At 67.4% G+C, this 43,694-nt stretch carries 38 protein-coding genes and 2 pseudogenes; 26 read left to right on the top strand and 14 right to left on the bottom strand.

Features of this window, described 5'->3' with window-relative positions:
- A pseudogene (locus FFS56_RS18490) lies at positions 1-295 on the top strand (DNA polymerase Y family protein); the annotation flags it as partial.
- On the top strand, positions 295-3,753 hold the full coding sequence (locus FFS56_RS18485; RefSeq protein ID WP_127012055.1) for an error-prone DNA polymerase: 3,459 nt from the start codon (positions 295-297) through the stop codon (positions 3,751-3,753). The pseudogene FFS56_RS18490 and the gene FFS56_RS18485, both read left to right, overlap by 1 nt.
- Before the next feature lie 15 nt (positions 3,754-3,768).
- Here the strand turns inward: FFS56_RS18485 and FFS56_RS18480 are convergent, their stop codons facing one another.
- Both FFS56_RS18480 and FFS56_RS18475 read right to left on the bottom strand, forming a co-directional pair.
- Positions 3,769-4,152 (bottom strand): hypothetical protein, encoded by a 384-nt coding sequence (locus tag FFS56_RS18480; RefSeq protein WP_046749353.1) that lies wholly within the window; start codon positions 4,150-4,152, stop codon positions 3,769-3,771.
- Positions 4,153-4,487: 335 nt separating this feature from the next.
- Positions 4,488-5,090, bottom strand: coding sequence for a TetR/AcrR family transcriptional regulator C-terminal domain-containing protein (locus tag FFS56_RS18475; RefSeq protein ID WP_061017096.1), 603 nt, complete (start codon positions 5,088-5,090; stop codon positions 4,488-4,490).
- A gap of 188 nt (positions 5,091-5,278) precedes the next feature.
- Between FFS56_RS18475 and FFS56_RS18470 the strand changes: the two genes are divergently transcribed.
- The 3 genes and pseudogenes from FFS56_RS18470 to helR form a co-directional block, all read left to right on the top strand.
- On the top strand, positions 5,279-6,514 hold the full coding sequence (locus FFS56_RS18470) for an MFS transporter (RefSeq protein WP_127012054.1): 1,236 nt from the start codon (positions 5,279-5,281) through the stop codon (positions 6,512-6,514).
- On the top strand, positions 6,511-8,100 hold the full coding sequence (locus FFS56_RS18465) for an amidohydrolase (RefSeq protein ID WP_046749356.1): 1,590 nt from the start codon (positions 6,511-6,513) through the stop codon (positions 8,098-8,100). Before FFS56_RS18470 ends, FFS56_RS18465 begins: the two co-directional genes overlap by 4 nt.
- 125 nt (positions 8,101-8,225) lie before the next feature.
- Positions 8,226-10,355: pseudogene (gene helR / locus FFS56_RS18460) on the top strand (RNA polymerase recycling motor ATPase HelR); the annotation flags it as partial.
- A gap of 30 nt (positions 10,356-10,385) precedes the next feature.
- Here the strand turns inward: helR and FFS56_RS18455 are convergent.
- Positions 10,386-11,210, bottom strand: coding sequence for an ATP-binding cassette domain-containing protein (locus FFS56_RS18455; RefSeq protein WP_127012949.1), 825 nt, complete (start codon positions 11,208-11,210; stop codon positions 10,386-10,388).
- Positions 11,210-11,878 carry an FCD domain-containing protein gene (locus tag FFS56_RS18450; protein ID WP_046749359.1) on the bottom strand — a complete coding sequence of 223 codons (669 nt, stop codon included), beginning with the start codon at positions 11,876-11,878 and terminating at the stop codon, positions 11,210-11,212. Before FFS56_RS18450 ends, FFS56_RS18455 begins: the two co-directional genes overlap by 1 nt.
- Positions 11,879-12,045: 167 nt before the next feature.
- On the opposite strand from FFS56_RS18450, the gene FFS56_RS18445 reads away from it, so the two are divergent.
- Positions 12,046-13,815, top strand: coding sequence for a 2-isopropylmalate synthase (locus FFS56_RS18445; protein WP_208644302.1), 1,770 nt, complete (start codon positions 12,046-12,048; stop codon positions 13,813-13,815).
- 15 nt (positions 13,816-13,830) lie between these two features.
- Here FFS56_RS18445 and FFS56_RS18440 read toward each other — a convergent pair whose 3' ends face one another.
- Entirely contained in the window at positions 13,831-14,415 is a 585-nt protein-coding gene (locus FFS56_RS18440) for an NADPH-dependent FMN reductase (RefSeq protein ID WP_046749361.1), read from the bottom strand.
- 195 nt (positions 14,416-14,610) lie between these two features.
- Between FFS56_RS18440 and FFS56_RS18435 the strand changes: the two genes are divergently transcribed.
- Both FFS56_RS18435 and FFS56_RS18430 read left to right on the top strand, forming a co-directional pair.
- Positions 14,611-15,117: a hypothetical protein gene (locus FFS56_RS18435; protein ID WP_127012052.1), complete on the top strand. Its 507-nt coding sequence runs from the start codon at positions 14,611-14,613 to the stop codon at positions 15,115-15,117.
- Between the two features lie 68 nt (positions 15,118-15,185).
- Positions 15,186-16,376 carry a M23 family metallopeptidase gene (locus FFS56_RS18430; RefSeq protein ID WP_046749363.1) on the top strand — a complete coding sequence of 397 codons (1,191 nt, stop codon included), beginning with the start codon at positions 15,186-15,188 and terminating at the stop codon, positions 16,374-16,376.
- A gap of 153 nt (positions 16,377-16,529) precedes the next feature.
- On the opposite strand, the gene FFS56_RS18425 is transcribed toward FFS56_RS18430, so the two are convergent.
- The 5 genes from FFS56_RS18425 to FFS56_RS18405 all read right to left on the bottom strand — a co-directional run bounded on the left by FFS56_RS18425 (position 16,530) and on the right by FFS56_RS18405 (position 21,429).
- Positions 16,530-17,165: a hypothetical protein gene (locus FFS56_RS18425; RefSeq protein WP_127012051.1), complete on the bottom strand. Its 636-nt coding sequence runs from the start codon at positions 17,163-17,165 to the stop codon at positions 16,530-16,532.
- Between the two features lie 351 nt (positions 17,166-17,516).
- Positions 17,517-18,152: a TIR domain-containing protein gene (locus FFS56_RS18420; RefSeq protein ID WP_108717372.1), complete on the bottom strand. Its 636-nt coding sequence runs from the start codon at positions 18,150-18,152 to the stop codon at positions 17,517-17,519.
- 8 nt (positions 18,153-18,160) lie between these two features.
- Entirely contained in the window at positions 18,161-20,104 is a 1,944-nt protein-coding gene (locus tag FFS56_RS18415; RefSeq protein WP_137772274.1) for a tetratricopeptide repeat-containing protein, read from the bottom strand.
- A 60-nt stretch (positions 20,105-20,164) separates the two neighbouring features.
- On the bottom strand, positions 20,165-20,626 hold the full coding sequence (locus tag FFS56_RS18410) for a TIR domain-containing protein (protein WP_137772273.1): 462 nt from the start codon (positions 20,624-20,626) through the stop codon (positions 20,165-20,167).
- Complete coding sequence (locus tag FFS56_RS18405) at positions 20,623-21,429, bottom strand: rubredoxin-like domain-containing protein (RefSeq protein WP_124895798.1); 807 nt, start codon at positions 21,427-21,429, stop codon at positions 20,623-20,625. Before FFS56_RS18405 ends, FFS56_RS18410 begins: the two co-directional genes overlap by 4 nt.
- A 68-nt stretch (positions 21,430-21,497) precedes the next feature.
- Here FFS56_RS18405 and FFS56_RS18400 point away from each other — a divergent pair, with 68 nt between their 5' ends.
- Positions 21,498-22,121, top strand: a complete 624-nt coding sequence (locus FFS56_RS18400; RefSeq protein ID WP_137772272.1) for a hypothetical protein — start codon at positions 21,498-21,500, stop codon at positions 22,119-22,121.
- Between the two features lie 6 nt (positions 22,122-22,127).
- Positions 22,128-23,117, top strand: coding sequence for a thymidylate synthase (locus FFS56_RS18395; protein WP_137772271.1), 990 nt, complete (start codon positions 22,128-22,130; stop codon positions 23,115-23,117).
- A 10-nt stretch (positions 23,118-23,127) separates the two neighbouring features.
- Here the strand turns inward: FFS56_RS18395 and FFS56_RS20645 are convergent, their stop codons facing one another.
- Both FFS56_RS20645 and FFS56_RS18385 read right to left on the bottom strand, forming a co-directional pair.
- Complete coding sequence (locus tag FFS56_RS20645; protein ID WP_171011056.1) at positions 23,128-24,129, bottom strand: nucleotide kinase domain-containing protein; 1,002 nt, start codon at positions 24,127-24,129, stop codon at positions 23,128-23,130.
- A 19-nt stretch (positions 24,130-24,148) separates the two neighbouring features.
- On the bottom strand, positions 24,149-24,538 hold the full coding sequence (locus tag FFS56_RS18385) for a sulfate permease (RefSeq protein ID WP_212742682.1): 390 nt from the start codon (positions 24,536-24,538) through the stop codon (positions 24,149-24,151).
- 211 nt (positions 24,539-24,749) lie between these two features.
- On the opposite strand from FFS56_RS18385, the gene FFS56_RS18380 reads away from it, so the two are divergent.
- A complete protein-coding gene (locus FFS56_RS18380) occupies positions 24,750-25,751 on the top strand; it encodes a DNA-processing protein DprA (protein ID WP_137772270.1) in 1,002 nt (333 codons plus the stop codon).
- Between the two features lie 41 nt (positions 25,752-25,792).
- Here the strand turns inward: FFS56_RS18380 and mobF are convergent, their stop codons facing one another.
- Complete coding sequence (mobF, locus tag FFS56_RS18375; protein ID WP_137772277.1) at positions 25,793-29,332, bottom strand: MobF family relaxase; 3,540 nt, start codon at positions 29,330-29,332, stop codon at positions 25,793-25,795.
- 248 nt (positions 29,333-29,580) lie between these two features.
- On the opposite strand from mobF, the gene FFS56_RS18370 reads away from it, so the two are divergent.
- The 12 genes from FFS56_RS18370 (at position 29,581) to FFS56_RS18315 (ending at position 41,319) form a co-directional block, all read left to right on the top strand.
- Positions 29,581-30,021: a MarR family transcriptional regulator gene (locus FFS56_RS18370; protein ID WP_171011055.1), complete on the top strand. Its 441-nt coding sequence runs from the start codon at positions 29,581-29,583 to the stop codon at positions 30,019-30,021.
- Positions 30,018-31,742, top strand: coding sequence for an ATP-binding cassette domain-containing protein (locus FFS56_RS20990; RefSeq protein ID WP_349290499.1), 1,725 nt, complete (start codon positions 30,018-30,020; stop codon positions 31,740-31,742). The genes FFS56_RS18370 and FFS56_RS20990 overlap by 4 nt, the downstream gene beginning before the upstream one ends.
- Positions 31,739-32,551 carry an ABC transporter permease gene (locus FFS56_RS18360; RefSeq protein WP_137772268.1) on the top strand — a complete coding sequence of 271 codons (813 nt, stop codon included), beginning with the start codon at positions 31,739-31,741 and terminating at the stop codon, positions 32,549-32,551. Before FFS56_RS20990 ends, FFS56_RS18360 begins: the two co-directional genes overlap by 4 nt.
- A 32-nt stretch (positions 32,552-32,583) precedes the next feature.
- A complete protein-coding gene (locus tag FFS56_RS18355; protein WP_137772267.1) occupies positions 32,584-33,540 on the top strand; it encodes a helix-turn-helix transcriptional regulator in 957 nt (318 codons plus the stop codon).
- Positions 33,541-33,758: 218 nt separating this feature from the next.
- Positions 33,759-34,853: an ImmA/IrrE family metallo-endopeptidase gene (locus FFS56_RS18350; RefSeq protein ID WP_137772266.1), complete on the top strand. Its 1,095-nt coding sequence runs from the start codon at positions 33,759-33,761 to the stop codon at positions 34,851-34,853.
- A complete protein-coding gene (locus FFS56_RS18345) occupies positions 34,853-35,788 on the top strand; it encodes a bifunctional DNA primase/polymerase (protein WP_137772265.1) in 936 nt (311 codons plus the stop codon). Before FFS56_RS18350 ends, FFS56_RS18345 begins: the two co-directional genes overlap by 1 nt.
- Positions 35,785-36,513, top strand: a complete 729-nt coding sequence (locus FFS56_RS18340) for a helix-turn-helix domain-containing protein (protein ID WP_171011054.1) — start codon at positions 35,785-35,787, stop codon at positions 36,511-36,513. The genes FFS56_RS18345 and FFS56_RS18340 overlap by 4 nt, the downstream gene beginning before the upstream one ends.
- On the top strand, positions 36,510-36,926 hold the full coding sequence (locus tag FFS56_RS18335; protein ID WP_137772264.1) for a hypothetical protein: 417 nt from the start codon (positions 36,510-36,512) through the stop codon (positions 36,924-36,926). The genes FFS56_RS18340 and FFS56_RS18335 overlap by 4 nt, the downstream gene beginning before the upstream one ends.
- Before the next feature lie 90 nt (positions 36,927-37,016).
- Entirely contained in the window at positions 37,017-37,919 is a 903-nt protein-coding gene (locus FFS56_RS18330) for a hypothetical protein (protein ID WP_137772263.1), read from the top strand.
- Positions 37,916-38,926, top strand: coding sequence for a ParB N-terminal domain-containing protein (locus FFS56_RS18325; RefSeq protein WP_137772262.1), 1,011 nt, complete (start codon positions 37,916-37,918; stop codon positions 38,924-38,926). The genes FFS56_RS18330 and FFS56_RS18325 overlap by 4 nt, the downstream gene beginning before the upstream one ends.
- 44 nt (positions 38,927-38,970) lie before the next feature.
- Positions 38,971-39,660 carry a hypothetical protein gene (locus tag FFS56_RS18320; RefSeq protein WP_137772261.1) on the top strand — a complete coding sequence of 230 codons (690 nt, stop codon included), beginning with the start codon at positions 38,971-38,973 and terminating at the stop codon, positions 39,658-39,660.
- 66 nt (positions 39,661-39,726) lie between these two features.
- Positions 39,727-41,319, top strand: a complete 1,593-nt coding sequence (locus FFS56_RS18315; protein ID WP_171011058.1) for a peptidoglycan DD-metalloendopeptidase family protein — start codon at positions 39,727-39,729, stop codon at positions 41,317-41,319.
- A 12-nt stretch (positions 41,320-41,331) separates the two neighbouring features.
- Here the strand turns inward: FFS56_RS18315 and FFS56_RS18310 are convergent, their stop codons facing one another.
- A complete protein-coding gene (locus FFS56_RS18310; protein ID WP_137772259.1) occupies positions 41,332-41,778 on the bottom strand; it encodes a protein-tyrosine phosphatase family protein in 447 nt (148 codons plus the stop codon).
- Positions 41,779-41,886: 108 nt separating this feature from the next.
- Between FFS56_RS18310 and FFS56_RS18305 the strand changes: the two genes are divergently transcribed.
- The 3 genes from FFS56_RS18305 to FFS56_RS18295 form a co-directional block, all read left to right on the top strand.
- Positions 41,887-42,153, top strand: coding sequence for a DUF6112 family protein (locus tag FFS56_RS18305; protein ID WP_137772258.1), 267 nt, complete (start codon positions 41,887-41,889; stop codon positions 42,151-42,153).
- Between the two features lie 129 nt (positions 42,154-42,282).
- Positions 42,283-42,552: a DUF6112 family protein gene (locus tag FFS56_RS18300; protein ID WP_137772257.1), complete on the top strand. Its 270-nt coding sequence runs from the start codon at positions 42,283-42,285 to the stop codon at positions 42,550-42,552.
- 28 nt (positions 42,553-42,580) lie between these two features.
- Positions 42,581-43,694, top strand: a 1,114-nt coding sequence (locus tag FFS56_RS18295) for a conjugal transfer protein TrbL (protein ID WP_137772336.1), incomplete at its 3' end; no start/stop codon positions are given.

Genomic DNA, 43,694 nt, shown 5'->3' with positions numbered 1-43,694 from the left:
CCTTCCCGACCCCCTGCCGGCCGAGGTCTTCCGACCGCCGAGACCCATCGGCGTGGTCGCTGCGGACGAGAGCACCATCAGCGTCGATGAGCGGGGTTCGCTCTCGAACGACCCCGCCCGCATCGACGGATCCGCCGTGCAGGCCTGGGCAGGACCCTGGCCCGTGCACGAACGACGCTGGGCGCCAGGGGGTGGGAAGCAGGGACACCGGCTCCAGATCGTCGACGACGACGACCGTGCGTGGTTGGTGTTCTGCACCGGCGAGCGCTGGTGGGCCGAGGGGAGGTACCGCTGATGGGCTGGCACAATCCGCCCCTGTCCTGGAACGATCTGGAGCGCACCCTCAGCGGCGAGGAGTCGCGCCCCCCGGTCGCCGAGCCACGAGGGCAGCGGACGGATCCGGGACCGGTGAGCCGCCGGCGCAAGCGCACTCCCCCCGTCGCCGTCCCCCGTCCCGCGGACGCGGTCCCCTACGCCGAGTTGCATGCTCATTCGTCGTACTCGTTCCTCGACGGGGCGTCGTCCCCCGAAGACCTCCTCGCAGAGGCCGAGCGACTCGGCCTGACCGCTCTCGCCCTCACCGACCACGACGGCTTCTACGGAGCCGCGCGCTTCGCCGAGGTGGCCGATCTCATGGAGAGCCCGCTGCAGACGGTGTTCGGGGCAGAGCTGTCGCTCGACCTGCCGGCGCCGCAACGGGGTTCCGCGGATCCCGCAGGCGAGCACCTGCTGGTCCTCGCACGAGGCATGGAGGGATATCACCGACTCTCGGGGGCGATCACTTCTGCGCAGCTGCGGGGAGGTGAGAAGGGGCGCCCGGTCTACGACCTGGACGATCTCGTGGCACGCGCGGACGGGCACTGGACGATCCTGACCGGATGCCGGAAGGGCGCCGTGCGTCGCGGACTCGAAGCGGGGGACGCGGGCACGCCGCTGCGGTCGCTCGTCGACCTGTTCGGAAGCGACAACGTCGTCGTCGAGCTCTTCGATCACGGCGACCCCCTCGACACTCGACGCAACGACGCTCTCGCCGACCTGGCGCGTCGGATGCGGCTGCCGGTGGTCGCGACCAACAACGTGCACTACGCCACACCGGCACAGGCGCCGCTCGCCGAGGCCGTGGCCGCGGTCCGCGCGGTGCGCAGCATGGACGAGCTCGACGGCTGGCTGCCCGCGCACGGAGGGGCGCATCTGCGCAGCGGTGCGGAGATGTCGGCGCGCTTCCAGCGGCACCCCGGGGCGATCTCGTACGGGCTCGAGCTGGCCGCGGCCTCGGCCTTCCCGCTTCGCCTGGCTCGACCGGCCCTGCCGCAGCAGAAGGTTCCGGAGGGGCACACTCCGATGACCTGGCTGCGTCACCTGGTGTGGGAGGCCGTGCCGTCGAAGTATCCACGACTGGACGATGACGGCCGGCACCGGATCGCCCGCGAGCTCGACGTGATCGAGGAGAAGGACTTCCCCGGGTACTTCCTGATCGTGCACGGCATCGTCGCGGAGGCCCGGAGGCGCGGCATCCTCTGCCAGGGCAGGGGGTCGGCTGCGGCGAGCGCGGTCTGCTACCTGCTGGGCATCACCGCGGTCGATCCGATCCTCTACCGTCTGCCCTTCGAGCGGTTCCTCGCGACCACGCGGACGGAGGAGCCGGACATCGACGTCGACTTCGACTCCGACCGCCGTGAGGAGATCATCCAGTGGGTGTACGCGGAGTACGGGAGGGAGCGGGCTGCCCAGGTGGCGAACGTCATCCAGTACCGCCCCAAGAATGCGGTGCGCGACATGGCCAGGGCTCTCGGTCACTCCCCGGGCCAGCAGGATGCCTGGTCCCGCCAGGTCGACGGCTGGGGAGCGGGACTGGAACCCGCAGAGGGGCACGACATCCCCGAGAACGTGCTCGCCTACGCCGGAGAGCTGCTGAAGGCGCCACGACATCTCGGCATCCACTCCGGGGGCATGGTGCTCACCGCGCGCCCCGTCGGAGAGGTCGTTCCTGTGGAGCACGCCCGCATGGAGAACCGCACGGTCATCCAGTGGGACAAGGACGATGCCGCCTTCATGGGGTTGGTGAAGTTCGATCTGCTGGGACTCGGGATGCTCGCCGCCCTCCAGCACTGCTTCGACCTGATCCGGGAGACCACGGGTGAGGAGTGGACGCTCGAGACGATCCCGAAGGAGGAGGCCGGCGTCTACGACATGCTCTGCCGCGCGGACTCGATCGGCGTCTTCCAGGTGGAATCCCGCGCACAGATAGGGTTGCTCCCCCGCCTGCAACCGCGGAGCTTCTACGACCTCGCCATCCAGATCGCCCTCATCCGGCCCGGCCCCATCCAGGGCGGGGCCGTGCACCCGTTCGTCCGGCGCAAGATGGCGAAGGACCGCGTCGACGAGGAGAACCGGGAACGGGTGTCGCGGGGGGAACCGCCGGTGGAGTTCACCATCCCCTACCCGCACAGCGATCTGGAGGACATCCTGAAGCGCACGCTGGGCATCCCGATCTTCCAGGAACAGCTCATCCAGATGGCCACCGCCGTGGGCGACTGCACAGCGGACGAAGCCGATCTGCTGCGCCGGGCCATGGGCTCCAAACGGGGCCTCGAGAAGATCGAGAAGGTCAGGGACAAGCTGTATGCGGGGATGGCGAGGCGCGGGCTCGTCGACGAGGCGGCGGATCGCATCTATGCGCAGATCCAGGCGTTCTCCAACTTCGGTTTCGCCGAATCGCACTCGCTGTCGTTCGCACTCCTCGTCTATGCCAGCTCCTGGTTGAAGCTGCACTACCCCGCCGCGTTCCTCGCGGGACTCCTGCGCTCGCAGCCCATGGGCTTCTACTCCGCCGCGACCCTGACCGCGGATGCCCGACGGCACGGAGTGGAAGTGCGCCGCCCCGATCTGCATCTCTCCGGTGCGATGGAGCTGCTGGAGCCGCTCTCCTCGGACACCCCGAGAGGGCCGACCGGCCAGGATCCGTGCCTGAGCGTCCCTCAGCCGCCGGTCCTGCGCTTCGACAGGTCTGCCGCGGATGAATCCGCCGCGCACCGCAGAGACAGCGGGTCCGCTGTGCGGCTGGGGCTCGGCGGCATCCGTGGGATCGGCATGGCGATGGCCGAGAAGATCGTCGCCGAGCGCGAAGCGAACGGCCTCTATCGGGACCTGAACGACCTGGTCAGACGCACGGATGCCACGGCCGCCCAGCTGGAGGCACTCGCCACCGCCGGGGCCTTCGACTGTCTGGGCCTGGAACGCCGGGAGGCCATCTGGATGGCGGGAGCCGCCGCCGAGGATCGCTCCCGTTTCCTCCCCGGGACCACGGTCGCGGTGCAGCCGCCCCTGTTCGCCGATCAGAGCAGCTACGAGCGACTCTCCGCCGACCTGTGGGCGACCGGGGTGTCGACCGACGACCATCCCCTGACGCACTTCCGGGAGGCTCTGCGCGCTCGCGGCGTGCTGACAGCGGTCGACCTGCAGAGGCACGAGGCGGGTCGACGCATCGAGGTCGCCGGGCTCGTCACCCATCGTCAACGACCGGCCACGGCTTCCGGGATCACCTTCGTGAACCTCGAGGACGAGAGCGGGCTGGTGAACGTCGTCTGCTCGGCCGGGGTCTGGAACCGCTACCGCCGCGTGGCCCGAGACTCACCGGCGCTCATCATCCGCGGCATCCTGGAACGATCGGCCGAGGGCGTGGTCAATGTGCTGGCCGATGGGTTCGAGGATCTGCGCACCGGTCTCACGCATCGCTCCAGAGACTTCCGGTGACGATGCGTGCCGGGTTCACCAGAAGCGCTCCGGCTCCTCTGCCGGCGGGCGATCGGCTCCGCCCCACCGGTCCGCTTCGGCCTTGGCGGCATCGGCAGCGGCATCGGCTTCGTGGAGAGCCACCTTGGCACCGGTGTACCCGGGACCGAGGGGATCGACGAGCAGAGTGGTGTGCGCTCCTGCGCCCCCGATGGTGACCGTGCACCTCAGCACCCGCCCGATCCAGCGGGAGAAGTCGCCACTCGGGTCCTCTTCGCGTCGGTAGCGGATGCCGGTGTCGAGGTCGACGATGGCGAGGACCACCGGCTCATCGGTGAGCGGATCGACCTGCTCCGTCACGTCGATGCGATGGCCGTGGGGGATGGCGACCTGAGCGGTGAGCACGAGCAGTCTGTCCATGAGTCCACCCTAGAGAAGCACCAGAGGAAGACAACAGCGAGTCCCCGCTACCCGAATTCGAAAATTTCTTTGTCCCCCAAATGGCGGACAAGCCGATTAAGCGATATTCTGCTCTCGTAGCGGGGGCTACGAGGCTGATGACCTGGGGAAATCAGCCGTGAGCGCAGCGAGACCTTCGCCGCCTCCCCTACCGTCCGGGAAGGGCGGTGAGCCCTCTCGGCGGCACCGTCTGGGGCGGGTCATCGAGAGGGCAAATCTCCCCACTGCACTGCACTGCGCTGGACTCGATCCACGGCATCCTTCGCATCGCCTCGGCGATCGTGCACCTCCGGCGATCAGCGCGCAAGTCGTGTGCGCAGGGATTCCAGGAGAAGGTCAGCCCCGAGCTCGAAGGTGCGATCGGAGCGGGCGCTCCCCCGCTCGGCCCCGTCGATGAGGCGTCCGAGCGTGCGGGTCGGCTCCCCCGGCTGCCAGATCTCGTCAGGCGATGCGAGATCGAGACCGAAGCCGATCGCGAAGGCGTCGATGACGGCGATCACCGAAAGCACCTCGTCCTCGGGGAAACCGCCGTCGACGAGCGCCGAGGCGAGGTCGTCGTATGCGGCGATGACGGCCGGATGCGTGATCGTCTTCCCCACGAGCAATGGAACGAGCTGCGGATGGTCGGCATACATCCGGCGCTGGGTTCGCAGCACCGCGAGCACGAAGACATCCCAGGGTTCGCCGTCCCACTGCACGAGGTATCCCTGCACGAGCTGCCCGCGGATGAGTTCGAGTATCCCGTCCATGCCGTCGACATGGTTGTACAGCGACGAGGGGCGCACGCCGAGCTCGCGGGCTATGGCATTGACCCCGAAGGGCCGGCCGCCTCTCGCGAGAGCGAGGCCCGCGGCGCCGATGATCTCCGGAGACAGGAGCGGTGTGGAGGGCCTCGGCATCGGGGGCTCGCTTTCTCCGGCGGACCGGTCGTGAGTTCGGGGGTTCCGCAAGAACCCCCTCCTGTGCATAATAATGAACACCATTCGTTTACGAACACCATTCGTTTATGAACTCGTGCCCCATCCGACGCACACCCGTTGTCTCCCCTCCCCGCGCACAATGCCGTGCCGACTCCCCTTGGAGCTCCATGACCACGCTCGATCTCCGCACCAGAATCCCTCTCCGCTTCCCGACAGCGGCCGCGACCTTCGCGATCGGCATCGCCGGGTACCTGGGCGTCAACCTGTCGCCGTACATGATCACGGCCGCCCAGACCGGCCTCGGCCTCGACGTGCTCGCCGCCAGCTGGCTCGTGACCGCGACACTCCTGCTCACCGCCGTGACCGGACTGGCGATCGCTCCGCTGTGCGCCGGCACGCATCGCCGAACCGTGGCCCGCGCGGGACTAGGTCTCGCCGTCGTCGGCTTCGCGACCGCCGCACTCGCACCCGCCGCCATGCTCCCCGGCCTCCTCCTCGGCGGCGTCGGAGCGGGCGGAGCGGTCGCCGCGTCGGGCGCAGCGCTCGCCGCGTTCCGCAACCCGGACCGGGTCGCCGGCTTCAACGGACTCGCGAACCGGGGCGTCATCACCGTGGTGCTCGCCGTCATCCCCCTGATCGGCCTCGCGCCGATCGATGTGTTCGGCGCGCTCGCCCTGTTCTCCCTGATCGGGCTCGTCGCCACCGCCTGGCTGCCCGCCGCCCCCGTCGTCGCCCCGCAGGCCGGAGCAGCCGTCGCCGAGGCGATGCCGATCGAGGTGCCGCCGACTGGGACGGTCAGGACGTCCCCCACCCGCACACGGACCGTCACCGCGGCCGGCGTCGGCCTCCTGCTGGTGTTCGCGCTGTGGGCGGCCAGCGAGGACTCGCTGTGGGCCATGGCGGGCGTGATGGGTGCGGAACAGGCCGGATTGACGCCGGAGGGACTCGGCATCGCGCTGAGCGGCGCGACGGCCGGCGGACTGCTCGGTTCGCTGCTCCTCATGATCGTGGGGGCACGTCTCGGGCGCGCGGTACCGCTCGTGATCCTGCTCGTCGCCGGCGGTGCGCTCAAGATCGTGGAGGGCTTCGTGACCGATCCCACCACGTTCATCGTGACCTTCATCGCCTGGAACTCGGTGTACGCGATCGCCTTCATGTACTTCGTGTCGACATCGGCGGCCCTGGATGCCGACGGCCGCTGGTCGGGCCCCCTGCTCGCGGTGTACCTCGTCGGGTCGGCCCTCACCCCCGTCATCGGCGCAGCCCTCGTCGGCGTTCTCGGCTATCAGGGATTCGCGGTCGCCCTCGGCATCGCGAGCTTCGTCCTCGCCGTACCCGCCGGGGCGATCGCCCTCCTATCGACGCGTCTGGAACGCATGACCTCTCAGGAGACCACCGCATGACCCGCACCCTCTATCGCAACGCCCGGATCTTCACGGGAGACGAGTCCCGCTGGGCGGAGGCCATCGTCGTCGACGGCGAGGAGTTCATCCACGTGGGCTCCGAGGCGGAAGCCCCGCACGCCGACGCGGAGGTCGATCTCGGAGGACGCGTCGTCCTTCCGGGGTTCACCGACGCGCACACCCACCTGCTCATGATGGGCGAGGCGCTCGGACAGGTCGGACTCACCGACGCCGCATCGCTCGAGGAGATCCAACGCCGGTTGGACGAGGCCCGCCGCACCACGTCGGGAGTACTGCGCGGACGCGGCTGGCTGTTCGACGCGATCCCCGACGGGGAGCCGACCGCGACGATGATCGATGCCGTCGTCGCCGACATCCCCGTCTACCTCGATGCCAACGATTACCACTCCTGTTGGGTGAACACGGCGGCGCTGCGCGAGCTGGGGATCACGCGGGACACCCCCGACCCGCTCGGCGGACGCATCGCCCGCGACGCGTCCGGCGAGCCGACGGGGATGCTCTATGAGACCGCCGCACAGCAGTACGCGTGGGCGCAGCGCGACGCCTCCACGACGGACGCTCAGCGGGATGCGGCAGTCGCACGGGTCGTGTCCGCCTACCTCTCCGCCGGCGTGACGGGGGCCGTCGACATGGCGTTCGACGAGCTCGGACTCGCTGCGCTCGAAAGGGCAGCCGAACGCGGCGAGCTGCCCCTGCGCGTCGCCGCGCACTGGTTCGTCGCGAACAGCGGAGACGATGCGGCGAACCTCGCGCAGGTCGCTCAGGCGTCGGCGCACGCATCGGCGTCGACGGCGGGTGTTCGCGTCGTCGGGATAAAACTCGTGCTCGACGGCACGATCGACGCGTGCACTGCCGCCATGGGAGCTGCCTACGCCGACGGCTCGAACGCCGAGCCGATCTGGCCGGCCGCGCGGCTGCTGCCGGTGGTCGCGGCGGCGGACGCGGCGGGACTTCAGATCGCGATGCACGCGATCGGCGACGCCGCGAGCGCACTCGCCCTCGATGCGATCGAGCACGCCGTCGCGGTGAACGGCGACCGCCCACGTCGGCACCGCATCGAGCACCTCGAGTACGCCGCGCCGGGAACCGCCGGGCGGATGGCGCGGCTCGGGGTGACGGCCTCCATGCAGCCCGTGCACGCCGACCCCGCGATCTTCGCGAACTGGGCGGCGCAGATCGGCGACGATCGCGTCGCCCGCGCGTTCGCGTGGTCGGAGTACGACGAAGCAGGAGCACTCCTCGCCTTCTCGACCGATGCGCCGACCGCCCCCTACGAGGCGCTCGCGAACATGTACGTCGCCGCCACACGTGCCTCGGCGCTGGTTCCGGGTGTGCCGGCCGTCGACCCGACTCAGGCACTTCCGCTGGAACGGGCCATCGCGCACGCCACCAGGGACGCCGCGGCATCGATCGGCGACGGCACCTGGCGCGGCCGCATCGCGGTCGGATACGCCGCTGACTTCGTGGTGATCGACACCGACCCGTTCGCGGGCGATCCTGCCCTCCTGCTGGGGACACGCATATCGCAGACCGTGATCGCCGGACGCACCGTGTACGAGAGCTAGGGCGAAGAGCACCTCTCCTGCGCATTTCCAGGATATCGCCGAGGTGGGGGCTTGCCGCAAGGCCCCCACCCTGAGGCAGAATCGACCCTCGCTCGTGCGAATGACGCCCGGCGTGAAGGAGATCCATGCCTTTCGACCCGTTCCACCTCGCGGACGATCTGCGCGCGAAAGCCGCTCCGGAACTGATCGCCGATGACCGCGAGCATCTCCGGAGGATCGCCAACGCTCTCGAGCTGCAGCGCGCAGATGTGATCTCGCGACTGACGCAAGCGCGCCGCCGGGAAGCGGACCTCGGAGATGCCGTCGTCGACCGGGACCTGGAGATCCGCCGACTGAGCGGACGCCTTCGCGTGCTCGAGCGCTTCGGCCTCGACATCTGCCTCGGCCGGATGACCCTCGACGATGGCGAACATCGGTACATCGGCCGCACCGGCCTCGCGGACGCGGACGGGTCCCGGCTCCTCATCGACTGGCGTACTCCTGCCGCAGAGCCGTACTTCGCGGCGACCCTCGAGCATCCGCGCGGTGTGATCTCCCGACGTCGCTACCGCTGGACCGACGGACGCATCCGTGACTACTGGGATGAGGCGCTGAGCGACGCGGCGTTCGACGGCGCGGCCTCCCTCGACGATCAATCCGCGTTCATCGCCAGCCTCGGAACTCATCGCACGGCCAGGATGCGCGACGTGCTCGCGACCATCCAGGCCGACCAGGATGCGATCATCCGCACCTCGTCCAGGGGAGCTCTCGTCGTCGACGGCGGCCCGGGCACGGGCAAGACCGTCGTGGCACTGCACCGCGCCGCCCAACTCCTCTACGCGGAGCCGCGCCTCACGCAGAGTGCGGGCGGCATGCTGCTGATCGGCCCTCATGCGCACTATCTCGCATACGTCGAGGACGTGCTTCCCAGCCTCGGCGAGGACACCGTGCGACTGGCGACCATCCGCGACCTCGTCCCGGAGGGAGCCTCGGCCTCCGGCGAGCGGAGCGCCGAACACGACGCCCGAGTGGCGCGGCTGAAGGGCTCGCTCGACCCCGTCTCGCTGCTCGACGCTGCCGCGAGGTGGTTCGAGCGCCCGCCGCATCACGCCATGCGTCTGGAATCGCCGTGGGCCGACCTGTGGCTGAGTCGCGACGAATGGGCTGAACTGTTCTCGAACGCCGACCCTGCCATCTCGCACAACGAGGCACGCGACGAGGTGTGGGAGGAGATCCTCGAGCTGCTGACGGACCAGGTGGACGACGAGGATGCGCCGCCCCACATGGTGCGGAGGTGGCTGCGTCAGGACGAGGAACTCACCAGGACGTTCATGCGCGCCTGGCCGATGCTGTCCCCGACATCGGTCGTCGCACGACTGTGGAGCTCACCCGAATTCCTGCGGCATTGTGCGCCGGAGCTGTCACCGGAGGAGATAGCACTCCTGCAGCGGGACGAGTCGACGGCCTGGACCGTGTCGGACCTCCCGTTCCTGGACGCCGCGCGCCGCCGCATCGGCGACCCCGATACCGTCCGCGAGGAGCACCGACGCCAGGCCGTGATCGCTTCCGCCCAGGAACAGATCTCCCACGTGGTCGACCACCTCATCGAGGACGACGACAGCGAGATGAAGGTGATGTCGATGCTGCGGGGCCAGGACGCACGGAATGTGCTGCTCGGTGTCGACGCTCCCCCCGCGCTGCGACCCGACGAGCTGTCCGGGCCGTTCGGACACATCGTCGTCGACGAGGCACAGGAGCTCACCGACGCGGAGTGGCGGATGCTCATCGCCCGCTGCCCTTCGAGGAGCTTCACGATCGTGGGAGACCGCGCGCAGGCACGTCACGGATTCACCGAGAGCTGGGAGGCCCGACTCGCCCGCGTCGGACTCCGCGACGTCAGGATCTCTCATCTGGGGGTGAACTACCGGACGCCGACCGAGGTGATGGAGGCCGCTGCTCCGGAGATCCTCGCGGCGATCCCCGACGCGAACGTCCCGTCCTCGGTGCGCGAGAGCGGAATGCCGGTGCGTCATGACGTCGTCGCCGCACTCCCGCGCCTGCTGGAGGCTTGGGTCGACGCGCATCCGGACGGCGTGGCGTGCGTGATCGGCGCCCCCGACTTCGCCCCGACCGCGCGCGTGCGATCCCTGACGCCCGAGGGTGCGAAGGGCCTGGAGTTCGACCTGGTCGTGCTGGTCCATCCCGATCAGTTAGGACGCAACGTGACCGGCGCCGTGGACCGCTACGTGTCCATGACCCGATCCACCAGCGAGCTCATCGTGCTCCGGCGAAGCGACGCTCCGACCTCACCCGACGAGGACGCGACCGGTGAGGGCCTGCCAGCGCTCCTCGCGCCGCTCGATCCGTATGGGGTATGCGAACGCCGCCGTCACCAGGGGTGTCGTGAGCACGGCGTCGGCCTGCCCCTTGGCAACGATCTCCCCCTTCGCGATCAGTGCCGCATGCGTGGTCGACCGGGGCAGCTCCTCCAGGTGATGCGTCACGAGGACGGTGGCGAGTTCGGGCTGCGTGCTGTGCAGCAGATCGAGCGTCTCGAGGAACTGCTCCCTCGCCGCGACGTCCAGACCCGTCGAGGGCTCGTCGAGGAGAAGGAGCGCGGGGTCGGCAAGCAACGCGCGAGCGATGAGGGCTCTTCCGCGCTCTCCCTGGGACATGGTGGGCCACGTTGCGGCCTCGATCGCCTCGAGACCCAGCAGCGCCATGAGGTGCTCGACGCGCGCCAGGATCGCCGGGGAGGGCTCCCATCTGTTCATCATCTCCGTGGTCCCCGTCGCTCCGGTGAGCACGACCTCTCGCACCGTCAGCGGCGAGCGCAGCGGGTGACGCGGATTCACGTGACCGATGGACTCCCGCAGCTGTCGGATCTCGACGCGTCCGAGCTGCTGTCCGAGCACGTGGACAGAACCTCTGGTCGGGTGCGCCTGCGCACCGCACATGCTCAGGATCGTGCTCTTACCCGCTCCGTTCGGCCCGATGACGGCCCAGTGCTCGCCCTGCCTGACGGTGAGGTCGATGCCGGTCAGGATCTGCCGCGCGTTGCGGACGACGTCGACGCCCCTCAGCGCGAGGACGTCGCGGGGGCCGGAGCCGTCGAGACCCTTCGCCGACATCACGACAGCGCCTCGCGAAGGGTGAGGAGATGAGCCCGACTACGTTCGGCTGCGGCAGCTTCGTCGTGGTCGGCGATGGCTTCCACCTGCTCGGCGTGCGCGTCCTGGTCGGTGTCGTCCCCGAACGACCGCCGAATGCGGAGCATCTCGACCATGGCTTCACGCAACCGCGGGGTGAAGCTGTCGAACAGGTCGAGGAGCACCGGGTTGTGCGCGGCGGCCACGATCGTCCGATGAAAGGCGGTGTCGGCGTCGACGTGTGCCTCGATATGGGAGCGGTGCGCGGCGCGATCGGCGAGAGCACGGCGGATGCTGCGCAGATCCGCGGGAGTGCGTCTCGCGGCGGCGAGCGCGGCGGCCTCCGTCTCGATCGCGATGCGTGCCTCGATCACCGCGACGATGTCGGCCTTGCGCAGGACAGCATCCCAGTCCTCCGGGGCTTCGAGCGCGGTCACATAGACTCCAGCCCCCTGTCGCGAAGCCAGCACTCCGCGCCCGGCGAGCTGCCGGATCGCCTCGCGCACGGTGGATCGACCGACGCCGAGCTGCAGGGCGAGCGTCGTCTCGCCGGGGAGCTTCTCCCCCAGCGCCCATTCCCCGTCCGTGATGCGTCGCCACAGCAGCTCGGCCGCCTGGTCCGCCAGCGGCGCCCGTCTCACCTGTGCCATTCGCGTGGCCTCTCGTCTACTTGTCTGAGGAGTTCTGCTACAGTCTAGCCATGTTCTCGTCAGAGCACCTCCTTCTTCGCCGCCACGGCGGGGCGTAGCCGGACCGGCACCCCGCCGTGGGGTCGAGTGTGCCGGTCGCCCCTCTCCGAGAAGGACGCCGCATCACCATGACCACGACATCGCCCATCCATGACTCCGCCGCCGGCATCGACGGCGCTCCCGCCTGGAACCGACAGAAGAACTCGCCGATGCCCTCGCACCGCTACCGCGACGTCTACTCACGCGTCGAGGTGCCGCTTACCGAGCGGGACTGGCCCACCCATCGACTCACGGCCGCCCCGCTGTGGGTGCCGGTCGACCTGCGCGATGGCAACCAGGCTCTCGCCGAGCCGATGGATCCAGCCCGCAAGCGCCGGTTCTTCGAGCTGATGGTGCGGATGGGGTACAAGGAGATCGAAGTGGGATACCCGTCGGCGTCACAGACCGACTACGACTTCGTGCGGCTGATCGCGGACAGCGACATCGCGCCGGAGGACGTGACGATCGTGGTGTTCACCCCCGCGCGCCGCGATCTCATCGAGCGGACGGTCGACTCGATCCGCGGCATCGCCAACCAGGTCGTGATCCACATGTACACCGCGACAGCCCCCGCGTGGCGCAGCCTGGTGCTGGGGCACGAGCCCGAGGAGCTGAAGCAGCTCATCCTCTCCGGCGGCCGCGACGTGTGGGAGCTCGCCGAGCATCTGCCGAACGTGCGCTTCGAGTTCTCCCCCGAGGTGTTCAACCTGACCGAACCCGACTACGTGATCGACATCTGCGATGCGATGACCGAGCTGTGGCAGGCCACCCCCGAGCGGCCGGTGATCCTCAATCTGCCGGCGACGGTCGAGATCGCCACCCCGAACGTGTACGCGGATCAGATCGAGTACATGCACAAGAACCTCGCACGCCGTGACTCCGTGATCCTCTCCGTGCATCCCCACAACGACCGCGGGACGGGTATCGCCTGCGCCGAGCTCGCGGTGCTGGCCGGAGCGCAGCGGGTGGAGGGCTGCATCTTGGGAAACGGCGAGCGCACGGGCAACGTCGACATCGCGACGCTCGCGCTGAACCTCCACGCGCAGGGCGTGGATCCCATGATCGACTTCTCCGACATCGACGAGATCCGCCGCACCGTCGAGCACTGCAACCGGATCGCGGTGCACGCCCGCCACCCCTACGTCGGCGATCTGGTGCACACGGCGTTCAGCGGCACGCACCAGGATGCGATCAAGAAGGGCTTCGCCGAGCACCGCGCCCGCGCCGCCGCGGAGGACCGCGATGAGAGGGAGATCGAGTGGCGGGTCCCCTATCTGCCGATCGACCCCGCGGACATCGGTCGCGACTACGACGCCGTGATCCGCGTCAACTCGCAGTCGGGCAAGGGAGGTATCGCATATCTGCTGGAGAGCGAGTACGGGGTCGAGCTGCCTCGGCGCCTGCAGATCGACTTCGCCCGGCACGTGCAACGGCACACCGACGCGACCGGAGCCGAGGTCACGGCGGCAGAGTTGTGGGACGTCTTCGAAGCGGTCTACCTCCGCGCCGTTTCGGGCAGTGATTCCGGGATCTGCCTCATCTCCTACGACTCCGCCGACGGCGAGGGGAACCCACGCACGCGCATCACACTCCAGGTCGAGGGCCGCGAGCACACGACGGTCCACCGTGAAGGCGGCCCGATCGAGGCTCTCACTGCGGCGCTCTCCGCCCATGGCGTGCGCGTGAACATCGTCGGGCTCCACCAGACGAGCGTCGGATCGGGGGCGGAGAGCGATGCTCTGACATTGCTCGAGCACCGCACCTCGGCGGGAAGCGCGTGGTCGGCCGGCCGCGGACGATCCGTGCTCTCCGCGAGTCTGTCCGCAGTCATGGCGGCAGTCGCCCGCTCCGGAAGCTGACTCCTGCCTCGAAGCTCAGTCCTGGTCGCCGACGTGGCCGGGTGCCGTGAGGGAGAGCACGCGTTCGACGAAGGCGGCGTACTCCTCCATGTAGTGCTCGAGGAACTTCTTCGTGCCGGCATCCTCGACCGTGCCGTCGGGGCCGAACATCTCAGGACGGTAGGTCAGATACGCCTCGGGGGCGTTCAGCTGAGGGGCGTTGAGGAAGCTCAGCACACTGCGCATCGAGGACTGCATCACCGCGGTGCCGATGGCGCCGGTGGAGGCTCCGATGATGCCGGTGGGCTTGCGGGCGAACGAGTTGTGACCCCACGGCCGCGACCCCCAGTCGATCGCGTTCTTCAGGGCGCCGGGGATCGAGCGATTGTACTCCGGCGACACGATCAGGAGCCCCTCCGCGCGCTCGACCGCGTGCTTGAACGTGGTCACGGCGGCGACCGGATCGAGTTCGTCGTCACGGTTGTACAGCGGCAGATCGCGGATCGGGATCTCGACCATCTTCAGGCTTGGCGGGGCCAGCTTCACGAGCGCGGTCGCGACGACGCGGTTGATCGAGTCATGGGCGAGGCTTCCGATGAGGTAGCCGATCCGGTGTGCCATGCGGATACTCCTTGCTTGTTCGGATGTGCTTGTGCGGATGTGTCCGTCGGATGTACTCGCGTTCAGGCTAACCCTGTGCCACGCCGGCGCAACCCCCTCCTGGGGCGATGAAGTGCTCGATTTCCGCTGAACACTCCGCGCGGCGACGGGTCGAGATCCCCGCGAGGGGCGACCCGGACCGCTACATTCGAAGGTATGAATCCCCGTCGCCCCACACGTCTGATCGCGGTCGTCGCACTCTTCGGCGCTCTGGCCACCGTTGCCGCCGGGTGTGCTGCGGAGCCGACAGCACCGACGTCCACCGCCACCCCCACCCCCACCGCCACCGCGACCTCGACCCCCCAGCCCGAGCCGACCGGCGACCCCACGAGCACTCCGACGCCGCCGACCGATGACGCGGACTACGGGGCCTTCACCTACGACGAGCTGGCTCAGATCTGTGTCGATGCGACCGTGTCGACGTTCGCTCCCGACGTCCGGTTCGACCTCGACAGTGCCCGGATCGAACACCGCACGGTCGACCCGGAGTGGCTCGTGATCGTCCCCGCTCACACTGGAGGAATCGACGGGCACTCACTGTGCACGATCGGCGGCACCCCTTCCGCTCCCGTGCTCGAGCTCTCTTCCGGATCCATCACCGACCTGCCCGAAGACCAGATCCAGCGGCTGATCCGAGGCGAGAACGAGGGAGGCGACCGCTAGTGTGCGGCACGGACGCAGATGACTCGCCACCGACACCGCGACCACAGCCGACCCTCTCCCGGCGCGCCATGCTCTTCGGGGCGGGCACCCTGCTCGGCGCAGCCGCGGTCAGCGCGGACGTCCTCTCCCCAGGGCTGAGCGCCACCGCCGCCGGAACCTATCTCCGCCCCTGCGGCGATGTTCGCATCTCCGATTCGTGGCAGGGACACAAGAACCGCAATCCCCCGTCCGCGGAGCCGGGGACGGACTACGCGGTCGAGGTCGGCACCGCCGTCAGGGCCGCGACGGACGGTGTGATCATCGACCGCAAGGACTCCACGTCGACGGCGACCGGTCGATACCTCGCCCTTCGCGCAGACGACGGAAACTATCTCCGGTATCTGCATCTGTTGTCGAGCATCGTCGCCGTCGGGACACGGGTCACGCGCGGGCAGGTCATCGCATACTCCGGCGCCTCCGGATTCGGCAGCGAGAACGGGTACGGGGCCCATGTGCACGTCTCACTCTGGGTCAACGGCACACCGTCGCAGCAGGGGTTCGCCGCGTCGGTGGACTTCGAGAACTACGTGGTGGGTCCCACACAGCCCAGCGAGCCCGTGAAGTACTACGTCACGAGGTACGACAACACCGTGTGGGCCGTGACGCCCTCGGCGATCATCCCGCTGACCTTCGCCCAATGGCAGGCGGCCGGCTCTCCCCCTCCGTTCTCCGCACCGACCGACTACGTCAGATACCCCTGGTCGACGACGATCAGCGCCGTCACGATGTTCGGCACGCCTCAGTCGCGCTGGATCTGGCGGCACCTCACACTCGACGAGTGGAACAGGGTCGGGCGCCCAACTCCGCGAATCGCCGGCTGGATCAAGGACTCGGTCTACTACCAGTGGGCCGGGTCGTCGCAGATCTTCGTACAGGACGCGGGCGGGGTGAAACACGCGCTGACCTACGCGGAGTGGCAGGCGTCCGGGTTCCAGCCGTTCGAGAAACGCTCGACGCAGGGCTTCGTGAAGCTCTCCTGGGATGGGAACATCGCCTTCCTGACAGACTTCGCTGCGGGCAAGGGCGGGCCGATCACTCAGAAGCAATGGGCGGCTGAGGGGTATCCGACTCCGACGGTCGCGATGCGCTTCCCCGGAGATCAGCTGTACAAGTTCAATGGCGACCCCACCATCTGGTACGCGGGCCCCACCGTGAACAGGCCGATCACCTACGCGGAATGGGGCATGCTGGGCTACCCCACTCCGACCATCCGTCGCTGAGGTCCGAAAGGGTCCGCTACTCGTGCGGAGCGAAGCTGATGCGCTCCGCTCCCCCCAGCCGCAGGGAGAGAATCGCGGCAGGGGAACGGGTCTGCCGCTTCGTCTCAGTTGCCTCTCGGCGCACAGAGGTTCACAAGAACGCTCACGCCTCCACTAACCCGCAAGGTCCGCGGCCGTCAGCGTGGGAGGCAGATCGTCGCCGCTGTCTCGATCGACGCGGGTGTACGTGACATCGCCGCCGCGCGCACCAGCGGAGCTCTCCGTTCGATAGATCCCTGCAGACACGCCTGTGACGTAGAACTGGGAGGCAGCGTCGCCCTCGAGCTTCGTCGAGGTGATGAAGAGGAGATATCGGTGTCCGACTTCCAGAAGCGGCGCAGGAACTTCCTCTTCGTCGACGGATCCCATCTGCCGGATGACGATCTGCTCCTCTGGAGTCACCTCTGCCGCCGCCTCCTTGTTCGAGGCGAGACCCTTGGGCCGGAGAGGTGCGATGACCGTTACCGTGGAGAGCGTGTACGGGATCTCTTCCTGCACGACCTCCTGGCTCTTCACGACGACATCGACGATCGCCTCGCTGTCTCCTGAGAGCACGGACACATCCGAATAGAGGGTGTGGCGTGAACTGACGATCGTCGTCGTCGTGGAGCACGCCACCATCGCGAGAGACAGCGAGACGAGCGCTACGAGAGCGGCAGTGCGGCATCCAGCGTTTCGCATCTTTCTTATAAGCCCTCCGCTGATGGATCGTACCCCCGTTGTCACCAACCTAGGGAACACAGCGACCACCGTATGTAGGCCGTTCGGCGGACGCGCGAACGAGGTCATCGACGCCGCTGAGACGGCATGAAGAAAGCCCCGGAGTCCGCGTGTTCTTGCGGTTCTCCGGGGCTTCTCTGGTCGGGCTGACAGGATTTGAACCTGCGACCCCTTGACCCCCAGGCGTCCAGACGGCTCCCGCGAGACCGATTTGCGCATGATTCCGGGCGTCAGATCATGGACATCACGTCATGCGATGCATGGTTTGCATGATTCTGGTCCCCTTCTGGTCCCCTTGAATGAGGGCTCCGGACAGCTCCGCCTTGGCGTCAGCACACAGTCTCTGCCAGGAGACACCTACGCTGGGGCGCGCCTCGACCTTCACTGCGGTTCGCATGACGAGTTCCGCTCGCGTAATTTGCCACCGACATTGAGCAGGGACGAACGAGAGGTCCGCCCATCGAAGGCGTGCTGAATCCAGGTCCGAAGGGAACTCTGGCTCGCGGGTGGTACGTAATAGTTCGCGTACCCCGTCTCGTTCTTCGGCGCAAGGTTGGCGGACAGTCGCGCGGGGAGGCTGGGGCTGGACCCGGCGACGGACGGCAGCTGAACTGCTAGCAGGCCGTTCGGAGTAGGGTCGGAGCGGAGGCTCGTGTATATTTCCCAGTCCACAAACTTTCGGGCCCAGGTGCATTCACCAATCGCTACGAGCGTTACGGTCGAGTCTCGCAAGTATTTGGTCTTAATCGTCTGACGAATGTACGCGACGTTCGTCGAATCTATGATGTCGGAGCCATCTTCTTCCATGCCGATAGCGCGCGGTATGAAGACATCCGTATTCTCCTCAATAAACTGAAGGACCTCCACCGCGTCTACCGCGTGGTAGCTGACAAACACTTTGTGGCGACCAGGAGACGAGGCGGTTTTCCGATCTCCCTCCGCAACACTCTGGTACTGCCGTGTTATTGCAGCCAGTTCCCGCAGGGCGCTCTGAGTGCGCGAGCTGTACGTGACCATAGTTTCTCCTAACGCGCCTGTTCTATCACTGCTCTGAGTCGTTCGATCACGTCCTGTGGGTCGCCATACCTAGCTAAGAAGCCCAGCTGGTACTTCGTGGATCGGACCTGATCGGCGTTGCCATGCCGAGCCGCCTCTGCGTACTGCTCCGCAGCCTCATCAACCGGATCACTGTTCTCAAGACACTCATGCAGCGTGAGTTCAGCACGTGTTGCGAGCGCCCAATAGTTGGTGGGCTCGTCCGCGATCGCAAGCCTGTTGAGGAAACGGGAAACGGTCAGGACCTCGTTGAACTCCTCACGGAAGGGGTCGTCCCTTTCCCGTCCGCTGAGGCGGAGTGCCATAAGTAAGTTGACTCCGGTGTAGTAGCTGGGATCGCTTTCGAATCCTGCACGATACTTCTCTGCCATCTCACGGAAAAGGCTGGCCGCGACGGCTGGATCTCCGCTGTCGAGCCGATTCTCCAGCTCTCGTTTGATCAGCCCTCCCCAGCTGCCGTATGTTTCGGAGTCCGCGTAGCCTGCGCTCTCGGCATCTTCAAGGTACTGACGAGCCGTCCGCCAGAGTTCCTGCCGGACAACAGGGTCCTGCGCATCCTCCCCTAGACGCCGATAGACCATAACGCTCTCTTGAAGCCAGATCCGATGCAGCGGATCATCAAGGTTTGGTTGAGCGACTTCTAGAAGTGCTCGCGCATCCTCGTAGGCTTCCTCCGCGTGCAGGCCGATAGCGAGTTCAATCCGAAGGCTACGTCGCAGCGCTTCGTGAACGTCGGCCGTAGAGCCTACCCAGCGGGCAGCGGCGTTCATCTCGTCGGCGTCAGATGACTTGACCGCCACACTGACCCGGTTGCGCGCCTCGTTCTCAGCGGTAAGCGCGTCGGTGACCTCTGACAACTGGGAGTAGGGCCTCTTCACTGTAGCCAAGTCAAACCAGCTATGCGCCGGGCTATCGACTTCAACCTCACTCGTTACTCGTTCGACGACAGGCCGCAACGCTCGTATCGCTTCCTCGGCTTGCCTATCCGAGACTGCCTGGCCCCGGGTGAACGAATGAATCCGAATCATGTTGATATCGAAGGGTGGCGCGTGGCGCGCATGCCCCTCAATGTGCGGATTAACAAGAACTGTGGCTCGGTCTGCGAATATGTGCCTGACACCGAGTTCGTATGCAACATTAAAGTTCGTTGTCGTGAGGTCGACTAAAGCAAGATCGGAGTTAGCTAAGGCCGCCAGCATTCCCGAGTGTATGATGCCGCTGTCTGTCTCCAGGTCTGCCCTGTTCCAGCTAATATCAGCGTCTTCAAGTAATGGACGATAGATCTTGTGGAAGGCCGGATCGCAGTCCACCTTCTTACCGGTTCGAACATCCTTTTTCACTCCGTAAGGCATGACGATGAACGCCGAGACTTGATCATGAATAGGGGCTAGGTCGAGTGAAAAGTGACCCCTCTCCTCGGCCTGAAGGACCAGATTGTCGGTGACTGTTGGGACCCCCGGGTCGGGCGCCGGACGGATGGTAATGACCCAGACGCGTTCGTCCGTTCCTTCGACCAGTGCGCGCGCGTCGTCGAGCATCGTGAGGTTGTGTTCATTGAACGCCTCCGCGGTCTCTTCGACGGGGCGATCTCCTTCAACTAGGTCGACAGCCGTGTTACCGACTACTCGGTCGAAATGTGTGAGCCAGCGTTCACCTCTTGGTTCGACGCTGGTTCTCCTAAAGTCTTCTTTCGCGAAGGGTAGGACGATCCGCAGCGGAATACCTTCCGAGAGCGCGGCACGGGCAAAGAGAATATCCGAGCCGGACGCGAGTGCTCCAACCATGCGACTTGGCTGAAGTGATTGTAGGAGTCCTTTGAGTCGAATCAGGAGGTCGTTCTCGGAGGTCTCCGGCAACCGAGGTGATGCTCGCTCGGCTTCATCGGCTTGCACTCCGGCGTACAGGATGATCACTTAACCACCTCGAATAGTGAGCGCTTAGCTATGCGCAGTCCAGAAGCCATCGATTCGATTTCATCGCCCACAGGTGGTGGGCGTGTTCATGGGCATTCTCATGCCGCGGGAGGTGGCGGCGATCGCTCGCTCGATGGCATCGTCAAACTGATTGACATCGGCCGGCTTGTTCCAGTCGAGAATCTCCGCGCCGTACTCCGTCAATCCTTCGGGGACTGGGGCGTCGGGATCGATGCGGATACCAATGATGCCCTTTCCCTGTTCCTTGCTCCACTGGATCTCTTTCTCAACCCAGTCACTTTGAGAGGTCTCCTTCCCGATGAGCACGATCGTCGCCGATGACCCTTTGATCCGTTCCTTGATCTTTCGACTGATGTAGTCAGCGTCCTGGCTCTTCACGGGATCGAGCAGGTGCCGCCCCGTGAAGTCAACGTTGACGTTTTTGTTGAATGTCATCAGGTTCAAGCCACGGGCTTTCATCTGATCGGCATGCTGGTAACTGATAAAGACTCGACGTGTCATGAGCCCTCCTCGGCCGGAGCGAGCGTTGCCATCTGCTTGCACAACGGACACTTCTTCAGCAGCGCGCCGCTCTTAATGACATATCCGCACTCTCGGCATCGCCACTTGCGGTTCTTGGAGCTGTTGGGCACCTTCGAAAGCTCAGCGTCCGTCTGGTAGTAGTCGGGAGCGTCCGCCCAGCTAAATCCGTCCTCCCGCCCCCACGAGGGATATGCGTAGCCCGATCGAGCACGTGCGAACGTCTCGACGCGCGCGACTTCGCCGAGGTAATCGGCCGTGCGGTCGGGGCGGTCGTCGCAGATGCTGCGGAGCGCTGCCACCGTCTCAACGTCGATCGGCTTCATCGTGCGGAACTGCGTGGAACAGATGGCTGCGAGTGGCTCATCCAGATCGCTCGCAAGGATGGGGTCGATGAAGTGCATCTTGTCGGCAGCGAGGGCATAGTCACGGTTCACCGCTCCCTGGGTACCTTCCGTGTACCAGCCAACGTGGTAGTACCCGGAAATCACCCTCCCCTGGTGCGGTTTGCGTGTCGTGAGGAAGAAAATGGTGGCCGCGCCATCGAGAACGATCCGGTTTCGCATGGACGGCTCGCAGGTGGAGAACAAGCCGTATGTTCCGGTCTCGATGTTTGGGTCGCTCTTGTTGTCCGCAGGTCGGGTGATCTCGCGGACTGGCCATCGCGCGAGGGGCTCGGAGAAGTAGACGGACAGGTAGCCGCGGCCAGCATCGGGGAGCTCGCGCCACGGGTCGCCAAGGCGACGCGCCGCTGCGCCTCCCTCGTGATCCCGGTTCTGTCGCATAGCTTGATGCTAGGGGTGACCTCTGACACATCCCGGGAGCCACGCTGGGCGGAGCGAAGGAGCTGGTGATGGCCAAGACTGATCTCACCATCCGCCGCGGTGCGGTCATCGTGTTCGAGGGCCTCGACCAGACCGGCAAGTCGACACAGTTGAACCGCCTCCGAGGCTCGGTCCACTCGGAGTCCACAGTGTTCGCTCACATGCCAACCGGCTTCACTAAGTTCACCGAACGGGTGTACAGAGCACTGGAGGGCGAGGTCCCTGACGAGAAGCCCACGTCGGGCCTCGCCCAGCAACTAGCGCACCTCGCGTGCCACGCGGAGTCGGTGCCTGATCTCAAGCGAGCTGCGGAAACGCGATCTCTGATTCTGGATCGTTGGTGGTGGTCCACCCTCGCTTACGGCTGGTACGGCGGATCAGTGAAGCAGTCAGGATTCCCTGAGTCGAGCTTCAAGGAACTCATCGACACAATCTGGTCGCCAATCACGCCGTCTATCGTGTTCGTTTTTCTCGAACCCCACCACCTCGACCCAAACAACGCTCCGGGTGTGCAGGACGGCTATCGAGCGCTCTTGAAGGAACATGCCGAGTCCGCGGTTGTTGTCCCGATAGCGAACGAAGAAGCGACACACTCGTTCGTGACTAAGACGCTTCTGGATCGCGGACTTGCTGCCCGAGTCGAGAATCGATGAGCCACGGTGGCTGTCTATCGAAATGTGGAGCAGGCGTTCTTAGCCGAGTTGCATGCCGTTGTTGACTTTGGAGATCCTGTTGAGGTCCGCGGAGAGCGGACCCGGGAGTTGCGGGCGCGACTTATCGAGGTGTCTGATATTCGGTCTCGCTACGTTATGCTCCCCCACCGAAACAACAATGTTTTTGCCTCGATAGCGGAGAGTATGTGGGTGATCGCGGGCCGAAACGACTTAAGCTTCCTCAGCGCTTATCTAGAGCGCGCGGTCGACTTCTCGGACGACGGCCTTACATGGCGCGCTGGGTACGGTCCGCGGCTCCGGAATTGGAACGGCGTGGATCAACTTGCGGAGATCGTGAAGATTCTCCGGGAAGAACCACTCTCACGCCGTGCCGTCGCCAGCATTTACGATCCGGATCGCGACTTCATCGAGAGTCGAGATATCCCTTGCAACAACTGGCTTCACTTCCTCATGAGGGATGGGCGTCTCAACCTCCACGTTGCCGCCCGCAGCACCGACATATGGTGGGGATTCTCCGGCATCAACGCCTTCGAGTGGACATTACTGCTTGAAGTGATGGCGCGGTGGCTCCGATGCGCGCCTGGGCGACTGGTTTTCTTTAGCTCTTCCCTACATCTCTACGAGCGCCACTTCGACAGGGCTTCGCGTCTCTTAGCCAGTCAACCGAACCGGGCGACGTCCGGCGAGGCGGAGCAGCCGCGGTTTGATACAGACTGGGAGGACGCGCCCGCCGTGTGGGACGAGTGGATGCGTCTGGAGGTCGGCATCCGCTCTGGCCAAGACCTCTCGACGCTCGACTGCAACCTCACCGACCCGCTCCTGCTCGCCTACATTCGAATGATTGATCTATATTGGTCCGCGCAAAGGGGAGTCGAATCCGGGGTCCTAGATGAGAAGCTAGCCGCACTTGGGGACGGCAGACTTGCTGCCGCCGCGCGCGAGTATCTTGAACGGCCTCAACAGTTGCACCACTGAGCCCGACGGCCTAAGTTACTGACGCGAGCGCGCTCGAACGGCCCGACACCCGCTGGTTGATGCCCCACTTTGGCGGAAAGAATGGCGTTGCCGGAGGGCCTTGAGGTGCGAACTGCTGCTTGATTCTGTTACGGCTTCCGACTCCGCGCACATTGGGGTGCATCACTCGCGCGTACTTGTCGGTTTCGCAAAACAGATTCTGGCAGTCGATGAGTGTCAAAGCCCTGCCGAACAGGTCGTCAAACTCGATGCCTTGCTCTTCGAACTGTGCCTCTTGCGTGTCGACCATCCAGCGGATGATGTCTTCCGGAGAAACGCCATTGAGCTGCGGAAAGCACTTCGCGATTCCACTGCGTGCGCCCGGCCCAGGCACGACATAGTCGTTCTCATCAAAGTCGATCACCGAGGTGTAGTTGAGGTCGATCGCCAGCTGATAAGAGAGGAAGGGACCGAGTGAAGGAAAAGCCGAAATTGTCTCAAAGACCTCGCGAAGAGACTTAGCACGCTCGATTTGCGCGGCTACCCCGGAACCCATCATGTGCTCGGCTAACAACAGATGGTTGCGGTGCTTCCGAACCGCGCCGAACGGCGGTGGTGGAACGATGTACGCCGCAGAGTAAACTCTTTCGCCGCTAGCAATCTTTGCGTCTAGAACCTTGCTGTAGGCATTGACATCGAATGTCGATGTTGTGATCTGGCCGAATCTAGATTCCAGCGCGTCCCATGTCGATGGCTTGTTGAAGAAGCGAAATAGCAGAACGCGCAAGACGAGGTTTTCGGGGTCCTGAGGACCCTCGTAGGCGATACGTATCAGATCTTGTGACACGCGGTCGGCGGCGCGGTAGGCGTTAGTGAAGCGATACTTCGAGAGGACTGCGTCATCGGTCCACGGACCAGGTTCGCCACGTAACCTCGCGTGATACACGTGCTGCCGTTCAGCCGCGAAGTGCCAGTAGGACGAAAGCACCTCTGAAACGCCGACATCACGTCGACCAACTCTGGCGCGCCGCATCAGGTCCTCCTGTCGGTGCTTACCTCCGGCTCCCACCTGTGTCTAGGTTGTCACGAGGAGGCCGGTCATGCCCGGAGACGCGCCAGCGTCGCTCGTGGTTCAGGCATGCGTTCTTCGCGCGTGAGTGGTTCGACGCCATGAGTAGGAGGCTAACGGGCCCGATCCAGAGGAACTTGAAGGCGTTCCAGACGAACAGCAGGACCAGCAGGTACAGCCAGCCGGGGCCGCCGTCGTTGATGATCGTGGTGCAGATGGCGGCCGCGTAGAAGTAGACCCCGGCGAGGAGCATGGCGGGGATGCCCCACTTCAGGCCGCGGCGAGTGCGGATCGCGTTGAGCAGCAGGTTGATAGGTGCGTAGCGGAGTACGCCATAGCCTCGTGCGCTGAGCGCCACGGATGTGCGGAGCATTGCGGGCCTCTTTCCTCGTCATAGCGCGACGGTGTTCCGTCGTGGAGGCGGCTATGAACCGAGTGCCCTCAGAGGGGCTGTCCCGTAGGACCCGCGTAGCTTGAAGAACCTGCCTCGTCATCCAGTCTACGAGCGTGCTCTGACAGAGGGAACCCCTCGGCGGGCGGGCGTGTACCTGGTCGGTGACCTTCGGAGTGAGAGGACACCGATCATGGCGACGCTGGCGGAGCAGGTGCAGGGCGAGCGGATGGCGCGGGTCGCGCTGTCGATGATCGCCGAGCCCAACGATGGAGCCTCCGGGCAGGTGCTGGCTTGTGTCGGAGGGGTCGAGACGCTGCGGCTGATCGAGTCGGACGATCCGGTGCCGGGTCTTGCTCGCGCCGACGCGCTGATGTGGCGCGAACGCCTCGCCGCGCGGATCACGCCTGCCCTGCTCGGCCGCGTGGCCGAGACTCAGGGCGGGGCGTTCGGCACGCTCATCCCGTCCGATAAGGACTGGCCGGCCGGTCTGGATGATCTGGGCGACCGTGCCCCGTACCTGTTGTGGACGCGCGGGGCGACCTCGCTTCTGACGAGGGCGCTGAGCGATCGCGTCACGGTCACCGGCTCCCGCGCCTCGACCTCCTATGGCGAGCATGTCACCGGCGAGCTGGTGGCGGGTGTGGTCGATGAGGAGCGCATCGTCGTCGCCGGTGGCGCCTATGGGATCGAGGGGGCCGCGCATCGCGGCGTGCTCGCTGCCGGTGGGCAGACTGTTGCGGTCCTCGCGGGCGGTCTTGACCGTCCCTATCCTGCTGGTCACGGTGAGCTGCTGAACCGGGTCGGCGACGTCGGCTTGCTGGTGAGTGAGGTGCCGCCAGGGTCGGCGCCGACCCGGCACCGGTTCATCGCTCGGAACCGGCTGCTGGCGGCGCTGTCGGGTGCGACCGTGATTCCCGAGGCGGGCGTCCGGTCGGGGTCGATGAGCACTGTCCTTGCGGCACGTGATCTCGGCCGAGGCGTTGGCGCGGTTCCCGGCCCGGTGACCAGCGCCGCCAGTAGCGGGCCGAACGAACTCATCCGACAGGGCCTCGCGACGCTCGTCACCCAGCCCAGCGACGTGATCGCCTTGCTCGACGCCGACGCGCCCGGCCGAGCGGTCACACGGCCGGAAGTCGGATGGGACTTCGGCCAGCGGCGGCCTTCACCGGGCACGCCGGGACGCTCGATCTGACCGCTCCCCCAACTGTCTTGTGCCGCTGCGGGCCGGGGTGGTCACAGGCGCGGTGCGGATCGGGTCACGGCGCTCGGCCGCGCCTGGTTCTTCGTCGGGTCGTCGCCTGCGATGGACCGTGCGCGGTTGAGGGCGGCGCGCGCTCGCGCGGCGTCGATCTTGTGGCTGGTGCTCTCTGCCGCCGGACCAAGCGGGTTCCTGTTGTCGGTGACCTGGTAGCGGTCACGGTAGGCCGCCATCGTGCGGGCAGCGCGCCACCACACCGCATGCTTCTTCTCGTCTTTCGGCGGGGCGCCGAGCTTGCCCGTCCACGGCTCCTTGTCGGTGAGGGCGCTTTGGAGCACGGCGTCGGTGCGTTGCTCGATGAGGTCGCGGCGCTCGTCCAGGGCTCGGCGCATCTCGTCGGTCATCGGCCCAGCGGCGTCGGGGATCAGTCCGGCGACGAGCCGGGGAGGTTTGCGGGTGCGACCGGAGCCGGCTGGTCTGATCGTGGCGCGTGCGAGTCGGGCGTGGAGGACGGAGGCGATGTCGTCGGCATCGTCCAGGCTGCGGGCTCCGATCAGCCGTGGGAGCAGGGTGTCGAGGTTGTGGTGGTTGGCGTCGGCGTGCCGCAGCTCGGCTGAGAGCGCGCCGTAGGCGTCGGAGTCGAACACGTCGCGGACCTGCTCGGCGGTGAGTCCGGATCCGGCGAGCAGGGTGGCCCAGCGGTCGTGCTGGGCGGCTTGGGCGATCGTCTCGTATTCGGCCGCGAGCTGCGTGATGGAGCCCCAGTGCTCGTGCTCGGCGGTGATCGTCTCGTGCGCCGACAGCTCGGCACCGACGTGCTGGAGCACGCCGTACAAGACACTGCGGGCGGTGACGTTGGGATTGTCGCCGGGATGCGGCTCGGTGTGCTCGTGATCGTCGCGGTCGACGGTGACGTAGGCGTAGTTGCCTTCCGCGCCGCGGGTCATCGAGACGTAGAGGTTCTCCCTTGTGGTCGTCGGGGTGACGACGACGTGCGAGGTCTCGGTGGTCACGCCCTGGGCCCGGTGCGCGGTGATCGCGTAGCCCAGGTCCAGGTGCTCGGCCACGTAGTCGGCGGGCAGGACGATCCCGCGACCGAACCGCCGCCCGGCAGGGCGGATGCTGACTGACCCGTCCTCGCGGACGTGGGTGATGATCCAGCGGGCACCGTTGCGGACCCACGTGCTGCCGTTGCGGAGCCGGCGGTCGTTGTGGCGGGTGATGACCAGATCGCCTTCGGAGGCGGCGGTGCCATCGTGCAGACCGACCTCGCGGGTCGGGTTCACGGCACCGTCGATGATTCGGTCGGCCCGTGCTCGTGCGTTGAGGGTGGTGACGGTCTCGTGGGTCTCGGCGACGATGATCGACGCTCGGCCGGTGGCGAGGTCGTGCTGCCAGGCGGTGTAGGCGGCGTCGATCATCGCCTCTGCCTCGCCGCCGGTGATCCGGTTGTGCTCGATGAGCGTGTCGATCGCTTCCACGTGGCCGTGGCGGAGTTGCAAGGAGGTGGTTTTCTCCCAGGCGTGGATGAAGCGGTGCAGGTCGTGAAGCTCGGGGGCGTCGTCGCGGGCGTGGACGAGCAGGCCGAACGCGCCGCCGGCATCGACCGATTGGAGCTGGCCCCAGTCTCCGACCAGCAGGGCTTTCGCTCCGGCCTTCTCGACCTCGCGGGTGATCCGGTCCAGCGAGGCGGTGCCGGCGAGGGAGGCTTCGTCGATGATGACGAGCTGACCCGCGGCGAAGGTGGTTCCGTACATGAGGTGGTTCTGCCACCACTTCGCCGTGTTCTCGGTCGCGATCCCCAGATCGTCGGCGAGGACCTGCGCGGCGACCGCCGAGGGCGCGAGCCCGACCACGGACCCGGCGCAGTGCTCTTTCTCCCATGCTCGTCGTAGCGCGTTCATGGCGGTGGTCTTCCCGGCGCCGGCCGGGCCGACCAGCACGTCAACGACCCGACCAGAGACGGCGATCGCGGCCAGGGCGGCGGCTTGATCCTCGCCGAGCATCCGGCCGCGTGCGTCGGGCGTGCGGGCGACCCGCTCCACCGTCTCCAATGGCACCGCGGGTCCGGTTGGCGCGTCGGCGCGGGCTAGGAGGCGGTCTTCGGCGGCCAGCAGCGCCTCGGACGAGAACAGCGTCGAGTGCCGGGGACGGAACCGGGTGGTGCCGTCCGGGCGGCGGAACTCGAGCGGGCTGGTCGCCAGCTCCGGCGGGGTGAGCCGCAGGGAGGCGCGCTCGGCCGCGTCCACGACCAGGCCGGTGATCGCTTCGCGGTCTTCGATGCTGGCGAACCGCCAGCCCATCAACTGCCGGGAGGCTTCCGCGTGCAGGTTCCATCGGGTCCAGGTCGAACGCTTCTCACCGACCGTCTCCATCACGGCCTGCCCGACCTCGCCCACCACGTCCAACGGCACATCGTCGGCGCGCAGTACCCGGCGGAGAGTTGCACCGCTGGTGAGGGTGCGTGCCCAGCCGGTCGCGTCCTGGCCGAGCACGCGGCCGGCGCGCTGCCGCCACTCGCCGGTGAGGTCGGCCAGCGACCTGACCTGCTTCTCCGGCCTCGTAGCGAGAGTCGCCTGCGCCCGCAGTTTCAGCACCGTCCGCGCCGAAGGCTGCCGGCCGTGCCTGGCGACGTACTCCGCGATCAGGCGATCCTTCTCGGCCTCGATGTGCCGGGTACGGGTGGAGAACTCCGCCACCAGCTCGTCAGGCACGCCCTCAATCTCCCACGCCGTGTTCCGATCCCGGCCCCGCTGCCTTTCGTCCCAGGCCTGCCCGAGGGTGAGGGTCAGCCGGTCGGCCAGGGCCGCGTTGTACAGCTCGGAGACCGCCACGACTGCCGAGTGCATCGGCCGTCCGGCCAGGGTCCGCCAGCGGCCGTCGTGGACGGTCAGCACCTTGTTGCTGATGACGAGATGGGTGTGCAGCTGCGGGTCACCCGAGCGGCTGTCGTAGTGATCGAACGCGGCCGCGACGACTCCGGCGACGTCAACGTGCGCAACCGCTCCGTCCGGGCCGGTTGCACCGACACGGGTTGCCGCAACCTCGCGTTCGAGGAACGCAACCAGCTCTGCAACCGCCGCATGATGCGCGTCCGCGATCAGCGCTTGCGTGCCCGCGTCCGCAACCGCCCAGATCGTGGACACCGACTTCGGCACGCTGAACGTGAAGTCGAACCCCGCCACCGCACGCCGTGTGCCGCGCTCGGCTTCCTCGGCCTCGATCGCGGCGACCTCCTGCGCCCTCGCCGCCGGGCCGAGTTCGGGATCGAGTGCGTTCACGCGCTGCTTGACCCGTTCGGCGATCGACGCGAACTGCTGATAGGCGCGTCCGAGCGGTTCTCCGGTGATCGGGTCGTGGCCCATCCCGATCAAGAGCTGTAGCTGGGCCTCCGAGACCTGAGCCTCTTCGCCCAGCTCGCCGTGACCCAGACGGCCCAGGCCCGAGCCCATCCAGAACCCTGGTGGCGCGCCCGCCTCGGCGTAGTAGCGGGTCAGCGGCGTGCTGAGACTGCGGTCGCCGTCGCCCGCGGCGACCGACTTCAACAGGTACTTGTAGCCGTCGCCGGCCGACATCACACGCATCGAAACCGTCACCGTCGCGCCCCTCCCTCTGGCGCCAGGTGGGCGGGACACGACCAGCCAACGCCGCTCCATCACGCCGCCCTCGGCGGCGTCGGCCTCGTCTGAAAGACGTGTGGAAGCCCCAGACGTTGGCGATGCAGAGCCTCGACGCGGCGGGCAACTGTCCAACGGTGGCTCCGCGCAAAGATTCGTTACCTATGTGCTTGATGTAGTAAGGTAACTATATGCAGACTTCGATCGTGAACAAGCTCCTGGCAGTGTCGAACATGTTTCAAGAGGACATGGCCCGGTCCTTTGCGGGCACTCCACTGACAGAGTCGCGGGTCGCGGTCCTGTGGACGCTGGCGCTGAGCGGCCCGTCTACGCAGCAGACGCTCGCCGAGGCGCTGTCAGTGACGCCTCGCAACATCTCCGGTCTCGTGGATGCGTTGGAGCAGCACGGGTATGTGCAACGCACTCCTCACCCGTCCGACCGCCGAGCCGTATTGGTGACGCTCACGTCGACCGGAGAGGAGGCGATGGCCCGGATGCAGGAGGAACACGCTCATCTGGAGGCCGAGCTGCGCGACGCGGTCGCGCCGGAGCACCTCGACGCACTCGAACAGAGCATCGACGCAATCATTGCCCGCCTTGCCGTCCTGATGAACCCCGAGCAAACGAAAGCGGAGAAGGACCGATGACCACGACAACTCCGACCCCGCAGACCGAGGCGAGCCACGCCGAGCCGAGCCGCGCCCAGGCTCTCATTGCCCGCGGCACGGGGATCGAGAAGATCATCTACGCGGCCATCGGCCGCGCGATTGCACGCAAGCCCTGGAAGACGCGCGACGCCAAGGGGTTCCACTACCACTCTCAGAGCCTTGCGGTGCTCGTCATCTTCATCGTGCTCTCGGCAGTCGAGATCTTGGTCATTGACCTGATCGTGCATCAGTGGCTCTGGCTGAGAATCCCGCTGCTCATCATCGGCATCTGGGGACTGGTCTGGATGACCGGGCTCCTGTGCGCTCACTTCATGCGACCCCACACGGTAGGGACTGACGGCATCCGCGTCCGCGACGGTCTCGACATGGATGCCCACGTCACCTGGGACGACGTGTACTCGGTGGGGCTGAAGAACCGCAACTACGAACCCAAGACCCCGAGCGTGATCGATGACCAAGAAGGCCGATCCCTGGTGATGAACATCACCGACCAGACCAACATCGAGGTCGTCCTGGAACGACCGACGACCATCACCCTGCCCGGTCTGCCGCCGAAGGGCGGCGAACAGGTCATCGACCGCATCTACCTCTGGGCCGATGAGCCCAAGGGGTTCCTCGACGCGGTGCGGGAGCACATCGGGTCCGAGGCGGACAGCGCCACCAGCAAGAAAGCGCAGGCTCAGGCCGCGCAGGACGAAGGACGGAGAAAGCGCATGGCTCAGTACAGCAACGGCCCGGCGATTGAGGTGAGCGGCCTCGTCAAGAAGTTCGGTGACACCACCGCGCTCGACGGCATCGACCTCACCGTGGAGCCAGGGGCCGTGCTCGGGCTGCTCGGCCCGAACGGTTCGGGCAAGACCACCACAGTTCGCATCCTCGCGACCCTCACGAGGGCCGATGAAGGTACCGCTCGCGTCTGCGGCTTCGATGTCGTTCGAGACGCCTACCAAGTGCGGCAGCTCATCGGGCTCACCGGGCAATACGCCTCGGTGGACAAGGACCTCAGCGGCCTCCAGAACCTCACAATGATCGGCCGGCTGCTGGGCATGTCCCGCAACCAGGCCAAGGCCCGCGCCTCGGAGCTCATCGAAGAAGCGGGGCTCGCCGACGATGCAACTAAGCCGGCAAAGAGCTATTCCGGCGGGATGCGCCGCCGTCTCGACCTCGCGGCGAGCATCATGGGCGAAGCCGCGGTCGTGTTCCTTGATGAGCCCACCACCGGCCTCGACCCCGCCCGCAGGGGCGAGACCTGGGCCATGATCCGAAGGCTCGCCGCGCAGGGCTCCACGGTGCTGCTCACGACCCAGTACCTCGAAGAAGCCGATCACCTGGCGAACGACATCATCGTCATCGACGCCGGCAAGGTCATCGCACGCGGCACCCCCGATAGTCTCAAACGGCGCATGGGCAGCCAGACGCTCGACGTGCGCCTGAACGACCCCAGCCAGCTCGAAGAAGCAGCAAACCGCGTCCAGAGCATCATCCGCGCCGCCCCGGTCGTCGATGCACAGACAGGACAGTTGAGTGCGGCCGTGACCGATGGCGAGGTCATGCCAGCGATCGTGCGGAGCCTTGATGAGGCCGCCATCGGAGTCAGCGAGCTGTCGCTGCGCCTCCCGAGCCTTGATGACGTTTTCCTCACGCTCACCGGGCACCGGGCTACCACCGCCGACGAGAAGAACGAGGAGGCAGCAGCATGACGACCGCAACGCTCCCCGCCACCCACACACCGCTGAGGAAGCATGTCGGCCCCGGGCAGGTACTCACCCAATCCGCGACCCTCTCCTGGCGCGGCATCGTCAAGCTTCGCCGCCACCCGGCAGGACTCGCAGACGTCATCATTGGCCCCGCGATCTTCCTTGTGCTCTTCGGCTACGTCTTCGGTGGCGCAATCTCCGGCGACACCGGCGAGTACCTGCAATACGTCTTTCCCGGCATCCTCGGGATGATGACGCTCTTCGCCACGATGGGCGTCGGCGTCTCCCTCAGCACCGACCTCTCCGAGGGCATCTTCGACCGTTTCCGCAGCCTCCCCATCGCCCGTATCTCTCCGCTCATCGGAGCGATCGGCAGCGACATCGTGCGCCAGCTCGTCTCACTCAGCGCGCTCATCGGCTTCGGGCTGCTGCTCGGCGTGCGATTCGAGACCAGCGTATGGTCGGTACTCGCCGGATGCGCGCTCGCCCTCGCGTTCGCCCTCGCGGTGTCGTGGGCGCTGATCCTCCTCGCCTTGGCGATCAAAGACCCGATGGCCGTGCAAGGTCTCGGCGCGGTCATCATCCTTCCCCTCGCGTTCGCCAGCAACATCTTCGTGCCCGTCGAGACGATGCCGGGCTGGATGCAGACCTTCGCCGCATGGAACCCGATCGGGCACCTGGTCGACGCCGTGCGCGGTCTGATGATGGGTGGCCCCGTCGGTGAACCTCTGATGTTCACGCTGCTCTGGATGGCGGGATTCGTCGTCGTGTTCGCGCCGCTGTCCCTGATCGCCTACAACCGCCGCGCATAGACAGCCCACCGAGCCACAGCTGCCTCAATGCAATGTCTGCCCATACGCAGCCGCATCTGCTGGAAGATGCGGCTGCGTCCAGGGCGGTCGCCCCGATCATCGCTCGAACTAGGTCCTACCACCGACGATCCGATCCTGTCGCCTACGACTGCATCAGGTTGATCGTGGTTCGGGACGGCAGCGCGATCTTGTTCAGCGAGTTCGGACAGCAGCCGGTCAAGCTCGGTGACGTGATTTTGCTCGGCGCGAATACCCTGTGTGGAAGTGAGCCCGAGGGTCACATCACAGTGACGACGATCGATGCGGACACCGACTATGTGATTGACCAAGTGTTCTGGCAGCACGTCGGCATCTTGCACGACCGACTTGATGCACAGGACTTCGCCGCAACGATCTACACCGAACCGGCACAGATTCTCCGCCTCGGTGAGACTCGCGCTGGGATGCTCATGCCCTGGCTAGATGAGTTGGTCGCGTTGAGTGCCGAAGGTCGACCCGTCGAGACCTTCTATCGGATGCAGGCGCTCTGGTTCAGCGTCGCTCATGTAATCGCACCGTTCATCAAGACCTCTCAAGTACGTACGTCCTCGACGGAACGCGCCACGGCATGGCCAACCTCGCCGCGAATCCGCCGCTTCACCCCCCTTCGTGCTGAAGCGCGAAAGGCTGCAGACCTTCTGCGTTCTGAACCAGAGCGGCGCTGGTCGGTGACTGACTTGGCGAATGAAGTACACCTGTCGAAATCGCAAGTAGGTCGCTTGTTCGTGGACGCATTCGGGAAGTCGCCGATCGCCTATCTGACAATGTTGCGGACAGAACGTATGGCCGCGCTTCTGCGCACCACCGATGCGTCGATCACGGCGATTGCTCAGGAGGTGGGTTGGAGCGATCCCGACTTCGCCGCCCGCCAGTTTCGCCGAAGCGTGGGGGTTACTCCCAGTGACTACCGGACGTTGAGCCGCGTGCAGGCGCCACACGCGGCCGGGTGAAGGACGCATCTGTCCGGGCAATAACCGCAGGATCGGCAGTTGGAGGCTCCCGGCTCTGCTCCGATCCGGTAGTCCGGTAGAGACTCGTCGGGTTCATCACCGGGCCGGCGGTCACAGTCTCGTTCCGTTGTCCGTCTCGTCTCCTGATCCGCCCGGCGCACCTCGTGGTTGCACGGCTGCTCCCTCTCCGGGCGGCCCCGGCGGAGGGAGGCCAGACGATGGCTATGAGGAACGAGACGAGGGAAGCGAAGCTCGAAGCTCTCGAAGAACGCTTCGTGCGCTCGGTCGAGGAGCTGGTGTCGGGTGAGGACTGGCGGCGGGCGATGGAGTTCGCGGCTCGGTTCCGGTCGCGGTCGTTCAACAACACGCTGCTGATCTGGGCGCAGCACCTGGACGCCTACGAGCAGGGCCGGGTGCCGACCCCGACGCCGACGTGGGTGGCGGGGTTCCAGGACTGGAAGAAGATGGGCCGCTGGGCCGAGGCCGGCGGCGGCTACGAGATTCGGGCTCCGGTCCGGGTGAGGTTCGCGACGGCGACGCCGAAAGACCCGGCCTCGTGGCGTCGCCTGACGAAGGGCGAGAAGCCGCGCCCGGGCGAGGTCGTGCAGCGTCGGATCGTCAGCGTCGTCCCGGCCCATGTCTGGGATGTGTCGCGGACTCACGGTGCGGAGCTGCCGGAACTGCCGAGCCCGAAGCTGCTGGAAGGCGAAGCACCCGCCGGCCTGTGGGAGGGGCTGGCCGCGCAGGTCGAGTCGCTGGGGTACGAGGTGCTGCGGATGCCGGACGCCGACGCGATCCGCGGCGCGAACGGCATGACCGACTACGACACCCGTCAGGTGCTCGTGCGCACGGACATGGACCCGGCCGCGCAGGTGAAGACCCTCGCGCACGAGCTGGGCCATGTCCGTCTGCACGGGCCGAACCAGCAGGAAGCGCACCAGCATCGCGGGATCGGTGAGGTCGAGGCCGAATCGGTCGCGTTGATGATCGCGGCGGCGCATGGCATGGACACCAGCGACTACACGATCCCCTATGTGGCCGGTTGGGCGGCGAACGTGGACGGCAAGGACCCGGTGCAGGTCATCCGGGACACCGGCGAGAAGGTCCGGCGCACCGCGACCGAGGTCCTGATCCAGCTCAACACGATCCAGCTCGGCAACGGCAACCCGGTCTCGCTGCGCGTCGACGGCCCCGAACGCTCCGCACCCGAGCACTCTGGAACCGAGCAAGCACCGGAGCGGACGTCGCGGGTCGAGCCGCTGCCCGAGCGTGAGCCGCGGAGGATGCAGGCGGCACCGGGGCGGGGACTGTGATGGTCGCGTCCGCAGCCCTCGCCGCGGTGTTCGACCGGCTCGATGGTATGCCGTTGCCGGTCGCGGCGCGTGAGCTGGCGACGGCCGGGGTGCCGGTGTTCCCGTGCGTGCCGGGCGAGAAGACGCCCCTCGTCCCATCCGGCTTCCGCCGTGCGACGACCGATCCGCGCCGGGTGGCGGGGTGGTGGCGGTGGCAGCCGAGCGCGAACATCGGCATCCCGACCGGCGCCGCGTCGGGTCTGGTCGTGATCGACGTGGACGTGCACGGCGTTGACGGGTACGCGGCGTACGCGCGGGCAGCTCGCGCGGGTCTGATCCCGGCACCGCTGGCGACGGTGACCACACCCACGGGCGGCCGGCACGCCTACTTCCCGGCCATCGCGGCCCGGGTGCAGCGCTCGTGGGCGGTCGGCAAGGCCGGCGTGGATTGCCGTGGGCACGGCGGCTATGTCATCGCCCCGCCCTCGGTGCTCCGGCTGGACGGCGCACCGGTCTCCTACCGGGTCGAGCAGGTCGCCGCCGGTGCGGCCGAGCCGGTGGATGCGGTACGGCTGCGCGACTTCCTCGATCCGCCATCGCCGCGTCGTCCGGTGCGGGAGGGTCAGCCAGTGGCGGGGCGGGAGGACGCGGACCGGCTGGCGGCGTGGCTGTCCAGGCAGGTCAAGGGCGACCGGAACTACAAGCTGTTCTGGGCGGCCTGCCGTCTGGCCGAGGGCAACGTGCCCGTCTCCGATGCCCTGGATGCGCTGGTGCGTGCCGAGCAGCCCGACTTCGGGGAGCGGGAGATCACCCGCACCGTTTACAGCGCCTATCGCAGCGTCGGCGTCGGAGCCACCCGCCGGGAACGCCCCGCGGCACCGGCGAGCCCGCCGGCGGGCGGGCTCGCTCGACGTGACCCAGGGCTCCGAGTGGACGCGGCAAGGGGTCTGGGATGAACAGGGTGCGGGGGCGGCGCTGGGCGGTGGTCACGTCGGTTGCCGGGACGGTGTTCATCGCGGCCGGCGCGTTCTGGCTGTCGTTCACCGCGTTGGCCGACCTCGCGCGCCGCTCCGGGATCGGGGCGGGGCAGGCGTGGGCGTGGCCGCTGATCGTCGATGGCGTGATCGTGGTGTCCACGGTCGCGGTGGTCGCGCTCGCCGGTGAGAAGGCGGCCTGGTATCCGTGGACGTTGCTGATCGGCGGAGCGGCGGTGTCGGTAACGGCGAACTCCCTGCACGCGGTCGTCGCCGCGGACGCCGACGTGCCCGGCCCACTCGCGGCCGCGGTCGCCGCGGTGCCGCCAGTGGTGCTGCTGGCGATCACCCATCTGACCGTCGTCTTGACCCGATCCGCCGCGCGTCCTGCCGATGTGCCAGAGACGACGCGCGGCGTTGAGCCTGTCGCGGTCCCGGCGGCACCAATCGAGACCGCACCCGCCGTGCCCTCGCCTGCCGGGTCCGGCGCCGCCGACGCCGATGAGGACGGCGGGCTGGATCGTCGGGCGCGGGCGGCGGAGCTGCGCGAGCGGGAGTGGTCGAACAAGGCCATCGCCCGGCACCTGGGGGTGCATCCCTCGACGGTCGGCCGGTGGCTGCCCCGTTCCGAGCATCCCGACGCGCACCACAGCGATGAGGCCGACCCGTCCGGGTCCGAGCCCGTGAGGCAAGGAGCCACGCCATGAGCGACCAGGACCAGACGAACCCGGCGGAGCAGCACCACCGCCATCGCGAACCCGAACAGGCTCCGCAGGCGCGGACGACGCCGACCCCTGCCGAGGATGCGGAGGCGGCGGGAACGCCGGAAGCGATCAAGGAGGCCGCATCCCGTAGGGCCGCGAAGGAGAAGCTGGCACGGGTGCGGGGCCGGGGCGTGGACTGGGTGCGCCCGAGTGACCTGTTCGCCCACGGTGGCGGGGCTCTGTCGCGACGCGGCATCGACGTCACCGCCGCGGGGAGCCGCCGGCTGCGCGCCCCGATCGACAAGGGCGCCCGATGGGTCGCAGAGCGGACGCGCCGCCTGCCGCCATTGAGCGCGTTCGGGCGTCGTGGCGGCACCGATCGGGGCCATGCCCGGTCCGGGGTCGGGATGCGGTAGCAGGTGGGATGAGTCGTGGACGCCCGGCTGGCAGAGGTGAGACCCGCAGGAGCCTGCGGGCGCACCTGCCCGCTAGGAGGTGCCTCGACCATGACCGACCACACCAGCACAACCGGCACGACGAACACCAGCACGCCGGGTGAGGACTACCGCAGCAGCGAAGGCCTGCGAGCCCTGCTGCACCGGCTCCACGCAGCGGGTCGTGGCGCGTGGGAGCAGGACCCGGTGGCGGGCGAGCTGATGGCGTTCGCGGCCGAGAAGTACGCGGCCCTGGCGCACAAACATCGGCTCGATCCGTGGGAGGCCGCGTCAGCGGCGTTCGACGTGATGCGCACCAAGGCCGCCCGCACCGCGGAGGACCCGTGGGCGGTCGTCACGCACGCGGTGCGGATCACCTGTATCGCTGAGGAGCGCGGCCAAGGGCTGTTGTGCTCGACCCATCAGGCGCGCCGGCCCCGCTACTCGGTGTTCCACGACCCCGAACGGCTCTCCGACCGGGAGAACCCGCTGGACGACTACCACCCCGCCTTCCAGGTCACCGACCCGCACGACGGCGACGGGCATGGTGACGAAGCTCAGCGGGAGGCGTCGGAGCCGACGTCCGCCACGGCGGCGGTGGAGGATGCGATCACGCTGCTGGTGCTGCTGGGCTGGCCGGCCGAGACCGCGCGGACAGCGGTGGAGCACGTCTGCGGGGCGCTGACCCGGGTCGGGAACCGGCACACCGCCTACGAGACGTTGCGGCGCGACAAGCATGCCCGCGCATTGCTCGACCTTCCGGGCCGGACCTGGGCGGTGCTGTTGCGTGCGCTGCTGGGCAGTCCGCTGCCGGAGCTCGCGGCGACCGGCGCGGGACGCGGGACGCTGTTGCGGCTGCTGATCGGCGAGACGCTCCCGGTGCTGCTGCGCGACGACGACCTCGTGCTCACCCTGTCCCTGGCCGCGCCCGGCACGAACACGCGCGGCACCGACACGTCGCGGGGTACGCGATGAGTACGCCTGCCGGCCGCATCGAGCTGGAGCGGACGGTGGACTCCATCACCGTGGGCCGTCGGCACCGCACCGACCTGGGCGACCTCGACGCCCTGGCGGCGTCGATCGAGCGGGACGGCATCTTGCAGCCGCCGACGATCACCCCGGACGGGACGCTGGTGTGCGGGGCGCGGCGGCTCGCGGCGATCAAGCAGCTCGGCCACCGGCGGGTCAGCGTGTGGGTGCGCTCGGGCATCTCGGACCGGCTCGGGCATCTGCTGGCCGAACAAGACGACAACCAGCTCCATAAGGCCCTCAGCCCGATCGAGGCCGCCGGCTTGTATCGGGAGATCAAGGAACTCATGGCCGAGGACGCCGCCCGGAGGAAGGCGGCCACCCAGTTCCAAGACGGTCACGAGCCCGGAGAACATGGTCCCGCCGATTCGGCGGGACCACCAGCACCCGGCCAGCTCGGGGATGCGCGCGCGCAGGCGGCGCGCATGGTGACCGGCTCGTCCTCCTACACGAGGCTGGAGCAGATCGGATTCCTGCAACACCTGGCCGACGACCCCACCGTCCCGGAGGCGCTGCGCGCTCAGGCCCGCGACGGGCTGGCGCAGATCGAGGCCGGCGCTCCGGTCAACCCGATCTTCCAGCGTCTCCAGGATGCCCACGCCGACGCCGGCGCCGACCGGGACCGGCGGCTGCATGAGCTGGCCGACGAAGCACTGGCCCGCGTCCACGCCGCCAAACGCGGCAAGGCCACGAAGCCGGCCGCACCGTCTCGTCGCCCGGTCGACGCGGACGAGGAGCCGGCGCGGTTCTCGGTGCGTGCGTTCGTGCTGACCTGGGGCGAGCTGGAAGCGTGGTGGACGCACTACGACGTGGACGAGCTGGCCGCCGAACTCACCGACGCGCAAATCGCGGCGTTCTTCGCCGCCGTCGAGGGCACGGTCGCGTTCGCCGACCGGCTCCGCACCGCCCGCGCCGGCGCACAGACGGACAGGCCGCTGCTGCGCGCCCTCTGAACCGCCCCGGCGCTGCGAGTCGCGGGCGGGCTCACCTCGCGGGTATGAAGACGAATCTCGCCTCCTGGTCCCGTGGCCGGCTGATCGCCGTGATCGCCTCCGGGCTCGTGCTGCTGCTCCTGGTCGGCGTCGGCGTCTACGGGCTCATCACCGGCCCGCGACCGCCCGACGACCGCGCATCCGCCCCTGCGCCCACGATCACCGCGCCCGGTGAGACCGAGCCGGCGGTGCCGGGTCCGCCGCGGGTCATTCCCTCGCACGACCCGGACGAGTTCGCCCGCAACGTCGCGGAGGCGCTGTTCGGCTGGGACACTGGCTCCGGGCTGATGCCGCTGGACTACACCGCCGGACTCTTGGAGGTCGGCGACCCCTCCGGCGCCGAGCAGGCCGGGCTCGCCTCGGACATCGCCGCCTATCTGCCCTCCCGCGAGGCGTGGATCGAGCTGCGCCAGTACGCCACCACTCAGCACCTCACGATCGAGCAGTCGTTCGTGCCCGAGGCGTGGGATCAGGCGGTCGAGCAGGCCCAGCCCGGGCAGCTCCCTCCCGGTGCCACCGCGGTCACGATCGAGGGCACCCGCCACCGCGAAGGCGTCTGGAACGGCGAACCCGTCACCGCTGAGCAATCGGTGTCGTTCACCGTGTTCCTGGCCTGCCCGCCGCCGGCGCCGCAGTTCCGCACCGGCCCGTGTCATCTGCTGCGCCTGTCCCAGCTCGACAACCCGCTCCGATAGCCAGGGGGTCGTGCCGTGTTGAAGAAGGCCGTTGCCGCCGTCCTCGCGCTGGTCCTGCTCGGCCCCATGCTGGGGCTGGTCGGAGTCGGCGTACTGATGAATCCCGCCGCCGCGAACTGCGTCGTCCCCGGCGGCTCCGTCACCGTAGGAGACGTCCCCGAGTCGCTGACGGTCACCACCGCCGAGGGCACCACGTTCACGCTGAACAAGACCCAGCTCACGCACGCGGCCACGATCATCACGATCGGAGGCGGCATCGAGGGCGTCGGCCGGCCCGGCATCACGATCGCGCTGATGGCCGCGCTGACCGAGAGCACGCTGCGGCAGTTGGCGAACACCGGCACCTACCCCGAGAGCGGGAGCTACCCCAACGACGGCAACGGGTCGGATCACGACTCGCTCGGTCTGTTTCAGATGCGACCGCAGTCGGGCTGGGGCACCGTCGCGGAGCTGATGGACCCGACCTACCAAGCGCGGGCGTTCTTCGGCGGGCCGACCGGCCCGAACTACCCGAGCCCGCGGGGTCTGCTGGACATTCCGGGCTGGCAGCAGATGGATCCCGGCGAAGCCGCCCAAGCGGTCGAAGTCAGCGCCTACCCGGACCGCTACTGCAACTATGAGCCGGTCGCCGAAGCCATTCTCAATGCCCTGACCGGCGCGTCCGGCGGCGGAACCGGCTCAGCCGGCCCGGTGGTGTCCGTACTCGCGGCAGGTCCGGTGGCGCAGTCCGCACGGGTGGTGTTCCCGCTCCCGGAGGGGACGTGGGTGCTCACCAGCGAGTTCGGGCCACGCATCCACCCGATCACCGGAGCACCCTCATTCCACACCGGCACGGACTTCGCCGCCCCGGACGGCACCCCGATCCTCGCCGTCGCGGACGGCACCGTGACCGTCGCGGAGTTCTCCGGCGGATACGGCGGACTGATCGTCATCGAGCATCAGATCAACGGGCAGACGGTCGCGACCGCCTACGCCCACATGTGGCGGCACGGCATCCACGCCTCAGCGGGCGACCGGGTGGTCGCGGGGCAGCACATCGGCGACGTCGGCAGCTCCGGCAACTCCACCGGGCCTCATCTGCATTTCGAGGTCCGGCCCGGCGGCACAGGCGGCGAGGCCGTCGATGCCGCCGCGTGGCTCAATGCGCACAACGCCGCCGACCTGCCCGAGGCCGCGGTCGGCGCGCCCGCCGGCTGCGACACAGCCGGCGGCACGGCGAGCGAGCCCGTCCCGGTCGACGGCGACCCCGACCGGCTCGTGGACGATCCCACCAGCGATGGGCGGATCACCGCCCGGATGACGCACCTCATGAGCCAGGCCCGCGCCGGGTTCCCCGACACCGGCTGGGCCTGCTACTCACCCCGACCCGGCACCACCTCGGAGCACCCGCTGGGCCGCGCGTGCGACATCACCTTCGGCAACCGAATCGGGACACCTCCGACACCCACGCAACTCGAGGACGGGTGGCGGCTGACGAACTGGATGAAGGACAACGCCCAGGCCTTGGGCGTGGAGTATCTGATCTGGCAAGGAAAGATATGGTCCGTCGCCCGCGCCGGTGAAGGCTGGCGCGACTACGACGGCGGCGGAACCCACGACCCCGGCGACGTCACCGGCGGACACTTCGACCACCTGCACGTCACCGTTAGGGCCAACTAGCGCCTGGCAGATTCATTCACTCTCTGCACGAAGCGAAGCCGCGGTTGCCTCAACCCAGCGGCGTTGTTTGCGAGTCTCGACGGCACGCCGATGATATTGAGTGCGGACCCATGCCACCGCGTCCTCGGGTGCGGCACCACTCATGGTCGTCAGCAGGGCAAGGGCCGTCCCGGTCCGCCCGATGCCGCCGCCACAGGTGATCTCGACGCGTTGTTCACTGGCACGTTCCCATGCCTCACGCAATGCCGCCGCCGCATCCTCGGTCGAGTCGGGCAGTCGGAAGTCCCGCCAGCGGACCCAGCGATGGGGCCAAGGCCTGGGCGCTGGGTCGCGGCCAAGGAGATAGACCGCGAAGTCAGGGGCGGGCACGTCCCTGCGCCTCTTGCGCGCCCCGGTGCCACGGATGCGTCGCCCATCAGGCAGCTCCACCACGCCCGGTTCGTCGGTCCATACGTCCACACTTCAACGCTAACCGCTGCCCAGCCGACCACCCGACACGGCCGGCGCACCTCGTCAGCATGGACATTTCGAACGCTTCAAACGATTGCTAGCGCCGGTCGGTGTGTGATGGACGTGTTCCCTGACTTCGACGGTCTCGCAGGGATCGGTGACCTGGAACGGGTCATCGGCGCCTTGCTCACGATCGTGCTCATCGTCGCGGTGCTGATGGTGGTCGTCTCGGCGATCTGCTGGGCGCTGGGCGCCTCGCACGGCAACCATTCCCTGGCCTCCAAGGGCCGGGTCGGGGTGCTTGTCGGCGTCGGCGCGGCCGTCCTCGCCGGTGCCGGTGTGGCGTGGGTGAACTGGCTCATCGTCCTCGGCCGCCAGCTCTGACCAAACACTCCAGTATCAGGCCCGCCCCCTTCGGAGGGTGCGGGTCTTCTCATGTCGGTGCGCGCTCAGTGTGTGGCTGGCTCACCTCGCCGCTGAACCAGCCATCTGCTCAGCGAGGGAGTAACCGCCGTGATCGACATCGACCCCAACAGCTCCGGCCTGCCCGGCATCGAACAGCTCCGCACCATCGTCGGCGCCGTGATGACGGTCGGCCTCATCCTGTCCGTCTTGGCGCTGATCGTGTCCGCGATCGTCTGGACCTACGGCGCCAACAGCTCCAACCCGCATCTGTCCGGGCGGGGCAAGCTCGGCGTGCTGATTTCCTGCGGCGCGGCGGTGATCTGCGGCGCCGCGGTGACGCTCGTGAACTTCTTCTGGGACGTCGGCCAGGCCGTCTGAGCCGGCCCGTCACGGCAGGAGATTCGTGATGAGTGTCTGCGATGTGCCGATCATCTCGTCCGTCTGCGACGTGGCCGGCGAAGCGGCCGCGACGGTCGTGGCGGCCCCGTTCGACTGGCTCGCCCAGGCGATGGGCGGCGCGGCCGGGTGGCTGATCGAGGCGATGTGGGCGGTGTTCGACACGACCACGCTGGTCGATGTCACCTCGCCCGGGTTCACCAGCGTCTACAACCTGATCTTCGGCATCGGCGTGTTCCTGGTGCTGGTCTTCTTCTGCCTGCAACTGATCACCGGGCTGATCCGCCGCGACCCGGCCGCGCTGTCCAGGGCGGCGCTCGGCGCGGCGAAATCGGTGCTCGGCGCGTTCGTCGTGGTCACGCTGACCGCGCTCGCGCTGGAAATCGTGGACCAGCTCTGCATCGGCATCATCCAGGCGTCCGGGGAGACCACCGGGACGATGGGCGACAAGATCATTCTGCTCGCCGCCGGCCTGACCGGCATCAACATCGCCGCTCCCGGTGTCGGTGCGATCGTCACGATCTTCCTGGCCGGGCTGATGATCGCCGCCGTCTTCATCGTCTGGTTCTCGTTGTTGATCCGTAAGGCGTTGCTGCTGGTGTCCGTGGTGCTGGCGCCGATCGCGTTCGCCGGTGCGTCCTGGGACGCCACCAAAGGGTGGATCGGCAAATGGGCCGCGTTCGTGATCGCGCTCATCATCAGCAAGCTGGTGCTCGTCGTGATCTTCCTGCTGGCGATCACGCAGATCGCTACCCCGATCGAGGCGGACATCGCCGCGGTCACCGAGCCGATCACCGGCATCGTGCTCATGGGGATCGCGGCCTACGCCCCGTACATGGTGTACCGGTTTGTGTCGTTCATCGGGTTCGACCTCTACCAGCAGATGGGCACCGAGCAGGAGGCGAAGAACGCCCTCAACCGTCCTCTGCCGGTGCCGTCCAAGCCCCAGGGCGGCAGCGAGCCGAAGAAGGTTCTCGATGACCCCCAGGGCGGCGCCCCGCAGGGCGGCGGGTCTGGTGGCGGACCGGGCGGCTCGCCGCCGCGCACCCCGGCGCCAGCCGCGGGCGGTGGCGGCGGCGCGGGCGCGGCGGGGACAGGAGCGGGCGCCGGAGCCGGGGCGGGTG

Source organism: Microbacterium sp. Beta (assembly GCF_005502545.1).
Lineage (GTDB): Bacteria > Actinomycetota > Actinomycetes > Actinomycetales > Microbacteriaceae > Microbacterium > Microbacterium oxydans.
Note: the sequence above shows the minus strand (reverse complement) of the source record. Positions and strands in the feature narration are given on the sequence as shown.

Coding starts and splice junctions, on each gene's coding strand:
- FFS56_RS18445 (WP_208644302.1), top strand. CDS start 12,046: ATGACCACGACATCGCCCATCCATGACTCCGCCGCCGGCATCGACGGC.
- FFS56_RS18360 (WP_137772268.1), top strand. CDS start 31,739: ATGACGACCGCAACGCTCCCCGCCACCCACACACCGCTGAGGAAGCAT.
- FFS56_RS18405 (WP_124895798.1), bottom strand. CDS start 21,429: ATGCGACAGAACCGGGATCACGAGGGAGGCGCAGCGGCGCGTCGCCTT.
- FFS56_RS18450 (WP_046749359.1), bottom strand. CDS start 11,878: ATGGCACAGGTGAGACGGGCGCCGCTGGCGGACCAGGCGGCCGAGCTG.
- FFS56_RS18435 (WP_127012052.1), top strand. CDS start 14,611: ATGAATCCCCGTCGCCCCACACGTCTGATCGCGGTCGTCGCACTCTTC.
- FFS56_RS18335 (WP_137772264.1), top strand. CDS start 36,510: ATGAGCGACCAGGACCAGACGAACCCGGCGGAGCAGCACCACCGCCAT.
- FFS56_RS18480 (WP_046749353.1), bottom strand. CDS start 4,152: ATGGACAGACTGCTCGTGCTCACCGCTCAGGTCGCCATCCCCCACGGC.
- FFS56_RS18340 (WP_171011054.1), top strand. CDS start 35,785: ATGAACAGGGTGCGGGGGCGGCGCTGGGCGGTGGTCACGTCGGTTGCC.
- FFS56_RS20990 (WP_349290499.1), top strand. CDS start 30,018: ATGACCACGACAACTCCGACCCCGCAGACCGAGGCGAGCCACGCCGAG.
- FFS56_RS18325 (WP_137772262.1), top strand. CDS start 37,916: ATGAGTACGCCTGCCGGCCGCATCGAGCTGGAGCGGACGGTGGACTCC.
- FFS56_RS18385 (WP_212742682.1), bottom strand. CDS start 24,538: ATGCTCCGCACATCCGTGGCGCTCAGCGCACGAGGCTATGGCGTACTC.
- FFS56_RS18470 (WP_127012054.1), top strand. CDS start 5,279: ATGACCACGCTCGATCTCCGCACCAGAATCCCTCTCCGCTTCCCGACA.
- FFS56_RS18410 (WP_137772273.1), bottom strand. CDS start 20,626: ATGACACGTCGAGTCTTTATCAGTTACCAGCATGCCGATCAGATGAAA.
- FFS56_RS18355 (WP_137772267.1), top strand. CDS start 32,584: ATGTCTGCCCATACGCAGCCGCATCTGCTGGAAGATGCGGCTGCGTCC.
- FFS56_RS18485 (WP_127012055.1), top strand. CDS start 295: ATGGGCTGGCACAATCCGCCCCTGTCCTGGAACGATCTGGAGCGCACC.
- FFS56_RS18440 (WP_046749361.1), bottom strand. CDS start 14,415: ATGGCACACCGGATCGGCTACCTCATCGGAAGCCTCGCCCATGACTCG.
- FFS56_RS18420 (WP_108717372.1), bottom strand. CDS start 18,152: ATGGTCACGTACAGCTCGCGCACTCAGAGCGCCCTGCGGGAACTGGCT.
- FFS56_RS18455 (WP_127012949.1), bottom strand. CDS start 11,210: ATGTCGGCGAAGGGTCTCGACGGCTCCGGCCCCCGCGACGTCCTCGCG.
- FFS56_RS18305 (WP_137772258.1), top strand. CDS start 41,887: ATGGACGTGTTCCCTGACTTCGACGGTCTCGCAGGGATCGGTGACCTG.
- FFS56_RS18400 (WP_137772272.1), top strand. CDS start 21,498: ATGGCCAAGACTGATCTCACCATCCGCCGCGGTGCGGTCATCGTGTTC.
- FFS56_RS18320 (WP_137772261.1), top strand. CDS start 38,971: ATGAAGACGAATCTCGCCTCCTGGTCCCGTGGCCGGCTGATCGCCGTG.
- FFS56_RS18380 (WP_137772270.1), top strand. CDS start 24,750: ATGGCGACGCTGGCGGAGCAGGTGCAGGGCGAGCGGATGGCGCGGGTC.
- FFS56_RS18345 (WP_137772265.1), top strand. CDS start 34,853: ATGGTCGCGTCCGCAGCCCTCGCCGCGGTGTTCGACCGGCTCGATGGT.
- FFS56_RS18315 (WP_171011058.1), top strand. CDS start 39,727: ATGCTGGGGCTGGTCGGAGTCGGCGTACTGATGAATCCCGCCGCCGCG.
- FFS56_RS18430 (WP_046749363.1), top strand. CDS start 15,186: ATGCTCTTCGGGGCGGGCACCCTGCTCGGCGCAGCCGCGGTCAGCGCG.
- FFS56_RS18330 (WP_137772263.1), top strand. CDS start 37,017: ATGACCGACCACACCAGCACAACCGGCACGACGAACACCAGCACGCCG.
- FFS56_RS18475 (WP_061017096.1), bottom strand. CDS start 5,090: ATGCCGAGGCCCTCCACACCGCTCCTGTCTCCGGAGATCATCGGCGCC.
- FFS56_RS18465 (WP_046749356.1), top strand. CDS start 6,511: ATGACCCGCACCCTCTATCGCAACGCCCGGATCTTCACGGGAGACGAG.
- FFS56_RS18350 (WP_137772266.1), top strand. CDS start 33,759: ATGGCTATGAGGAACGAGACGAGGGAAGCGAAGCTCGAAGCTCTCGAA.
- mobF (WP_137772277.1), bottom strand. CDS start 29,332: ATGTCGGCCGGCGACGGCTACAAGTACCTGTTGAAGTCGGTCGCCGCG.
- FFS56_RS20645 (WP_171011056.1), bottom strand. CDS start 24,129: ATGCGGCGCGCCAGAGTTGGTCGACGTGATGTCGGCGTTTCAGAGGTG.